General features: G+C 59.4%; 35 protein-coding genes and 1 other RNA gene. 13 read left to right on the top strand and 23 right to left on the bottom strand.

Annotation, left to right across the window (positions count from 1 at the left end; translation table 11 throughout):
- Positions 1 to 639: 639 nt before the first annotated feature.
- From Q0J85_RS10215 to hcp, 3 genes are all read left to right on the top strand, one after another.
- A complete protein-coding gene (locus Q0J85_RS10215; RefSeq protein ID WP_294481078.1) occupies positions 640 to 1,230 on the top strand; it encodes a TetR/AcrR family transcriptional regulator in 591 nt (196 codons plus the stop codon).
- A gap of 98 nt (positions 1,231 to 1,328) precedes the next feature.
- On the top strand, positions 1,329 to 2,141 hold the full coding sequence (locus Q0J85_RS10220; protein WP_294481080.1) for a 4Fe-4S binding protein: 813 nt from the start codon (positions 1,329 to 1,331) through the stop codon (positions 2,139 to 2,141).
- Between the two features lie 29 nt (positions 2,142 to 2,170).
- Positions 2,171 to 3,709, top strand: coding sequence for a hydroxylamine reductase (gene hcp, locus Q0J85_RS10225; protein ID WP_367274633.1), 1,539 nt, complete (start codon positions 2,171 to 2,173; stop codon positions 3,707 to 3,709).
- Positions 3,710 to 3,803: 94 nt separating this feature from the next.
- Here hcp and Q0J85_RS10230 read toward each other — a convergent pair whose 3' ends face one another.
- Genes Q0J85_RS10230 through Q0J85_RS10245 form a run of 4 tightly spaced genes read right to left on the bottom strand, consistent with a single transcriptional unit; the run spans position 3,804 to position 10,910 of the window.
- On the bottom strand, positions 3,804 to 5,195 hold the full coding sequence (locus Q0J85_RS10230; RefSeq protein WP_294481085.1) for an MFS transporter: 1,392 nt from the start codon (positions 5,193 to 5,195) through the stop codon (positions 3,804 to 3,806).
- Positions 5,196 to 5,216: 21 nt separating this feature from the next.
- The gene (locus Q0J85_RS10235; RefSeq protein ID WP_294481089.1) at positions 5,217 to 5,933 is read right to left on the bottom strand and encodes a type II secretion system protein; all 717 of its coding nucleotides are present in this window, start codon (positions 5,931 to 5,933) and stop codon (positions 5,217 to 5,219) included.
- A gap of 18 nt (positions 5,934 to 5,951) precedes the next feature.
- Positions 5,952 to 9,824 carry a hypothetical protein gene (locus Q0J85_RS10240; RefSeq protein ID WP_294481092.1) on the bottom strand — a complete coding sequence of 1,291 codons (3,873 nt, stop codon included), beginning with the start codon at positions 9,822 to 9,824 and terminating at the stop codon, positions 5,952 to 5,954.
- Positions 9,825 to 9,878: 54 nt separating this feature from the next.
- Complete coding sequence (locus Q0J85_RS10245) at positions 9,879 to 10,910, bottom strand: LacI family DNA-binding transcriptional regulator (protein WP_294481096.1); 1,032 nt, start codon at positions 10,908 to 10,910, stop codon at positions 9,879 to 9,881.
- A 276-nt stretch (positions 10,911 to 11,186) separates the two neighbouring features.
- On the opposite strand from Q0J85_RS10245, the gene Q0J85_RS10250 reads away from it, so the two are divergent.
- Positions 11,187 to 12,311: a uroporphyrinogen decarboxylase family protein gene (locus Q0J85_RS10250; RefSeq protein ID WP_294481099.1), complete on the top strand. Its 1,125-nt coding sequence runs from the start codon at positions 11,187 to 11,189 to the stop codon at positions 12,309 to 12,311.
- Between the two features lie 38 nt (positions 12,312 to 12,349).
- Here the strand turns inward: Q0J85_RS10250 and Q0J85_RS10255 are convergent, their stop codons facing one another.
- The 4 genes from Q0J85_RS10255 to Q0J85_RS10270 form a co-directional block, all read right to left on the bottom strand.
- Positions 12,350 to 13,075 carry a DUF1638 domain-containing protein gene (locus Q0J85_RS10255; RefSeq protein WP_294481101.1) on the bottom strand — a complete coding sequence of 242 codons (726 nt, stop codon included), beginning with the start codon at positions 13,073 to 13,075 and terminating at the stop codon, positions 12,350 to 12,352.
- Positions 13,072 to 14,502, bottom strand: coding sequence for an ASKHA domain-containing protein (locus tag Q0J85_RS10260; protein WP_294481104.1), 1,431 nt, complete (start codon positions 14,500 to 14,502; stop codon positions 13,072 to 13,074). Before Q0J85_RS10260 ends, Q0J85_RS10255 begins: the two co-directional genes overlap by 4 nt.
- A 99-nt stretch (positions 14,503 to 14,601) precedes the next feature.
- Positions 14,602 to 15,225, bottom strand: coding sequence for a corrinoid protein (locus tag Q0J85_RS10265; RefSeq protein ID WP_294481107.1), 624 nt, complete (start codon positions 15,223 to 15,225; stop codon positions 14,602 to 14,604).
- Between the two features lie 16 nt (positions 15,226 to 15,241).
- Positions 15,242 to 16,255 carry a uroporphyrinogen decarboxylase family protein gene (locus Q0J85_RS10270; RefSeq protein WP_294481111.1) on the bottom strand — a complete coding sequence of 338 codons (1,014 nt, stop codon included), beginning with the start codon at positions 16,253 to 16,255 and terminating at the stop codon, positions 15,242 to 15,244.
- Positions 16,256 to 16,355: 100 nt separating this feature from the next.
- Between Q0J85_RS10270 and Q0J85_RS10275 the strand changes: the two genes are divergently transcribed.
- Complete coding sequence (locus Q0J85_RS10275; protein WP_294481115.1) at positions 16,356 to 17,282, top strand: AraC family transcriptional regulator; 927 nt, start codon at positions 16,356 to 16,358, stop codon at positions 17,280 to 17,282.
- Positions 17,283 to 17,296: 14 nt separating this feature from the next.
- Here Q0J85_RS10275 and Q0J85_RS10280 read toward each other — a convergent pair whose 3' ends face one another.
- The 9 genes from Q0J85_RS10280 to fabD form a co-directional block, all read right to left on the bottom strand.
- Complete coding sequence (locus Q0J85_RS10280; RefSeq protein ID WP_294481117.1) at positions 17,297 to 18,394, bottom strand: hypothetical protein; 1,098 nt, start codon at positions 18,392 to 18,394, stop codon at positions 17,297 to 17,299.
- 121 nt (positions 18,395 to 18,515) lie between these two features.
- Entirely contained in the window at positions 18,516 to 18,950 is a 435-nt protein-coding gene (ybeY, locus tag Q0J85_RS10285; protein ID WP_294481119.1) for an rRNA maturation RNase YbeY, read from the bottom strand.
- A gap of 1 nt (position 18,951) precedes the next feature.
- Positions 18,952 to 21,342 (bottom strand): HDIG domain-containing metalloprotein, encoded by a 2,391-nt coding sequence (locus Q0J85_RS10290; RefSeq protein WP_294481121.1) that lies wholly within the window; start codon positions 21,340 to 21,342, stop codon positions 18,952 to 18,954.
- Positions 21,342 to 22,307 carry a PhoH family protein gene (locus tag Q0J85_RS10295; protein ID WP_294481123.1) on the bottom strand — a complete coding sequence of 322 codons (966 nt, stop codon included), beginning with the start codon at positions 22,305 to 22,307 and terminating at the stop codon, positions 21,342 to 21,344. The genes Q0J85_RS10290 and Q0J85_RS10295 overlap by 1 nt, the downstream gene beginning before the upstream one ends.
- A 100-nt stretch (positions 22,308 to 22,407) precedes the next feature.
- Positions 22,408 to 23,022, bottom strand: a complete 615-nt coding sequence (locus tag Q0J85_RS10300; protein WP_294481125.1) for a LysM peptidoglycan-binding domain-containing protein — start codon at positions 23,020 to 23,022, stop codon at positions 22,408 to 22,410.
- Positions 23,023 to 23,244: 222 nt separating this feature from the next.
- A complete protein-coding gene (gene fabF, locus Q0J85_RS10305; protein WP_294481142.1) occupies positions 23,245 to 24,501 on the bottom strand; it encodes a beta-ketoacyl-ACP synthase II in 1,257 nt (418 codons plus the stop codon).
- 176 nt (positions 24,502 to 24,677) lie between these two features.
- Positions 24,678 to 24,917, bottom strand: coding sequence for an acyl carrier protein (locus Q0J85_RS10310; protein WP_294481146.1), 240 nt, complete (start codon positions 24,915 to 24,917; stop codon positions 24,678 to 24,680).
- 181 nt (positions 24,918 to 25,098) lie between these two features.
- Positions 25,099 to 25,851, bottom strand: a complete 753-nt coding sequence (fabG, locus tag Q0J85_RS10315) for a 3-oxoacyl-[acyl-carrier-protein] reductase (protein ID WP_294481149.1) — start codon at positions 25,849 to 25,851, stop codon at positions 25,099 to 25,101.
- A gap of 51 nt (positions 25,852 to 25,902) precedes the next feature.
- Entirely contained in the window at positions 25,903 to 26,817 is a 915-nt protein-coding gene (fabD, locus tag Q0J85_RS10320; RefSeq protein WP_294481151.1) for an ACP S-malonyltransferase, read from the bottom strand.
- Between the two features lie 201 nt (positions 26,818 to 27,018).
- Between fabD and Q0J85_RS10325 the strand changes: the two genes are divergently transcribed.
- The 4 genes from Q0J85_RS10325 to Q0J85_RS10340 are packed head-to-tail and all read left to right on the top strand — an operon-like array spanning position 27,019 to position 30,855.
- Complete coding sequence (locus Q0J85_RS10325; protein WP_294481154.1) at positions 27,019 to 27,687, top strand: redox-sensing transcriptional repressor Rex; 669 nt, start codon at positions 27,019 to 27,021, stop codon at positions 27,685 to 27,687.
- A complete protein-coding gene (locus Q0J85_RS10330) occupies positions 27,684 to 27,929 on the top strand; it encodes a (2Fe-2S) ferredoxin domain-containing protein (protein WP_294481155.1) in 246 nt (81 codons plus the stop codon). Before Q0J85_RS10325 ends, Q0J85_RS10330 begins: the two co-directional genes overlap by 4 nt.
- Positions 27,926 to 29,677, top strand: a complete 1,752-nt coding sequence (locus Q0J85_RS10335) for a [Fe-Fe] hydrogenase large subunit C-terminal domain-containing protein (protein WP_294481158.1) — start codon at positions 27,926 to 27,928, stop codon at positions 29,675 to 29,677. The genes Q0J85_RS10330 and Q0J85_RS10335 overlap by 4 nt, the downstream gene beginning before the upstream one ends.
- Positions 29,674 to 30,855, top strand: coding sequence for a SpoIIE family protein phosphatase (locus tag Q0J85_RS10340; protein WP_294481160.1), 1,182 nt, complete (start codon positions 29,674 to 29,676; stop codon positions 30,853 to 30,855). The genes Q0J85_RS10335 and Q0J85_RS10340 overlap by 4 nt, the downstream gene beginning before the upstream one ends.
- Here Q0J85_RS10340 and Q0J85_RS10345 read toward each other — a convergent pair.
- On the bottom strand, positions 30,842 to 32,287 hold the full coding sequence (locus tag Q0J85_RS10345; RefSeq protein ID WP_294481162.1) for a glycosyltransferase family 39 protein: 1,446 nt from the start codon (positions 32,285 to 32,287) through the stop codon (positions 30,842 to 30,844). The genes Q0J85_RS10340 and Q0J85_RS10345 overlap by 14 nt on opposite strands.
- Positions 32,284 to 32,892, bottom strand: a complete 609-nt coding sequence (locus tag Q0J85_RS10350) for an N-acetylmuramoyl-L-alanine amidase (protein WP_294481165.1) — start codon at positions 32,890 to 32,892, stop codon at positions 32,284 to 32,286. Before Q0J85_RS10350 ends, Q0J85_RS10345 begins: the two co-directional genes overlap by 4 nt.
- A 307-nt stretch (positions 32,893 to 33,199) precedes the next feature.
- Between Q0J85_RS10350 and Q0J85_RS10355 the strand changes: the two genes are divergently transcribed.
- Together Q0J85_RS10355 and Q0J85_RS10360 are read left to right on the top strand one after the other, a co-directional pair.
- The gene (locus Q0J85_RS10355) at positions 33,200 to 34,012 is read left to right on the top strand and encodes a 3'-5' exonuclease (RefSeq protein WP_294481166.1); all 813 of its coding nucleotides are present in this window, start codon (positions 33,200 to 33,202) and stop codon (positions 34,010 to 34,012) included.
- On the top strand, positions 33,990 to 34,826 hold the full coding sequence (locus Q0J85_RS10360; RefSeq protein ID WP_294481170.1) for a hypothetical protein: 837 nt from the start codon (positions 33,990 to 33,992) through the stop codon (positions 34,824 to 34,826). The genes Q0J85_RS10355 and Q0J85_RS10360 overlap by 23 nt, the downstream gene beginning before the upstream one ends.
- Before the next feature lie 21 nt (positions 34,827 to 34,847).
- Here the strand turns inward: Q0J85_RS10360 and dprA are convergent, their stop codons facing one another.
- The 4 genes from dprA to Q0J85_RS10380 are packed head-to-tail and all read right to left on the bottom strand — an operon-like array spanning position 34,848 to position 39,848.
- Positions 34,848 to 35,975: a DNA-processing protein DprA gene (gene dprA / locus Q0J85_RS10365; protein WP_294481172.1), complete on the bottom strand. Its 1,128-nt coding sequence runs from the start codon at positions 35,973 to 35,975 to the stop codon at positions 34,848 to 34,850.
- Entirely contained in the window at positions 35,968 to 37,032 is a 1,065-nt protein-coding gene (gene aroB / locus Q0J85_RS10370) for a 3-dehydroquinate synthase (RefSeq protein ID WP_294481175.1), read from the bottom strand. The genes dprA and aroB overlap by 8 nt, the downstream gene beginning before the upstream one ends.
- Positions 37,029 to 38,075: a DUF3089 domain-containing protein gene (locus Q0J85_RS10375; RefSeq protein WP_294481177.1), complete on the bottom strand. Its 1,047-nt coding sequence runs from the start codon at positions 38,073 to 38,075 to the stop codon at positions 37,029 to 37,031. The genes aroB and Q0J85_RS10375 overlap by 4 nt, the downstream gene beginning before the upstream one ends.
- A 9-nt stretch (positions 38,076 to 38,084) precedes the next feature.
- On the bottom strand, positions 38,085 to 39,848 hold the full coding sequence (locus Q0J85_RS10380) for a hypothetical protein (protein WP_294481179.1): 1,764 nt from the start codon (positions 39,846 to 39,848) through the stop codon (positions 38,085 to 38,087).
- Positions 39,849 to 40,053: 205 nt separating this feature from the next.
- Here Q0J85_RS10380 and Q0J85_RS10385 point away from each other — a divergent pair, with 205 nt between their 5' ends.
- On the top strand, positions 40,054 to 40,440 hold the full coding sequence (locus Q0J85_RS10385; protein ID WP_294481181.1) for a CrcB family protein: 387 nt from the start codon (positions 40,054 to 40,056) through the stop codon (positions 40,438 to 40,440).
- A gap of 60 nt (positions 40,441 to 40,500) precedes the next feature.
- Positions 40,501 to 40,857: a transfer-messenger RNA gene (ssrA, locus tag Q0J85_RS10390) on the top strand.
- Positions 40,858 to 41,258: the final 401 nt, after the last annotated feature.

Raw genomic sequence — 41,258 nt, forward strand, 5'->3', positions numbered from 1 at the left:
CCGAGACAGCCGAACTGTCGAGCCAGACCGGGCTGCCGTCTGCATGCAGATTGGTCGTGAGCCCGGCAGTTCCCTGTCCGCCGATCACTCTTTCTATCATCATTTTCCGTTTCATTTCCTCTGTTTCCGCAACAAATCCCCTTCCCGATCGGATTCCGTCGACTCCCTGCTCTCAAAAAAACAAAAGTGCCCTCGCCAACGCAACTACGACAAGGAAACATATTCCGGCGGCTACGCAGAGAGACGTACCCGCACGATATCTTTCCGTCAACGTCATGGTGAAGTGGCAGTTCAGGCGAGGATGCCGATTCCCGGCCGCCATCATTACAGCTTATTTACATTAGTTTCTTCCTCCGTATTTTCGGGATTATCCCTAATTTACTTCAGATTCTGCCGAATGCAAATAAAAACCGGTATCGACACTCTCTTTTTTTCGCCATAACGTCTGTCGCGCCCACGTTGGCGAGGGCTCAAAACAGAATTTTCATTAACTAATACACCGATTATCCCATTATTCTTGCACTGTTGTGTAAAAAAAACCGTTTTTTTTCAGCTCTTCCCGCGATTTTCCAAGAATAACCTTGATTTTCCCCGAATGATCACTATATTGTTAGTAAAGTATCACTAACGGAGAAGACGATGAAGTTGACGAAACGGCAAATTGAAATCATCGATGCGGCCCTCGAATTGATTGCCGCTGGTGGAATTCAGAATCTGACGGTCAAGCACCTGGCAGAAGCCCTCGGCATCACGGAGCCGGCCATCTACCGTCATTTCAAAAGCAAGTCCGAAGTCGTGAAAACCATGATTGCCGGTTTCGATGAAGAGGTCGCGCCATCCGAACCGGGACAACATGGATTTGAAGCAGTTGAGGCATTCATCCGCAATCGTTTCCGTCAGGTTGCGGCTCGACCGGCACTGGCGCGGGTGCTCTTTGCCGAGGAGCTTTTTATGGGAGAGGAAGAGTTTTCCGGGCAGATGCTGGCAATGATGCACCGCCACAAGGCGGCTCTCGAGCGCCACTTTCAGGAAGCGCAGTCTTGCGGCGAAATCCGTCCGGAAATCCAGAGCGACACGCTCTTCCGCCTCGTATTCGGACCCGTCCGGCTGCTGATCAAGCAGTGGGGGATGTCCGGCGGCGCTTTCGACCTCGCAACCAAAGGCGATGAACTCATCGCCGCATTGAAACAGATCCTCCGTCCTGATCCGCAAACCGGGCGTGCAAAATGACTTTTTTTACTGCTTCACCTGAAAAAAAACTTGACTTCCCGATCAGCCGGATTATATTGTTAGTTATAGATCACTAACATCAAAAAAGGAGAAGAGCGATGAAACGGAAAATCATAGAGATCGATGAGAAGAAGTGCAACGGCTGCGGGAAATGTATTCCGAACTGTCCGGAGGGAGCGCTGCAGCTGATCGACGGCAAGGCGCGGCTCGTGAGCGACCTCTTCTGCGACGGACTCGGGGCGTGCATCGGGGAGTGTCCGCTGGGGGCGATCCGCGTCGTCGAGCGGGAGGCGGAACCGTATGATGAGCGGCGGGTCATGGAGGGAATCATCCGGCAGGGCGCCGGCACGATCAAAGCCCATCTGGAACACCTGCGGAGCCACGGCGAGTTCAAGCTTCTCGAAATTGCGATCGCCTGCCTGAAAGAGCGCGGAATCGCGGTACCGGAGCCCGCGGCTCCGGCGGGACATCCGCACGGCGGCTGCCCCGGGATGCTGGCGAAGAAACTGGCGGCAAAACCGGCGGGGAAGCCTGCAGGAGGCGCTTCGGCACTGCGCCAGTGGCCGGTTCAGCTGAAACTTCTGAATCCGGCGGCGGAGTATTTCGACGATGCCGATCTGCTTGTTTCGGCCGACTGCGTCGCCCATGCGTACGGTTCGTTCCACCGGGATCTGCTCGACGGGAAGATTCTGATCATCCTCTGCCCGAAACTCGACAGCGACGTCGATGGATATGTGGAGAAACTTGCGGAGATCTTCCGGCGGCACACAATCCGTTCCGTGACGGTAGCGCGCATGGAAGTGCCCTGCTGCGGCGGAACGGTCGAAATCGTGCGCAAGGCGCTGGAAATGGCTGGAAAGAGCCTCGAAATCAACGTGAAAACCGTCGGAATCGACGGCGAAATCCAATAACCTGAAGTTAAGAGGAGGAGATCATGAGCATGTTCTGTTTTCAGTGTCAGGAGGCGTTGGGGAACACCGGCTGCACCGCTGCGGGCGCCTGCGGAAAAAAGGCTGAAACCGCAAACCGGATGGATGAGCTGCTCCGGCAGCTGAAACTGCTGGCGCTGACCCGGAAGCCGGATCGGGAACTCGGCTTGTTCGTCGTGCAGTCGCTTTTCATGACAATCACGAATGCGAACTTCGACGAGGCACGGATCGCGGCGCAGCTGGAACGGGCGAAAGAACTGACCGGTCCGACCGCCGCGCAGGCACCGCTCGGCGTGCTCTCCTGCGCAAACGAGGACATTCGTTCCCTGCGGGAGCTGCTCACGTACGGGCTCAAGGGAATCGCCGCATACGCCGACCACGCCGCAATGCTCGGCAAAGAGGATGACGCGATCTATGAATTCGTCTTCAAGGCGCTCGTGGCGACCACCCGGGAACTCTCCGCGGAAGAGCTCACCGCTCTCGTGCTCGAGTGCGGCTCCGTCGCGGTAAAAACCATGGCGCTGCTGGACGAAGCCAACACCACCACTTACGGGAATCCGGAGATCACGCAGGTGAAGACCGGAGTCGGCAAGCGGCCGGGCATCCTCATTTCCGGGCATGACCTGCGCGATCTGGCGGAACTGCTCGAACAGAGCGCCGACTCCGGAATCGACATCTACACCCACAGCGAAATGCTCCCGGCCCATGCCTACCCGGAGTTGAAGAAGTATCCGCACCTCTATGGAAATTACGGCAGCGCCTGGCATCGCCAGAACGTCGAATTCGCCGCGTTCAACGGGCCGATTCTGATGACGACCAACTGCATCACGCCGGTTCAGGCGAGCTACCGCGACCGGATCTTCACCACCGGCATGGCGGGCTATCCGGGCGTGCCGCACATCGCCGACCGGACACCGGGCAAGCCGAAAGATTTCTCGGCGATCATCGCCCTCGCGAAACAGTGCCCGCCGCCGGAGCCGCTCGAGGACGGAGTCGTTACTTGCGGATTCGCCCGCAATCAGGTGCTCGCGCTGGCAGACAAGGTGGTTGAAGCGGTGAAATCCGGAGCGATCCGCCGTTTCGTGGTCATGGCCGGATGCGACGGTCGGCACAAGACGCGCGAATATTTCACGCAGGTCGCGGAACAGCTGCCGAAAGACACGGTCATCCTGACCGCGGGCTGTGCGAAGTACCGTTACAACAAGCTCAATCTCGGCGACATCGGCGGGATTCCGCGCGTGCTGGATGCGGGACAGTGCAACGACTGCTACAGTCTTGCGGTCATCGCGTTGAAGCTCAAAGAGGCGTTCGGCCTCGACGACGTGAACAAACTTCCGCTCTCGTTCGACATCGCCTGGTACGAGCAGAAGGCGGTGGCGGTTCTGCTCGCCTTGCTGGCGCTTGGATTCAAGGGAATCCGGCTCGGGCCGACGCTCCCGGCGTTCCTCTCGCCCGGAGTGGCAAAAGTTCTGGTCGAGAACTTCGGGATCAAGCCGGTCACCCTCGCGGACCCGGCCTCCGACATCGAAGCGATGATGCAGGGGAAGTGATCGGAATCCATCCCCGCAGGGTTCATGGGAGGCGGGGGCGCGTCAGCGTCTCCGCCTCCGCCTCATTCCCGCCGCAGCGGAATGCCGTGGCGGTTCATCGCGGCATCGGCGGCTGATAGGCGGCGTCTCCTCCGCATTTCATGTAGTTCCGGAAAACTTTCAGAAATACCAGAATGGAGAGGAATGCGAGAAACGCCCCCACCGGAAACAACGAACGATAATCGTGCGCAAGCAAATCAAGCGCGCCCCCCAGCAGCGGCCCCATCACCATCGAACAGAATGAGAGGATCAACCCGGCCGCTGAACCGAATTGGGCGAACAACTCCCGCGGCACCAGTCGCGACGGCATCGATGCAGTCAAAGTGAAAAAACAACCGGAAATAACTCCGTGCAGCACAAAGATGACGCCGAACCAGCGCACATCCGATAAGAGCCCCCACCCCGCGATCATCACCGCCAGATATGCCGCCATGGAGGCGATTCCGCAGCGAACCGGATGAAAACGGTCCGCAATCGCCCCAAGCGGATAGCTCAGGATCAGAGAGGCGACATAAGTGATCACCAGATAAAGGCCATACATGCCCATGTCGATCCCGAGTTTTTCAGCATACTGGATTGAAAAAAAGTTGATCGGCATAAAGGTGATCGATCCGAGAGCGATCGCCGACATGTACCAGCGATAGTAACCCATCGAAAAGCTCTGCCGCAGATATGTGACCGCCGAACGCATGACCCGGACCAAAACCGGCCCGCCCTTTCCGGGAGCGGAACTCTCCTCCTCGGGTGGAGGCGGATACTCCCCCTCTTTCACCTTGAAGCAGAGCAGCAGAAGCCCGAGCAGATAAAGTGTCCCGATTCCGAGAAAAATCTCCGAAGTGTGAGTCCTCACACGCTCAATCAACCAGCCGTTGTAGAGAATACCCGCACCGAGACTGACCATGCGGAACAATCCGAAAAACCGCCCGATCAACTCCTGCGGAACCACATCGTTGACCAGTGCCCCGAAAAGCGATCCCGACAACGTGGTCCCGAAATCGAGCATCACCCACGCTATGCAGAAAAAGAGCAGCATCCCCGCATGTTCCGAGACCGCCGGAAGAACCCCGTGCAGCCAGCTGCCGAGAATTCTGGAAAATCCGAGCAGATAAAGCCCCAGCACAATGAAAGGCGTCGTGAACATCAGAAACGGAATCCGCCGCCCCCACCTCCCCCGGTGACGGTCGGACAGATAACTGACCGCCGGAGAAAGAAAGAGATTCGTGAAATTCGGAAAGCCGATGATGACAAGTCCATAAACCAGTTCCGACACCCCGATCTGCTTGATCAGCAGCGTGGCCGAGGGCGATACCGCACGATCTTTCAGCGCCCATGGAAAATCTCCTCCCAGCAGATAGATTCCAAGCAGAAACAATCCCCCCGCCGTGTAGGAGAGCGTGCCGACACGCCAGACCCGCTTCCCGGAAGCGGATTCGTTCATAGAAGCCATTTCCATCGTCTCCGGAAGCCCTTAATCATGAAACACGTAATTGTACACGGCTCCCTTTGCGATGTCTTGAATTGAAATCACTTCGACTCCGCCGTCATTGCGTCCAGCGACCGCCCGGGTGTTGCCGTTGTGTCGCATGTGGATGCTGCGCTGGGAAGCCGTCGTGCCGAGCTTCCCCCAACTGCTGGAGTTCGGGATATTGTTACCGCTCAAAGTGGAACTTTGCAGACTGCTCTCATGATATCCGTTCCGGGTGCTGTCCGCCAGAATGATCCGGCTGCCCTCCAATCTCGCAGGATCGAGAAAGACGCTGTTGGCGCCATCGGAAGTCAAATCCTGCGCCCCGAGCTGATAATATCCCGTTGCATCCCAGAGTCCGTAAGTCTGATGATAGCCCTCGAAATCATCTGGTTGATAGGAGTCGCACATGATCAACGTCTTCCGATCCATGACCGGCTCCGGCAGATAGCTGCTGTTTTTGCAGAGCAGATATCCCCAGTAGCCCTCTTTGGTACGGATCGATGTATCGGCGGCATTGTACCGACTGGAGGGATAAAACCGGTAGTCCACCGCATACATTCCGAGCGCGAGGGTGATCTGCTTCTGATTATTGACGCAGTTGCTCGTCCGCGCCCGGGCCCGGGCCTGATTCAATGCCGGAAGCAGCATCGATGCAAGAATCGCGATGATCGCAATCACCACGAGGAGCTCTATCAAAGTAAAAAAGCGTTTTTTCATCTTCGGATTCCTCCCTTATTATTTGACCGGTTCCAGATAAAGGTAAGCGAGATTCATGGACCCCGCATTGGTATTTTCCATGGTAACAGTAACTTCTCCGGCGGGGAGATCGAAAATCAGCTCCTCTTCTCCGCGTGCAAAACCGTCGAGAACCCACTCCTCCGGCGAATGACCGAAACCGCCGGTCGGCGCAAAGAGAAACGTTCCGCAATCCCGGCCCGCGACCGTCAGCTTCCGCTCCGCCAGCCGGGAACTGGCGCGCAGCATGAGCAGACGGTATTTCCCCGCTTCCGGAATCCGGAACGTCCAGCTCAGCGCATGGCCGTGGTTGTCCCAGCCGAGCATGCAGCCATCCTTTGCCAGCGAGCGGCCCATTTCGATTTTGACTTCGCCCCCCTTTTCAGAGGAGAACTTCGCGGCGGGAATCCGGATCACGCCCGGAGCAAGAACGCGCTTTTTCTGCATGCAGAGCGGGACCTGTCCGCGCAGTATCCGGCCTCGGTCGCCCTTTTCCATCAATTCACCGCGGATCAAAAGCCCGTCTTTCACCTTGCCCGAGGCGGTCACCCGTGTCACAGAACTGTCGCCGGGAGCGAGGTTGACTTCCCACTCGGAGGGCGTAAGCGTCACCCCGGCAGGGGCTGAAAGCTTCACTTTCCCTGCAAGCGCCCCCCGGCGCGAAGCAGTGACCGTCACCTGCAGATACGGTTCATCACCCTGGCGGAAAATCAAACTGAAATTATCCGACTCCTGCGTCGGCAGATACGGCAGACACGCATCGCAGGGATACCCCTGCGCATTGTTCAACACGCCGGTGCGATAGGAGTGCTCCTGTACAAGCGCCGGACGGCGGTCCATGGCCGGAATTGCAGTAGTGTAAATTCTGGCCTCACCAGGCATCGAAACGATCACCTCTTCACGCCAGTCGCCGAAAAGATCGGCAGTTGTGACCCAATTCCCCGCAAACATGCCGCCGACTGGGCCGCCACCGAAGTCGCGAATCATGCCTGTGCACTCCTCCTTCTCGAGGTCCGCGTCCCAGTAGATCCCCCGCTTCATCGGGCCGACTGAGGCGCCGCGGTTCAGCAGCCGCCCCGACCCTGTGAAGAGCCAGCGACGATCTTTCGATGGACCGCGCCCGTCGAAGTCCAGCCCCATAACCTCCATCCCCGGCAGCGTCGGATCCAGATCGATCGCATAACCGTCGTTGACGTGCCAGGTCTGTTCATCGAGTCCCCAGAGAATCCGACCGGTTTTCGCGTCGGCGACACAGACACCGTTCTTCTGCTGCGGAGTCTCATAGATGTAGGCTACCTCGAGACCGGGATTTTCCGGCATAATGTCGGAGAGGTACATGTAGTCGTTGTGTCCCATGCCGGTTGACCAGAGCACACCGCCGTTATCATCGAGCGCCATGCTGCCGAGGAGGATTTCATCTCTGCCGTCCTCATCAAGATCGGCGACGATCGTGGCGTGCGCGCCCTGCCCGCGGTATTTTTTCGCAAAACCGTCGTTATCGAACTTCCAGACGTTCTCAAGTTTGCCATCCCGAAGCTGCCACGCTTCGACTTTCATGAGTCCGTAGGTGCCGCGCAGCGCCACGACACACGGAGTTTTTCCGTCAAGATAAGCCATGGTGAGCTGATTGCGGCAGGCGAGATTGTAGCTTTCAAACCCGTCGCGCGACGGCCACGGTGCGCGGGCGATCTCCCGGCCCGTCGCACCCTCGAGAATGACAAGATATTCCGGTCCGGTGTATACGCGCCCGACCTTGTCGCGCGGATCGCCCTCCCCCATCTTGAGCGCCACCTCCGCCCGGCCGTCGCCGTTGAAGTCATAGACGATGAAAGGCGAATACCAGACGCCGCGCTCAATCGCCCAGCCAAGGCTCTTTGTCCAGAGCGGGGTACCGTCGGCGCGGAATGCTTCAAGCCGGTAAGGTTCCGGAGTGGGATACCAGTAGGCATCCCATGGGTCGATGTTTGCATCGGGCGTCTTGAAAACGTAATCATAAGAGCCGTCTCCATCGAGGTCGCCGACGCCCACACGCATGACGGTCGCTTTCGGGTCGGAGAGCTTGAACTGGATGAAATTCTGCTTGAGAAGCGCACTCTCACCGGCCTTGCCGGAGAATCCGGCGGCAGGACGTACCGCGTAACGATCGCCGGGTTGTGCCTCCGGATCGGTGAAATCGCAGGTCTGGATAATCGGCTTTCCGTTCAACCGGGTCTCGCGGCCGTCGCGAATGCGAAACACATCGAAGCCGATGTCGGCGGGATCCTCCTTGAGCAGCCGCCAGGAGACATAGGCACCACCACCCTCCCCGCCGGGAATTGCGATCACTCCCCGATCGAGATTTTCCCGGACGGGTTCTTTCGCCCATCCCTGAACCGGCGGAGGATTCCCCGGCTCGCGTTCGCGCATGACCTGAAAAAAATCCAGGTACGCCGCCCCGACCCCGGCATCGTGCCGAAAGCAGTTCGCAGCATAAAATTCGAGGAAACCGGTATCGGATGAGACCCCCTCGAAAATTGTCGCCTTGTCGGAGAACTTCCGAAAATTCTTCCCGTCCGGGGAAATGCCGTAGCTGCGCCCGCCCGTGCACTCGACCGTGTACTTGACCCCTTTTTCGACTGGAATACGGAACTTCAGCATGGCCGACTCCGGATCGGTTGCGGAGCGGTCCGTCTCACAGGCGGAACCGCGCAGCACCTTGCGACCCGACCAGCGGGAGGCATTCACATCTTTTGACCAGAGTTCCCATTTGCCGCGCTCCGGAACGTCTACTGTCAGAAGTTCGCGGTTCACGACACAATCCTCGGCTTCGAGCCGACGGCTGCTGCCGTCGTCTTTGAGCCAGCTCACACCGGGATCGGGATACTTCACCGGCGGCGGCGGAATCGGGACGATTTTTTTCCCGGCGTTCCCCTCTTTCAACCGTTCCAGCGTCACGTAATCGAGATAGACCGCCCCGTATTTTGCGGGATCTTTCTCCGCATAACAGTTCGAGAGTTTCAGTTCGAGAACGCCGTTCTTCACCTCGAACCGCTCCGCGATGACTCCTCTGGCGGAAACACGCTTGAAATTCTTTCCGTCGAGCGAGATACCGAACGTCCGCCCGCCGTTGGCCGAAATCCGATACGCGCCGTTCTCGACCGGAATGCGGATGGTAAGGACCTGCGATGCCGGATCGAGCGGCTTCCGGTCGGTGCGAGGTCCACCGATCCGCAGAACCTGATCTCCCGACCACGCTCCCTTGCGATCTTCGTTCCAAACATCCCAGGCGGTCGAAGAAAGCTTGTTTGAGCCGAGTTTTTCCTGTTCGACGACGTAATCCTCAGCTTCAAATCGCTGCGGAACGCCCGGTTTCAGAACAGCTTTCGGCATTGCTTTCGGCAGATTTCCGAGCCGCTCGGCAACGATGCGGTCGACGTAGACCACCCCGTAATTGTTCGGATTCGCCTCGGCATAGCAGTTCGCCAGTTTCAGTTCCAACGTTCCGCCGCGCACTTCAACCCGTTCAGCCACCACGCCGCGCGCATCGATCCGGGCAAACGTTTTTCCGCCATCGGCCGAGATTCCGAACGTCCGACCGCCCGTCGCTGAAATCCGGTAGACTCCATCTTCCAGCGGGAGACGCAGTGTCAGCATCGCAGATGCCGGACTCTCCGGTGCGCGATCCGCCCGCGGGCCGCCGATCCGCAAAACCGTTCCCTCCGACCAGCGTTTTCCCATCGGGTCGGTCGTCCAGATGTCCCAGACGTCGGAGGCCAGCCGGTCGCGGTTGAGTTTTCCACTTTCCACAACCACTTTCTCAGCCTCGAAAAGCCGCGTTTCCGCCCCGACCAGCGTCGTCGCCGCGGCGCAGAACAGACATACCGTTTTCCACATCTTCCGTTCTCCTTTCAATAATATCACGTGATATTAACAGGCTGTTAAAAAAAACTACCGCTCCGGGAGTCGAAAACCCGGAGTCGTGTCGCGTAAAACCATGTGAGATGCCAATTCCACAGACGCATATTTACCATGCAGCAACGCATTCTCAAAGAGCTGCCATCCGGAAAAGACGATGTCCTCCACGGGATTGCGGACCGAAGTGAGCGGCAGCGCGTTGAACGGCATGTCGAGACCGTCCACACCGATCACCGGCAGCTCTTCAACGCCGCTGCCGCACTCCATGAGCGCAGTCACTGCTGAGTTCGCCAGTTCGTCGGTAAAACAGCAGAGCGCACCGGGACGCCTCCGGTTTGCGAGCAGTGACCGGATCTCGGTGACCGTCTCCCGGTGGCAAGAGACCGAGTGACGGCTCTCCAGCCGGATTCCCGCCTCCTCCAGCCCGCGGAAGATACACTGCTCCCGGATCGAAATCGGATTGCTGACCATCTCCGCAAACGTCAGATACGAAACGCTTTCCACTTGATTGCAGCGCAGGAACTCCACCAGTGTCGCGGCGATTTTCTCTTCCGTTACGCCCACCCGGGAGATATTCGGCACTCCAGGCGTATTGTGCCCGAGCATGACCAGCGGCAGGTGAAGCCCGGTCAGCCGTTTATAGACATCGAGATTCCGGTCGCCGCCGGTAATCGCGAAAAGCCCGTCGATCCCGCGCGAAAAAAGCATCTCGAGTTTGCGTCGCTCGAGATCGAGATTGAAGTTGTAGAACTCCAGGAGCGGCATGTAACCGTTTTCAACGCAACGCTCCGCCAGCAGGTCGCCGATCACGCGGCTGAAGAGAACATTCGAGGTGTTCAGCAGAATCCCGATGTTGTTGCTGCGCCCCGAAACCAGCGTGCGCGCGGAGTTGTTCGGAATGTAGCCGAGCTCTTCAATGGCTTTTTCGATCTTCCGGCGCGTGTCGGGACGCAGCCCGATATTGTTCTTCGCGTCCCGGTTCAAAACCGCATAAACCGCCGTACGAGAGACTCCCGCGGCCTCCGCCACCATCCGCACCGTAATTTTACGCCTCGGTGAAATCATCGCTTCCCTGTTTAATATCACGTGGTATTGAAAATCTCGTTTTTCCCCCGGATCAACCGTTTCATTTGAGCTGAGAAAAAGTTAATATCACGAGGTATTGCACTATAATTATACCAAACTTTGCCTTATTTGTCAATAGCGCGTCGAAAAAAAAAGCATTTTTCGATATTACGACGGAAGAGGAATCCTGTTTTTTCCCATCGGAAAGGATTGCAAAACTCCGCATTGGCGATATATTTCCTGAACACGAAAGATCTGGCGGGGAAGGAGTCTGTCATGAGTTTTGCCGCAACGCCGCGGGAAGCGGCCGAAAAAATCTGGAACACCTATCGGAGAGTACCGGAAAGCGGTTTCATCCAGCGCGATTTCGGCCTCTGGATGTGCATCGACGCCTGGCGGAAAGACGGGCTGCCGGAGGGAAGCGAAGCGGAACTCTTCTCCTACGAACCCTCCGGGAAAGCCGATTTGCGCGGTCTGGGCTGGACGGAACCGGCATTTGAACCGGAGTTCCCCGAACGAGTGCTCGAGGACCGCGGCGAGACCGAGATCGTCCAGGACCGGGCCGGGCGCGGCGTGCTTTACTTCAAGGGACGCCGTCAGGGATTCATGCCGGAATATGTGTCGCACCCCGTCACCGACATGCGGTCGTGGCAGGAGAATGTCAAGCCGCGATTGCGCTTCGATCTCCCGGAACGCATCGCAGCCCGCAAAGCCGAGGCCGGCGCCGTCAGGGACGCGCGCGAAAAAAACGGATCACTGGTCTGCCAGAACATCATCGGCGGCTACATGTACCTGCGCAGTCTCCTCGGCCCGGAAGCGCTGCTCTATGCGTTCTACGACATGCCGGAACTCATCCACGACTGCATGAAAAGCTGGTTTGAACTGGCCGACGCAGTCACCGCCCTGCACCAGGAATTCGTCACGATCGACGAGGTGTTCTTCGGGGAGGACATCTGTTACAACCACGGCCCGCTGATCTCGCCGGATATGATCCGCGAGTTTCTTTTCCCCTATTACCAGCAGCTGCTGACCAACATCCGGCAGCGGCAGCCGGATCACCGCGATCTTTACATTCAGCTCGACACCGATGGCGACTGCCGCAGCATCATGGATCTCTATATCTCCGGAATCGGCTGCAACGTCTTTTCGCCGTTTGAAGTGGCTTCCGGATCCGATGTGGTCGCCATCGGCAGGGAGTATCCGGACATAGTGCTCACGGGGGGATTCGACAAGCGGATTCTCGCGGCGGGCCCGGAGGCGATCGACCGCGAGGTCGACCGGATCTTTCCGGTCATGTTCAAACGAGGCGGCTACTGGCCCACCTGCGATCACGGCGTCCCGGCCGAAGTGAACTGGCGGGATTATCTGCACTTCCGCAAACGGTGTCTCGAATTCGCCTAGAATCCGGCCCGGCGGGAACGCGGCGGCTGGTCCGCCGGTCAACGGGACGGTAATACTTTCAATATCCGGTCCCAGTCGCCGACCTGCGCAATCGTCTCCCCGGGACGGACGATCAGGAACTCCTCTTCCGGCCATTCGCCGTCGACGAGCAGTCGCAGCAGCCTCAGATCGCCGCTGACCTCGCGGAATTCCCTCCCCTCCTCCACGGCTTTCGCGCGACAACGCGCTTTCGCCTCTTCGCAGGGGATCTCCGGGGTTGAGATGAACGTGATCGGCATGAGCACCCCATCGAGTTTCGGATGCATCGCCTCCCAGATGTACCGGGCATCTTCTTCGCCGTACTGTTCGACCAGCGCGTCGTAACCATCCCCGAACAGCATCTCACCGTCCGAAAAATAGTAGTCGCCGTGTTCCACGAAACCGACCGAACCGAACGGGGAACTCGGCATCGCCGAAAAGAGCTCTTCAAACCGCTTCCGGCTCCCGAGCAGGATTCCGCAGCAGTCATGGCTGCGCGGCAGAACCAGCGGCACATGGCGGGCCGTGATCCCTGCCGTCGCCGTTCCGCAGAGCCCGTAGCCGAGCAGAATGGCGTCAACGCCCTCAACCGCGTCGATCCTCTCCTGAAGTTTCCGGCGCAGTTCGCGCGGATGCGCGTGTTCGCCAAGTTCCAGGAACTCGATCTCGAGAATCTGTTCCGAACGCGGAATCAAATACTCGAGTTCACGTTTGAAGACATTGCAGGAAAATAACTTGAACTTCATGGCAGCAGCAGTCCGTCGATATAGTTATCCTCAAACTCCGGCAGCAGATTCAGCGGAATCTCCCGGGGCAGATCGATCAAATTCTCCAGTTCAGCCGCCACGCCGGGATCGAGCGCCAGACGGGCCGCCCCGCCGAGGCTCGTGTTGCCGACCGCCTCGAGCTCGCACCCTCCCGGCAGCAGGCCGCAGCCGACCGCATTGCCCAAATCGAGATACCGGGCGAATCCTCCGGCAAGATAAATCTTCCGGACCGCAATGCCGCAATGGCGGGAAAGCGTCTGGATTCCGGCGCAGACCGCGGCTTTCGCCTTGAGAAGCTGTTCGATCTCCCATTCGTTGATCGAAACGCCGGGAGCCACCTCGAACGAATCCGCCGGCGGCTGAATGCGCCCGAACTCATTCAGATGCCCGAGCCTGCGCTCGACCGCGAGAAAGTCGATCATCGCCGAACCGCACAGCCCGACCGGGGCGACCCCCTGCCCGATCACCGAGAAAGAGCCGTTTCCGAAATAGTGGTCGACCGCGCCGGGTACCGCCCGGCAACCACAGTGGATCCCCGCCCCCTCGAAAGCCGGTCCCGCCGCCGCGGCGGTGCAGAAGAAGCCCTTCTCCGACCGCAGGATGATTTCGCAGTTCGTGCCGATGTCGACGAGGAGTTCACCGGGCTTCAGACGGGTCTCGAACAGTCCGGCGGTCAGATCGCCGCCGACATATCCGGCGATCGCCGGTACCGTCAGCACCGGAATCTCCCCCGCGCGCAACCCGAGTTCCGCCGCACTCCGGACCGGAAAAACCCGGCACGGCGGCGTGAACGGCATGACGCCGATCGACGACGGATCGATTCCATGAAAGAGGCAGCTCATCACCGTGTTGCCCGCCACCGCGATCCGCACAGCGTCGGACGGATCGAGCTGGATGAGCAGTTCATTGATGGAGTCCGCCGCCGCCCGGCGCAACTCGCCGAGCGCCTCCGGCGAACTGCCCGCGTGGTTGATCCGGGTGATGACGTTATCCCCGAAACGGCTCTGGGAATTGAAACAACTCGCCTCGCGGACGATCTCCCGGCCATGGAGTTTTGCGGCCGCGACGGTGGTGGTTCCGAGATCGATTGCGATGACTGTTTCATCGCTGTCCGGCAACGGCAGCCCGCGCCAGGCGGTTGCAACCTGCCCCCGTGTCGCCGCCATTGAGCGCTCCGGCACGTCAACTTCTCCCCGGGGGCTGACCAGCCGGGTGCGGCAGGCGTTGGCTTCGGCGGGTACGGATAGCGGTCTGCCGTCCACCTCCCACTCGCCGGAGCAGAGCTTCACCCGGCAGCGGCCGCAAGTGCCGTTACCGCCGCAGCGCAGATCCAGCGGACACCCTGCGGCAGCCAGCAGCTTCGCGAGATTCCGTTGATCCCCAGCCGGCTGAAGAATCAGACGCATTTATATTCCTCCCTGTTTCCGACCCGGTCTCCGGAAAGTACCGGAACCTTCAGCAGCCGGAAGATTCGCTCTTTTCCGCACAACGGCTCCATCGCGGCCTCACGCGGTTTTCACGAGGGAATCGACGAGTTTGACTGCACCGTTCGCATCCTCGCTGTATCCGTCCGCCCCGATCTCGTCGGCGTAAGCCTGCGTGACCGGGGCGCCGCCGATGATGACCTTCACGCCCTTCTCCTTGAAGTGGGCGACGACATCTTTCATGTACGGCATGGTGGTGGTCAGCAGCGAGCTGCATCCGACAATCGTCGCGCCCTGTCTGACCCCCTCCTCATATTTCGCGATATCGCAGTTCACGCCGAGATCGATCACATCGTAACCCGCCCCCTTGAGCATGATCGCAACGAGGTTTTTGCCGATGTCGTGCAGATCGCCTTTCACGGTTCCGATCGCGATTTTACCCGGCGATTTCCGACCGGAAGCGGCGATCAGCGGTTCGATCAGTGCGAGTCCCGCCTGCATCGCCCGTGCCGCAATCAGCAGTTCCGGAACATACGCCTCGTTGCGGGAGAACTTGTCGCCGATCTCACGCATCGCCGGAATCATTCCCTTGTCGAGCAGAGAGTTGATATCCTCTCCGCGGTTGATCGCCTCCTGAACAATCGCAGTCACGTCGTTGCGTTTCCCTTTGATGACGGCAGTGCGCAACGCTTCAAAATCTGTCATGATCCGGTTCTCCTTGTTACTTGACGGATTGGTTGTAATCTTCGAGTGCGCGGAAGAACGCGCGGATATTCTCCATCTTCACGCCCGGCGGCACGTCGCAGCCGGAAGAGAGTACGAAATTCGGCCACGGAGCAGTCGCACGCAGCAGCTCGGAGGTCTTTGCATAAACCTCTTCCGGGGAGCCGTCTTTCAACACCCCGACCGGATCGATGTTCCCCATCAGCGGAACTTCCGGCGGCATCTGCGGCAGCAGTTCCGGCAGCGAAACCGCATTGCCCAGATGCAGCGCGGCGCAACCGGTCGAGAGCAGCTCCTTGATCTGGCGGCCGGCGGCGTTCCCGCAGTTGTGAATCACCACCGGGAAATCATCCCCCTGCACCGCATCGACGATCCGTTTCAAGTAATCCGCCGCAACCCGCTGACACATATCCGGAGAAAGCAATCCCGCCGCCGGTTCGGCGATCAGGATGCCGTTCACCCCGGTCGCGCGGATCGCTTTCGCATACTCCACGAGGAAAGCAGTCGCCTTTTCGAGCAGCGCAGCGGCTGCCGCCTCCTCCACCGCCGCAAGGATCATGATTTCAGTCATATCCGCAAGCCGTCCGGCCAGCGAAAACGGCCCGATCATGCCGCCGAATACGGGCCGATCGAGCTTTGCCGCGCAGAGTTCCGCACAGCGCAGCGTCTCGGCGGTCCGCTTCGCGCCGACCTCCGGCACCGCCATACTCCCGATGGTTTCCGCCGTCGAAGCGATGCTTTCGCTGACGGTCGGATTCTCATACTCGGAATAGCGCACCGGCGCACCGAACGCCTCAGCCTCGACCGAAAGATCCATGAACGTCACGAGCGCATCGGCATGCACCGCACCCGCCAGCGCCTCAATGCAGCGGAACTGGAGCTCCCCGCTCCGGAACACCTCCGCCGGTTTCGCGCCGGTCAATTCGATTCCGGGCGTGGTCATGATCGGAATCGCACGCCGCTGCGGCGACGCGAGAATCTCCCGGAAAAAACGTTTCATGTCATGGTACATCGCGACCTCCTGTCACCATCCGTTCTTTTCTATATATTTTACCCGTTTTTCCGGAAAAATCTTCTTTTCTTTTGCATTTTTTTGCTCTATATTAATCTGCATGGAACCAATCACACTGGAACTGGACAACTTCATCAATCCGGCAGTCGGGGCGGAGGTGTCGTTTCACGCGATCAGCTGGAACGCGGGGCGGCGGCAATCCTCCATTCCGAGCGGCGGCAATCTGCACTACCACTCCCTCCCCTCGGGGGGGACGGTCGAACATTCGCACGAGTTCGGCGAGCTGATCTTCCTGCTGTCGGGAACGATCGTGCACCGCGTCAACGGAGAAAAACAGCTCCTCGAACCGAACAGCATCGTCTTTGTGCGGCCGAACGACCGGCACGGCTTTCTTCCTGCCCCCGGAGCGCCCGGGTGCGAATTGCTGCTGCTCTCCTTTCATCTGGAGTTCTTCGTGACGATCAGCCGTTATCTCGAGGACGACGCATTTCTGCACGGTTACACTGAGAGTGTCCTCCCGCCCGTTTTCCAGCTGCCGGAGAGCCGCATGAACGAACTCTCGCTCGAACTGTTGAGTCTGAATGCACAGGGAATTTCGCCCGCGGTTCGCAAGATCCGGTTCAAGGTGCTGCTCGCCAACCTGTTCACCCGCTTCTTCCTGCCGCGCGAATCCGCCGGAGGGGCCGACGCTCCGGAATGGCTCGAAAGTCTCTGCGAAAAAATGCGGACTCCGGTGAATTTCATCCCGGGACTCAAACGCATGCAGCAGCTCTCCGGCTACACGCCGGAGTATCTCTGCAAGATCTTCCGCAAACACCTCGGGCGCACTCCGACCGAGTTCGTCAACGAACTGCGGATCAACTATGCGGCCCGGATGCTGGCCGATTCGGACGAGTCGATCGCAGAACTCGCCTATCGTCTGAACATCCAGAGCCTGAGCCGGTTCTATCATCTGTTCCGCAATCAATACAGCTGCACGCCGGCCGAATATCGCCGGCGCGCGCATGCCGCCCGCCGCCTGCTCTGACAACCCCGGTCGCCTCAATAGCAGTGCACAAGTCCGTGCAGGTTGCGCCCCGCCGCCAGAGCGGGTTTCACCGCGCCCTCCAGAGAGAGTGCCAGCAGTGGAATTCCGCGGTCCACGGTATTCCGGTAGATCGTCTCCATGTCGTTGTATTCCGGCTGGGAAAGCTGGACTCCGGTGAGGCCGGGCGTCGCGGCCAGATCCGCGATATAGTGGTCACCGCGGCCGCAGAAGTGAACGACACCGCCGCCGAACTCCTCGAGCAATTCCCGGTCGAACGGCTGCGCGAATTCCCGATACATTTCAGCAGGGAGATTCATCGCGGAGTCGTCCCGCAGCACGATCCTTCCGATATGTCCCCAGCCCCAGTGAGAGCAGAGTCTCCCCGTCCGCCCCGGAAACGCCTCCTCCCAGCGGTGCATGAATCTCCGATACGTTTCAGTCAGCAGCGCAAGCAGCGCCTTGACCAGCTCCGGACAGTCGTAGAAAGCGAGAAAGATATCGCTGCCCCAGATCATCTCCGCCAGATCGAGCGGTCCCTGCAAATCCGGGTGATAGATCCGGACATATTCGCTCAACTTCGGATATGGCGCGAGCTTTTCGCGAAAATAAGCCGCCGTCTCAAACACGCGCGCTCCCCAGCCGCGATCGAGATCCGGCACGCCGGCATCCACCAGAGCCCGGATGCCGTCGGTGCCTCCCGGCAGCGGATGGGAGGCCGGCAGCGTATCATGCGCATCGTCCAGATAAAAAATCTCGACCCCGAAGAGAGACGGCAGAATCGTGGTGCCGTAGTTGCAGCGGATATTCAGAATCTGTCCGTTCCCCTCTGCAATGCAGCGGGAAGCGACGGAAAGCTCCCGTAAGAGCATGAGTTCCAGATCTTTCAGCGCGGGATTGATGAGGAGTTTCGGCCATTCGACCCGGGCCGGAACGGCTTCCCCTCGCCGCGGCTGGAAATACGGAGCCGGGCAGCGCCCGCTCAGGAACTCCCGCCAGTCGGCTTCCAGTTTCTCCTCCACCGCAACATCGAGACGATTCTCGAGATCTTCCAGATACTGTTCCAGCATCGCCGCACCCCGCAGATTTCGATTGAGAGTCTTTCCAGGCCGCACCCGTCGCGACTCCAGAAAAAGTTAATGCGGGAATGAGAAATTGCAAGTTGCCATCCCCGTTTTCCCGCAGATTTTTCCCAAATCTCCCGCGGAAACCGACCGGCCGACGTCGCAGCTCCGCTCATCCAAGCGAGCCGCGTTCCGGGAAAATCGAACCGAAGTCGAACTCCGGTTCGAGCGCCTCAAGCACCTCGCGCTCGCGACGACGCATGCGGCGTCTCGGCCCCGGCGAAAGATCATCCTCTCCGGCACTGTGCAGCAGTCCGTGCACGAGATAGAGAACCAGTTCACGCGCGTAACTCGAATCCTCGCGCGCGGCTCCCTCACGCAGCGCGGCATCCACGCAGATGATGAGTTCAACCGCCGGTTCTCCGGGGAACAGCGACTCCGGATCGTCAAAGTAGCTGAACGTAATTACGTCCGTCGTCCCCGTATGTCCGACAAACTCCTCGTTCGCCGCCGCCATCGCCCGGTCTCCGACGAACCGCACGTCAAGCTCCCAATCGGTATCCGGCAATCCGGCCAGCACCGCGGCGCGCGCGGCGAGTGCCTTCAACTCACTTCTCCGCGGGCGGGGCAGACGGCGCGTTTGCCATGCGTAATTCACTGTGATCACGTTTGCGCTCCTGATGGTAGGCAATCCGCCCGTGCTTCATGCTCACGAGCGTGTTGATGAAACTCTGCCGCACTTTTTCAAGCTCGGCGAGCGTAATATTCGCATTGTTCAGCTGCCGCCCCTCGAAGCGTCCGCGGAAAATCTGATCGACCACCGCCTCGATCTTCGATGCCGACGGCTTGTCGAGCGAACGGCAGGCCGCTTCGCACGCATCCGCGAGGCTGATGATCGCCATCTCCTTGTCCTGCGGCGGAATCCCGTCGTACCGGAACTGCGATTCAAGCACGGGCGCGCTGTTCGGACTCTTTTTCTGCTCTTCCAGCGCCTTGTTGTAGAAGAACTTCACCAGATCGTTGCCGTGGTGCTGCCCGATCGCGTCGCGCACCGTCCGGCACATCCGGTACTGCCGCGCCAGAGCCAATCCCTCTTTCACATGGTCGCGGATGATGATGCTGCTCATCTGCGGATTCAAATCCAGATGCTGATTCGCACTGTCCAGATTGTTCTCCGTAAAATACTGCGGCATCGCCAGTTTCCCAATGTCATGAAAGAGCGCGCCGGCCTTCGCCTTGAGCGGATTCGCTCCGATCGCCCGAGCAGCATCCTCCACGAGTGTCGCAACCATCAGACTGTGGAAAAACGTCCCCGGCGCCTCCCGTTTCATCCGTTCCAGCAGCGGATGGTTGTAGTCGCACAACACCATCAACGCCATATTCGTGCTCACATTGAAGAAAATCTCAAAAATAAAGATCAGAATCAGCGCCAGAATCGCCGTCGCCGCCGCATTCGTGAACGCGATCACCGCCGACTGCCCCAGCAGCAGCAGGAAATTCGGAGCGTGAAAATTCACAAGATTCAAATTCAACACCCAGACCAGCGGAAACACCGACAGCAGTATGCGGATGAAGTAAGAGCGGTAATTCGTCGCGGAACGAACCGCCAACGCCGTCAGAGAACAGATCACCATCCCTTTGATCGCGAGATCGAACGAGCGCTCCGGCAGCAGCATCATCGCCGCGATCGAAGCGACGAAGAACCCCGCGCACAACGCCACCCGATATCCCATCGTCACCGCAAGCAGCACCGAACCCAGAGCAACCGGGATTGCCTCGGCCGCCAGAATGCCCGGCAGATCATTGGAACGACCCGCCAGGTTGTTGAAGAAGTGAAACCCGGCGAAATTCGCCAGCAGCGAGAGAATCACGATGAACCCCAGCAGCATACTGCGCTTGTTCACCCGCACCACTTCCGGATGCAGATGGTAAAGATAGAACGCCGCGAAAATCACCAGCACAAGACTCCAGACCGTATAGTGAATCAGCGCCGCAATCTCCTGATCCATCTTCAGACGACTGCGATCCGCCTGCTCGAACGCCTGGAGCTTTTCACTGATCTCCGGCGTGACCTCCTCGCCCCGGCGCACCAGCAGATCCCCTTTTGACACCGCAACCATCACCGGCTCGACAGCATCGGCGGCCCGCCGCAGCTCCTCCTGGTAAAGTTTTTCATCGCTGTTGAGATTTCCATCCGGCCCCAGCAGCTGCAGAAACAGTTCGTTCAAATTCCGGAATATCTTCTCCCGGTTTCCTCCGGTGTAGGAGTTCAGCACATCGGCCGCAAGCCGGTCCGCCACCGCCTGTGGATCATCCTGTTCCGTCACATTCTTCACGGGCCAGCGCCGCTGTTCCTGGTCGATCACCCGCAGCGTCTGGCTCACCCGGAGCGAATCACGTTCACTTCGGCTTAAAATCCCGCGCCCGAGAATCCGGCCGAGCAACGTGTCAAAGTCATTGCGTTCCCCGGGCGTGCGCAGAAACTCCCCGAGTGCCGCAACCAGCGCCGGATCGGCCGAGGCGGCAAGTTGTTCGGCGGGCAACGCCCCCGGAACATACTTGCGCCCGGCATTCTCGTCGGTAATGCGGCGGCTGACCGCTTCAAAAAAAGTCATGAAATTACGCCGGATCGCATTGTTGCTCTTCGCGTCGATCCGGTAATAGAGCGGAACTTTCTCCATCTCCCGCTCAGCTTCCTGCTTGGTTCCGTCCGCGTCCTGGTATGAGAAGTCGAGCGTGGCGATGATCGTGCGCGGCGCACGCTGCCCCACCTCGAGATTCAATACGCCCTCAATGTGCTGCTGCGCCGAGATCGTCAGCAGCACCGCCGAAATCGCCCAGATCATCACCAGCATGAAAATCCCGGGTGCAGGCGACCCCTCGATCGCTTCCGCAAATTTGTCCAGGTCGAAGTGCCGACGCGGAGCGACCATCCCCCGACGCTGCAACCGGCGCCGGGCCGAGAGCTTCATCCAGAATTCACGCAACGAATGAAACATTACCGAACCTCTTCCGTTTCCACACCGTTGTAAGCGAGAATGATCTTCTCCAGCAGTGCGTGACGAACCACGTCCCCCGTATCGAAAAAGACAAATCCGATCTCCGGAACTTTCTGCAGCGTATCGATCGCATGCAGCAGCCCCGACCGTTCGCGCCCCGTCAAATCCGATTGCGACGGATCCCCGGTAATCACGCAGCGCGAACCGAACCCCATCCGGGTCAGAAACATCAGCATCTGCTCCTCCGTCGTATTCTGCGCCTCGTCGAGGATGATGAACGCATTGTTCAGCGTCCTCCCGCGCATGAACGCCAGCGGCGCGACTTCGATCACCCCGCGCTCGATCAGGCCGGACACCTCGTCGAAACTCATCATGTCATACAACGCATCGTACAGTGGACGCAGATACGGCATGATCTTCTCCTCGAGACTGCCGGGCAGAAAACCGAGATTTTCCCCGGATTCCCGGGCGGGCCGGGTCAGGACGATCCGATTCACATTTCCTTTCAGAAATTCCGAGACCGCCAGCGCCATCGCCAGATAGGTCTTTCCCGTCCCCGCAGGGCCGATTCCGAATACCACATCGCGACTGCGGATCGCACGGACGTACTCCAGCTGGCGGCGGGAACGGGGCAGAACTTCCCGCTTCTTCGGACTCACATCGATGCGCTCTTTGAGCAGTTCGCGGATATCCCCCTCGCGCCGATCCCGGAACGATCGGCACAAAAATTCAAAATCCCGCGTATCGAGCTGTTTCCCGCGAACCAGATAGAAGTCTGCAAGCTCGGCCAGAAACGCCTCGGTCCGGCCGACCGCCTCTTCACTTCCCTCTATTTGTACCCAGTTCTCACGCGCGACCAGCCGAACCCCGAACAACCGTTCCAGCGTCCGAAGACCGCGGACCTCATCTCCCGCACACGCAATATGCCATGTGAGTCCTTTGTCAAAATAATATCTGCTCTCCAATTCCGTCCACCGCCCATCCTGAAAAATACGGCCCGGGAAACCGCAAAACGCGGCTGCGGGAATCCACTCCCCGAGCCGCGCCCTGAAAACTCCGCTCCGATTACGGCTGCGGAATCCGGATCTTCGCCCCGAGCGGCAGCTTGTTCGGATTCGGGATCACGTCCTTGTTCGCCTCATAGATCCGCCCGAACAGCCGTCCGTCTTTGTAAAACTTCTTCGCAATGCCGGAAAGCGTATCCCCCGGTCTGACCACATATTCCGTATACTTCTGCTCCACGGCCGACTTCTCCTGACCGGCCGCTTTCAGCTCGGTTTCCGGTGCTGCGACAGGCTTCGGAAGCGCCTCGTCCTCCTCCGGCTCGAGCACGATCCCCTCCTCAACCGTACCGGTCGGATCATCCGCCGCGGCTTCCGGCTGAGATTGCGTGGGAGCCTCATTCTCGGCAATGACGATCTCATCCTCTTCGGCTACGAGTTCGCCGGCTCCCGCTTCCGCAACCGGCTGCTGCCCATCACTGGAGAGCGTCGTATATTTGTCCTGCGTCGCCTGAGCCGCAGTACGGGGCGGGCGGAACGAGGGATAGCTCTCACTCACGTAAGAGTACCACTGCAGTTCAGCGTCACCCATTCCCGTCTCCGCAAGCTGCGGCTGACAACCCGCCGCCAGAGCAAGAAGTACCGCACCACCCATACCGATAGAAAGAGCTTTCATCATTTCGCCTCCCGTCACAACATATGATTTCCAACCACCATCATCCGGCTGTCGCCTCCCCCACATACTCCGGAAGCGCCGTTCAAGTGTCTGCCGGCGGATTCCCCGCCGCATAAATATATCCCGTTTTTTTTCAAAAACAACCTGCCGGAACAGCTTTCCTGCAAAAAAGCACAAAAGCCGCCCCGCCAACCCGGCGGAACGGCTTCGACAAATCCGACTCGATTACTCGAATTTGCGGAAAATCAGAACACCGTTGTGCCCGCCGAATCCGAGATTCTGGTTCACCGCGACTTTCACTTCGCGTTCTTTCGGCTGGTTCGGCGTGACATCCAGATCACAAAGCGGATCCGGCGTCTCATAATTGATCGTCGGAGGAATGATCCCCGTCTCAATCGCTTTCACGCAGACAATCGACTCGAGCCCGCCGGCAGCGCCGAGCGCATGCCCCGTCGCGCCTTTCGTGCTGCTGACCGCGACTTTCTTCGCATGATCTTTCAGCACCGACTTGATCGCCATCGTCTCGAACTTGTCATTCAACTGAGTACTCGTACCGTGGGCATTGATGTAATCAATGTCTTCCGGATTGAGTCCCGCATGCCGCAGCGCCATCTTGAGGGCACGCGCCATGCCTTCCCCTTCCGGATGCGGAGCCGTCACATGATGCGCATCACCGGTCGCGCCGTAACCGACCAGCTCGGCCAGAATCTTCGCACCGCGTTTCTTCGCGTGCTCATACTCTTCGAGGATCATCACGCCCGCGCCCTCGCTCATCACGAATCCATCGCGATCGAGATCGAACGGACGGCTCGCATGCTGCGGATCATCGTTGCGCGTACTCAACGCTTTCAGGGCGCAGAATCCCGCCACCCCGAGCGGAACGATTGTCGCCTCCGCTCCGCCGCAGATCATGATATCCGCATCATCGCGCTTGATCGTCCAGAAAGACTCTCCGATCGAGTGGGTTCCGGTGGAACACGCCGTCACAAGCCCGAGATTCGGCCCCCCCGCTCCATAGCGGATCGAAATGTTCCCGGAAGCAAGATCCCCGATCATCATCGGAATCAGAAACGGAGAAATCCGCCCCGGCCCGCGCTCAAGCAGAACGCGATCCTGCTCACTCATCGTATAAAGGCCGCCGATACCACTCGAAACGATCACGCCGACGCGATTCGGATCGACCACATCACCACCGCGGAGATCCTGCGGCAGACCGGCGGTCGCCATCGCCTCATCGGCCGCAGCGATCGCATACTGGCAGAAAAGATCGAGGCGCTTCGCATCTTTCGGGCTCATGTAGCCGCTGAAATCAAACCCCTTGACCTCTCCCGCAATCCGCGTCCGGTACTCCGAAGCGTCGAACCGGGTGATTGCACCGATCCCGCAACGGCCGTTGATCAGAGCGTCCCAGAAATCCGGAACGTTGTTGCCGACGCAGGAAATTACGCCGTACCCGGTCACTACCACACGCCTGTCGTTCATATCGTCCTTGTCACTCCTTCCCTACCGCGGAACCTGCCGCCGGATGTTCTTAACAGAAAACAAGACCACCTTGCGTATTCATTACGAAAAGTGGCCCGTTCCTCCGGTGCATCGCACCGTCGTCATGCGCACGGCCAGGCCTCTCCAGCTCAGGAACCGTACGGGCAAAGAGGATCTTACTCCTGGCTCTTGCTCTCGACGTACTTGATCGCATCGCCGACGCTGGTCAGCTTCTCGGCATCCTCGTCCGGAATCTCCGAACCGAATTCCTCCTCGAGAGCCATCACGAGCTCGACCTGATCGAGAGAATCAGCGCCGAGGTCCTCAATGAACTTCGCCTCCGGCGTCACCTGATCCTCGGAAACACCGAGCTGTTCGACGACGATTTTCTTCACTTTGTCAGCAACAGAAGACATCTTCAATCCCCTTTTTTCTTTGGTTATTCTCTGAAAGCCAATGCCGTTTCAAACTTTTATCATCTCAGCATACCATGATCTTAATATGCCTCAATGCCCGGCAAAAGTCAAACCGTTTTCTCGAAATATTTCAGATTTTTTCGCCCCCGCCGCCCGAAACCGGACGGCAAAGAGGGAAAAATCACATCAGCATTCCGCCGTCGACGTTGATGACCTGCCCGGTCACATAATCCGAATCCGGAGAGCAGAGGAAGTAAACCACATTCGCCACATCCTCCGGACGGCCGCCGCGCTTCGCCGGGATCACCGTCAGAAACGCATCGCGCGCCTCCTGCGGCAGCTTCTCGGTCATCGCAGTCTCGATGAATCCCGGAGCAACCGCATTCGCCTGGATGTTCCGCGTCGCGAACTCCTTGGCCGTCGTCTTCGCCAGCGCGATCACGCCCGCTTTCGAGGCGGCGTAGTTCGCCTGCCCGACGTTCCCCATCCGACCGACCACCGACGCGATGTTCACGATCTTGCCCGCACGCTGCTTCATCATCGGACGCACCGCGGCTTTCGTGAAATTGAACGTCCCTTTCAGGTTCACTGCAATGACCGCGTCCCACATCTCCTCGGTCATCTTCAGCATCAGCGTGTCTTTCGTGATGCCCGCGTTGTTGACCAGAATGTCCAGCCGCCCGAAATCGTTCACCACGGCCGCAACCGTGTTCTCCGCATCCTCGAACTTGGCGACATTCGCGGCATAGGCGCGCGCATCCACGCCCTGCGCCTTGAATTCGTCCGCCGTCGCCTGCGCCACATCAAGCATGATGTCCACGATCGCAAGGCGCGCACCCTCCGCCGCGAGACGTGCGGAAATCGCCTTGCCGATGCCGCGGGCTCCGCCGGTGACCAGGGCGACCTTGCCCTCCAAACGCTTTTCACAACTCATTTCTGATCCCTTTCCCTAATTATGGTATTGTATCAATCAACCGGTTTCCCATCAAAACGAAAGCGCCTCGAGCGACGCCGCAGTGTTCACATTGAAATACGGCACCCCCGGCAGCGTCCGACGCAGCAGCCCGGTCAGCACATTGCCGGGACCGAACTCGATCATCGTATCTCCGCCCGCGGCGACCATCGCGCGAACACACTCCTCCCAGCGAACGGAACCGGCCACCTGCGCGGCGAGATTCGCCTTGAGCTCCTCCACGCTCGCGGCCTGCGCCGCCGTGAAGTTGTGATAGACCGGAATCGACGGAAGCGTCATCGCCGACGCTTCAAGCACCGGTTTGAGCGCCTCGCCCGCCGGAGCCATGAGCCGCGAGTGAAACGCGCCGGCGACGTTCAGCACCACCACCTTGCGCATGCCGCGGTTCTTCAGCTCCTCGACGGCTTTCTCCAGTTTCTCTTTCTCTCCGGAAATCACAATCTGGCCGGGGCTGTTGTAGTTCGCCACATCGATGCCGCACTCTGCACACACTTCCCGGATCACCTCCGGATCACCCGACAGTACCGACGCCATCCCGCCCGAAGTCGAACGGCACGCGCGATCCATGAGCTCGGCCCGCTGCGCGAGCAGCCGCAGCCCGGAAGCGAAATCGAACGCCCCCGCAGCGTACAGAGCTCCGTACTCTCCGAGGCTCAGCCCCGCGCACGCGACCGGCTTCACCTCCGGAAAACGACTCCGGAACGCATCCAGCGCCGCACAGCTCATCGTGTAGATCGCCGGCTGGCAGTAACGGCTCTCGGTCAGCTTCTCGGCCGGACCGTCGAACACGATCGAACTCTGATCGTAACCGAGCACGGCATCGGCCTCCTCAAAACGGGCTTTCGCCGCCGGAAACGCCTCCACCAGATCCCGACCCATGCCGACGGCCTGAGCCCCCTGCCCCGAAAATACGAAAAACGGCTTCATTGACATTCCTTCTTCCTGTTTGCCTGATTCATGCGGGCATAATGTTACGTTAATCTATCACCTCTGAAAGCGTTTTTCAAGTTTTCCAGCCAAATCCCCCGCGATTCCATGCCGCGGAACGATAAAAAACCGCTTTTGCCGGGCGCGGCGCTTGACATTCCCGCCGGAACGGCTACTTTACTTTCGGTAACGGAGAACAGCATGCCCAGAAATCAGGTTTTCAGCATTCCGGCGTTGAAACGTCTGCCCGCCTATCTGCGCGAACTGCGCGCCATGAAAGCGGCAGGGCGCACGCGGGCGACCAGTCCGGTGCTCGCCCGCGCACTGCGCATCGACGCGATCAGTGTACGCAAGGATCTCGAAATGATCGGAGCAACCGGCTCTCCCGGCGTCGGATACGCCGTCGAGCCGCTGATCGACCGGATCGAGGAGTTCCTCGGTTGGAAGAACGCTTCGGAAGCGTTCCTCGTCGGGACGGGACATCTCGGAACCGCGCTCCTCGGCTATCGCGGATTCGCGGACTACGGACTCAAGATCGTCGCGGCATTCGACAAGGGTCCGATTCCGCCGGATACGATCATTCACGACGTGCCGCTCTTTGACTTTGCGATGTTTCCGCATCTCGTGAAGCGCCTCCGCATTCACATGGGCATTCTCTGCGTGCCGGACGATGCCGCTCAGGAGGTCGCCGAGGCGATGGTCGACGCCGGAATCATCGCGATCTGGAACTTCACCGGTCACACGCTTCAACTTCCCGACGAGATCATCCGCCAGAAAGCGAATCTCGCCGGAGATCTCGCCGTACTCTCAGTCAAACTCGCCGCCAGACTGCGCGAAATGGATCTTTCCGGAGAGGAAGAGGGGAAATGAAACACACGATCACGATCTGCATGGGCAGCTCCTGCTTCGCCCGCGGCAACAAACGGAATCTGAAACTCATTGAGGAGTACATCGCGAAATACCACATCGACTGCGCGCTCACCGGCCGCGGCTGCGTCGGGAAATGCCGATCCGGTCCGAACCTCTCCATCGACGGCGAAGTGTTTGAACGGGTCGACTCCGAATCGCTGATCGATCTCCTCGACGCGAAACTCAGGAGAGATGAACCATGAACCACTCCTATCCCGTTTACACCATCGAAGCGGAGTGCCAGGACTGCTACAAGTGCGTGCGACACTGTCCGGTCAAGGCCATCCGCGTCCGCGACGGCCACGCGACCGTGATGCCCGAACTCTGCGTCGCCTGCGGCAAATGCGTCGAAGTCTGCCCGGTCAAGGCGAAACAGGTGCGCAACGACACCGGCCGTCTCCGACTGCTGCTGGCAGAGTCCGCTCCGGTCTATGCGTCGCTCGCGCCATCCTGGGTCAGCGAGTTCACCGACATCACTCCGGGGCAGCTGATTCGCGCGCTCAAGCTGCTCGGATTCACGGGAGTCAGCGAAACCGCCCTCGGCGCCCAACTCGTCTCAGCCCGCGTCGCGAAAGAGCTCGACACCGGCAAACCGGGACTGCTGCTCTCCTCGGCCTGTCCGACCGCGGTCGACTACATCCGCAAATATGTCCCGAACCTCGCCGCAAACATCACGCAGGTCGGCTCTCCGCTCATGGCTCACTGCCGCATGTTGCGCGACCTTTACGGCGAAGCGATCAAGGTCGTCTTCATCGGACCGTGCATCGGCAAGAAAAATGAGGCCGACCGCAATCCGGAGCTGCTGAATCTCGCAATCTCCTACCCGGAACTCAAGCAGCTTCTGCGCGAAAACCAGATCGATCCGGCCCGGCTCACGCCCGAGGAGGAGGACCGCTTTCTGCCCGAAGCCGCCGAAGAGGGCGCCCAGTATCCGGTCGAGGGCGGCATGAACGACACGATCCGCTTCCAGTCCGCCAACAGGCGCGTCCACTATTTCACGCTGACCGGGATTCACAATCTCAAACTCGCGCTCTCGGGACTCGAGGAGATTCCGGAAAATGAGACGATCTTCATCGAAACCCTCGCCTGCCCCGGAGGCTGCGTGCACGGCCCCTGCACCGAACACGATTCGCCGGGACTGCTCGAACGGCTGCGGGTGCTCGATCACACCCACTACCCGGCCGAACCGCGGAAACGCGAGACCAGAGGCGAGATCGCTGCGGAATTTCCGGAGGATGCCGTGCAGCCCCCGACTCCGACTCTGCCGGAAATTCAGTCCGCTCTCCGCAGCATCGGCAAAACCACGCCCGAGGACGAACTCAACTGCGGCGGCTGCGGCTACGACACCTGCCGCAACTTCGCGAAAGCTCTGATTTCAGGGCACGCGGAACCGTCGATGTGCGTCTCCTATCTGAAGAAACAGGCGCAGAAAAAGGCGAACGCCCTGCTCAAAAGCATGTCATCGGGCGCGGTCATCGTCGACAAGAAGATGCAGATCATCGAGTGCAACCGCAACTTCGCACAACTCTTCGGAGAGGAGACGCTCGAAGCATTCGACGCCTGTCCGGGCCTGGCAGGAGCCGATCTCGACCGAATCGTCCCGTTTGCGAATCTCTTTGAATCCTCGCTCCAGAGCGGACGCGACATCCGGCGCGATTCGCTGAAAGTCGGCAAACGGCTCTTCAGCGTAAACATCTTCAACATCGATCCCGGCGAAGTGATCGGAGCGGTCATCTTCGACGTGACCAAGACCGAGCTGCGCCGCGAACAGATCGCCGCCCGCGCCAGAGAAGTCATCGACCGCAACATCGCGACCGTTCAGGAGATCGCCTGCCGCCTCGGCGAACAGATGGCCGACACCGAACTTCTGCTGCGCTCGATCGCCGACGACTACGCCGACGACCAGGACCTCATCGACGAGTCGAAAGCTCCGGAGAACGGCAGATCATGAATCTCACGACCGAAAACCTCTTCATCGACACCGGGTACAGCCAGTGCTGCCATTACGACGAAAAAGCGTGCGGCGACGCGGTCGCATTCAAACGGATTCCCGCGGAGGAGCGGCTGCTCGCGGTTCTCGCCGACGGGCTCGGCCACGGGCTCAAGGCGAACATCCTCGCATTGATGACGACCACGATGGCGCTGCGCTTCAGCGCGGAGGATCGCGAAATCGTCCACTCCGCCGAGATCATCATGGATTCGCTGCCGGTCTGCCAGGTGCGGCAGATCAGCTACGCGACGTTCACGATCGTCGACACCCGGCTCGGCGGAATCACCCGGGTCGTCGAGATGGGGAATCCGGAATTCCTGCTCTTCCGCGGCGGCGCAGTCCATCCGATCGAGGGAGTGGAGTTCGCCTCCCCGAAGTACAGCGACCGCACAATGACCGCCTACACGTTCCGTGCGCAGCCGGAAGACCGCGTGCTCTTCTTCTCTGACGGCGTGACGCAGGCGGGACTCGGGTCGCCGCACTTTCCGCTCGGCTGGCGCAGCTCCGGCGTCATCGACTATGTGACTGCCCAGCTCAGGAATGCGCCCGATATCTCCGCGCAGGAGCTTTCGGAACGGATTCTGCGTGAGGCGATCGCGCACGAACCGGGGCTGCGTCCCGCCGATGACATCACGGCGGCGTGTCTCTACTTCCGCCGGCCGCACCGGATGCTGCTCTTCACGGGACCGCCGGTCGATCCGGCCCGCGACGCGGAGTGCGCAAAACTTTTCCACGATTTCAAGGGGACCAAAGTCATCTGCGGCGGAACTTCGGCCGAAATCATCTCGCGCGAACTCGGAACCCCGCTCGAACTCGTGCTCGACACGCTCTCGCGCGATCTGCCGCCGATGTCACGCATGGAGGGAGCCGATCTCGTGACGGAAGGAATCTTCACGCTGTCACGGGCCGCAACCTACCTCGAAAAGGGTGAGCAAAGTAAAAACGATCCCGCAGGGAAACTGGTCGAACTCATGCGCCGGAACGACATCATCGAGATCCTCGTCGGAACCAAAATCAATGAGGCACACCAGGATCCGAATCTCCCGGTCGACCTCGAGCTGCGGCGCAACATCGTCAAGCGAATCGCCGAAGCGCTGCGCAACCGCTACATGAAAGAGGTGCGCATCACTTTCGTGTAGATGTCGGCGCAGCCGGTGCCCCGGCGGGAGCGGAGGGCGGGAGCGGCCCGATGAACCGTTCGACGACCACCCGTGCCCAGGCATCGTCGCCGTTCGCGGCAAGATGCTGCGCGAGGAGCAGCGCGCCAGCGCGGATATCGTAACCGTCATTCTGCATCTTCGCAAGATAAGTTTCCGCCTCCCCGAAGCGGCCGTGGTCGATCAGAATCCGGGCGACCGCTGCGCGTTCGTCGAATGTCCGGCGCGAGTCCGGCGCGACCGAAGTCAGCCACAGGAATCCCCCGCCGAGAACAGCGACCGTCGCGAGCGCACGGAAATTCCGTCTCCGCCACCACGCGCCGATCGCGGAGATCCCCGCCCCCGCGAGCAGCGCGATCAGCGGTACGGCCGGAATCCGGAATCGATAGAAGATCGTGAAACACAAAAGCGAACCGGCGTAAAGCGCGATCAGCAGAAATGCCGTCCGCACTCCGCCATTCCTCCGATACCGCCAGGCGCCCGCGAACGCCAGCACCACCAGAAGATGAAACGGCAGCAGAAACACCCGCAGAAACACGATCAGCTCGCGGTGGGCGTAAAATGAAAGTGAGTTTTCCAGCTCATACGAAGAGAAGAAATTACCGATCTGGACGGGAATGCTTGCGATCAGTTTCCCGGCAAAAACGGAAATCCGGTTCACCGCCTCCGCGCCGTGATAGAACGCAAAGACGTTGCCGGCATTCCCGGGAACCGGCTGGAAGCTGTTCCAGCGGAAAAAGTTGAACAGCATGACCGCCAGAACCGGGACGATCAGCGCCGCAGCGTAACCCGCGGCGGCACGCCACCCCATCCGCTTCCGGAAACGCGGCATCAGCCACGCCAGCAGCACCACGGGAACCACCGCCGCGAAATTCTCGCGCCCCAGAATGCAGAGCGCCCCCATGCCTCCCGCCGCCGCAAAATATTTCCAGGACCGGAGTCGCCACCCGAGCAGCAGAAAATAGAAGAACAGCAGAAACACCAGCCCCAGCGTCGCCGCCCGCAGAAAATCCAGCGAGATCAGCAGTGCCGGTCCGTAAAACAGATAACAGAGCGCTCCCGCCTGACCCGCCGCTTTCCCAAGTCCGAGCAGCCGCGCCGACCGGTAGAGGAAGAGCGGAATGAGCGAACAGAGCGCCAGCTGCAATATCCGCATCCAGATCAGCGATCCGCCGGTCACGAGGTGCAGCAATGCGAGAAACAGCGTGTAGGCATAGGAATACCGGTAGGGTTCCGACGGCAGCGAACCGTCCGCCAGGCGTCCCGCGCACTCCAGAATCGAGAGCTGATCCATCCCCGGCTGCGGCATGGGGAAGAGGCCGAGCGAACGCCCCTGATACAGCACGAAAAGTCCGCACAGAAGAGAGGCGAAATAGATGAATATGCCGAAATGCCGGTTCAGAATCCGTTTCATTCCTGCATCGCCTCGCCGACGCGCTGCCGGAACGACTCCCAGCGCTTTTCATCGAGAATCCGGTGCGGGCAGTTCTTTCCGCTCCAATCCTGATGTTTGCGCAGCGCCGAGAGCGGCAGATTGAACCGTTTGAGCAGATAAGCCGCGAGTTTCACGCCGTTCTCCTCGGCGCGCCGGTAGAGCTGTTCGTCCTTTCCCGTACAGCGGCTGCGGCAGATCTCCACGCCGATGCTCGCCCGGTTCCCTTTCCCCTGACCGTCTCCGGCGTGCCAGCCGTTCACGTCATACGGCAGAATCTGGATCGCCTCACGCTCATCGACCGCGAAGTGAAACGAGATGTAGACATTGTCCCGACGGTTGTTCAAATAAGTGCGTTCGTTGACGGCCGGCCCCACATTCGCGGTGTTGTGAATCGTGATGTATTCGACGCGCGGCATCGGGTTGCCGTATTTGTATTTGTTGTTGTAACTGTTCCGATCGAGCAGGTCCTCGCGGATTCTCAACCCCTTGTAATACGTGACCTTCTGCCACCCGAGCATCTGACAGCCGCACAGTGCCATCAACAGACACAAACCGGAAATTCCGAACACGATCCTACGTTTCATACGCTGAACACCTCCCGCCGGCCGGATACGAAATACATCCGCCCAATCTTATCCCTCGTTTTAACAATCTTTCTTTCAGAGCGGCCTGACCGCACTAACCGCCCGATGCCGAATTGCGGTGATTCAACCATTGAAATACCTTTCCCAAGTTATTTTCCCGAACCCGCGCAGATCAGATAAAAATAGCATGCAACCATAAATTTGTCAATCCCTCGCCACAAGGCCGGAGGAATTTCCGGAAAAACGAATTGCAAAGCACAGCAAGGAGTGTTATATTCTTCCTGAAACCATGCAACAGGAGCGAAAAATGAGCAATGAACTCAAACTGGAACGACCGCTGATCGTATTCGATATCGAGAGTACCGGAATCATGCCGCAGCGCGACCGCATTGTCGAACTCGCAGTCCTCAAAATCTATCCGGACGGACGCACGCAGAGTACCGTCCGGCGGCTGAATCCCGAAATGCCGATCCCGCCCGGCGCAACCGCGATCCACGGCATCACCGATGACGACGTGAAAGATTGCCCGGTCTTTTCGATCATCGCCGAAAAACTCTACAACTACATCGACAACTGCGACCTCTGCGGTTACAACATCACCGGATTCGATATCCCCATGCTCGAAGCGGAATTCAAGCGCGCCGGATTCGAGTTCAAGGTCGACGACCGTAAAGTGATTGACGTCTACAACATCTTCTGCAAACTCTATCCGCGCACGCTCTCGGCCGCCTACGAGTTCTTCTGCGGCAAACCGCTCGAGGGGGCGCACGGCGCCGCCGCCGATACCGCCGCCACGTTCGAGGTGCTGCTCGGCCAGTTCGCGAAGCATCCGGAACTGCCGCGTGATACCGCCGGCCTGGCGGAATTCAGTGACCTCCTCGGCGCCGACGCGGTTGACCGCACCCGGCGCTTCAAGTGGAGCGGCGATGAAGTGGTCGTCAACTTCGGCAAAAACGCCGGGAGAACTCTGCGCGAACTCGCCGCCAATGATCCGGGATTCCTGCGCTGGATCGTCCGCAGCGACTTCTCCGACGAAGTCAAAAACATCGCGAACGACGCGCTCATGGGCAAGTTCCCGGTCAGGAAAAACGCTCAGAATGAACAGCAAGCCCAGCCTTGAAAGTCTGATCTCGCTGCTCGACGACGAGGATGAAACCGTCGCAGTCAACGTCATGGCGGAACTGCTGAACCGCGAATCCGAACTCGGCGAACTGCTGGCGGAACTTCAGGAGGGGGACACCCCCCTCGCCCGGCGTCGCGCCCATCAGCTTCAGGCGGCGATCACCCTGCGCCGGCGCCGGCGCGCTTTCGCGGCCAAACTCGAGGCTCAGAAAGTCGACCTCATTGACGGCCTCATCGACGTGCATCTGCAATGGTTCGACAACGACTCCCGCCCCGGACTCGTTCAGCTCTGGACCGATTTCAAACTCGAGGCCCAGCGTTTCCCGCAGAAAACACTCGAAAACCTCTCGTACTTCATGCGGAAATCCGGATTCTCCGCCGTCCCGGAGAGCACGATGCACCCGGAATACTACTGCCTCGGACCCGTATTGGAAAACGGCATCGGAGCCGGTTCCATCCTCGCTGGGCTCCTCCTCGAGATCGCGGATCCGGCATTCAAGCTCCAGCTCGTGCGGGTCATGGGGGAATTCGCAGTCTACGACGGCGACGGACGGCTGCTGCTGCCGGGACGCAACTTCCAGGTCTGCGCGGCCCCGGGAATCGAACACTGCGACTTCTGGGATCGCCGCATGCTGCTGCGTTTCGCCTCGACCACGCTGTTTTCCGCGGCAGTCAACAGTGACAGCTTCCGCTATATTCTGACCATCGCCCAGGCTCTTTCCGGAACAGAGGGCGACGAGTCGCTCGACTACATGCCCTACCCCTACTATCCGGCCGACGACGACCCCGAGGATGACAGCAGCGGGCAGTAGCAGCGCAATCGACTCCGCCCGTCAGAGCCGACGGTAAACCTGATCCGCACCGTGATCGGCGAGCATCCGCATCTCGAGGCTCATAAGCACCCCCAGCAGCCGTCCCGTATCGAGAGAAGTTTCCGCCGCGAGCTCCTCCAGCGACCGCTCCTTTTCCCCCAGCAGCTTCAGAACCCGCTGTTCATCAGCGGAAAGATCGCCGGAAGAATCGGGATCATAGGGAACACGCCCCTCCCCCACCTCATCCGGTTCGAGTCCCGGCAGATATCCGCCGACCCGCACCCCGAACGCATCGAGCACGTCCCCGAACGACTCCACGAGCGCCGCCCCCTCCTTGATGAGTTTGTGACACCCTTTCGCCTGCATATTGTCGGCATGCCCCGGAACTGCAAAAACCTCGCGTCCGTTGTCGAGCGCCAGTTTCGCCGTGATAAGCGCCCCCGAACCGATTCCCGCCTCGGTCACGATCGTCGCGCGCGTCATGCCTGCGACAATGCGGTTGCGGCGCGGGAACGTCGTACGGCTGACCGGACACATCATCGGGAATTCGCTCACCAGCGCCCCGCCGCACTCGACAATGCGGCGCGCGAGCGGCACATTCTCCTGCGGATGAATCCGCATCAGGCCGCCGCCGAGAACCGCCACCGTGACTCCGTTCATCTCGACCGTCGCTGTGTGCGCGACCGTATCGACCCCGAACGCGAGACCCGACACGATCGTGTAACCTGCCGCCACCGCCTCTTCCGTAATCATGCGGGTCATGCGTGCACCGTACTGCGTCATGCGCCGGGTGCCGACGACCGCGACCGCATTCTCCGGCAGCGGCGGCAGTTTGCCGCGCACATAGAGGCACAGCGGCGGATCGTAGAGCGAACGCAGCACCTCCGGGTACGCCTCGTCCCACAAGGTGACGATCCGCACGCCGGCCCGGTCGCACAACTCCAGTTCATTCCCCAGCAGCGCCCCCCAGTCACTGGCGGCGACCCGCTCCGCAAGCTGCGGACCGATGCCGGGGACCTGCATCAACTCATCCGCAGAACGCCCCGGCACTGCGGCCGGAGAGCCGAATTCCTCCTTGAGTGCCGTGTACTTCACATACCCGATCCCGGAAATCATGTTCAGTACGATCGTCGCTTCGCGATCAGTCATAGAGCACCTCCAAAGCCGAAGCGATCTCCGAATCCGGCACGGTTCTCACCGTCTCCGCCTCGCCGATCCGTTTCGGGAGCACAAGCGTCACGGCGCCGCCACGGTTCTTCTTGTCCCGGTGCATCGCCTCGAGCATCGCCGGAACGGAGCAGTGGCGCGGCAGCTGCGTCGCAAGTCCGAGCGCTGCAATCGCGCGTTTCTGGCGCTCCGCCTCGGCACGACTCCAGCGCCCGAGCCGGACCGCGAGTTCCCCCGCACAGCACATGCCGATCGCGACTCCCTCGCCATGACTGATCCGGAAATCGCTCAACAATTCGACCGCATGCCCGAACGTGTGCCCGTAATTCAACAGCGCCCGGATGCCGGATTCGCGCTCGTCCGCGGCAACCACCTGCGCTTTCAACTCGCAGGAGCGGCGGATCAGCGGGACAAAACGCTCCGGATTCCGTCCGTCGCGCAACGTCTCCGGCTCCCGCTCGAGCGCCGCAAACAGCGCCTCGTCGAGAATCACACCGGTCTTCAGGATCTCCGCGAGGCCGCAGCGGATCTCTTCCGGCGGCAGCGTCGAGAGAAAATCCGGATCGATCAGCACCTGTTCCGGCTGATGAAACGCCCCGACGAGATTCTTCCCCTCGGGGATATCGACACCGGTCTTTCCGCCGACACTGGAGTCGACCATCGCCAGCAGCGTCGTCGGGACCTGCACAAATCCGACTCCGCGCATATAAATCGCGGCGGCAAATCCGGTCATGTCACCGACGACACCGCCGCCGAGCGCGACGAACCGCGCCTGACGGTCAAATTGAAGCTCCGCCGCCCGACGGCAGATTGCGATTACCGTATCCGGCGTCTTGCTCTGCTCTCCGGCCGGGAACTCGAACCACCCCGCCTGCGGAACGGTTTCCCGTGCCCATGCGCCCCAGAGTTCGGATACCCGGGAGTCGGTCACCAGAAAGTTCCGCCGCCCGGTCAACTCCGCGGCGAGCGCGCGCACGCCGCTGCCGATTACAATATCATAAGCCCGTTCCCCGAGCCCGACCCGAATTGTCTCGCTCACTTCTCCTGCCCTCCGGCGTTAAAATAACTGGCCGCCCGGTCACGGGCGTTGATCTCCAGATTCCGGTAAAAGAAATAGATGTCATTCATATGATAGATTCCGGCGCCGAGCAGCGAACTGTCATACTGCCCCGGAAACTCCGGCGTCACCACAAGCGCCCCGGTTTCGGGGCGGATTTCCGCCCCGCAGAACGCCGGGATCTCCCCGGTAATCCGCCCCTCCCCGTCGAAGAAAACCGCCCCGACATTCGCCGCGGCAGGAGCCGGAACCGCATCGGTCCGCCAGTTCAACGGGTTGATGCAGCGCGTTCCCGGTCGCCCTGTAAACAGGGACGGAGCCGCTTCCCGCGCCTCGGAATTCCACGTCACAATCACGCCCGAGTCGATCGGCCCCTCGGCCATCTTCAAATGCGGATTTCCGGCGAGATCGGCATCCGTAATCGGGCAACCGATCAGATAGGCGGCGATCAGCTTCTTCCGCAGGGCGGGATCCTTGAACTCCCGCTTCAGAAGAGCGAGCAGATCATACGCCCCCTGACTGTGACCGACGAGGATGAACGGCCGCCCCCCGTTCCAGTGCTTGAGATAATACCGGAACGCATCGACCGTATCCCGGAAACCGATCTCCATCGGGGCATCCGTGCCCGGCCGTTCCGCCAGCGCCGCCAGAACGAGATGCAACTCCCCCTGCCGGACAAATGGAGCGTAGACATTGCCGACCGGCAGAAACGGTCCGGTCTGCTGACCGGCGATGTTCCGCGTCTTCGTCCGCATCTCCTCGGAATCCCAGTGCATGACCGCATGTTTCCGACTTGCGAATACCGTCGGATAGACATAAAATACGTCGATCGGCTTGCGCTCCTCCGCCGGACAATCCGGCAGCATCACCCAGTTTTCCGGCTTCGCATAGTCGACAGAACGCTTTTCCGCCGCCAGCCGGCACGCCTGCGCGGATTCGCAGGGCTGCACGCAGCCGGACAATGTGGCGGACAGAATTGCGGCAGCAAGCGCAAAGATCAGACTTTTCGCAGAAATTCTCATCATTTTCCTCACTCATTTCGGCACATTTCCGGAGTTCTGCACCAGTTCGTCATATATCATTCGATACACCCGGTTCTCCGGCTGCATTTCCACAATTTTCTCCCAGGCTTTCAGCTGCCCTGGGAGATCCTTTCGGATCTGCGCTTTCATCGCCTCCGCGAGGAAATACTGATAGTCGTCCGGCGTGCGCACCTGCAGCTCCCGGTCGAGAAACTCGACCGCCTCATCCGGCTTTCCCTCCAGCACGGAGATCTGCGCCATATCCCGGAAGAAGAGCGGAAAAACGAAATCCGGCCAGAGGAACTCCCGCCAGCCGACCGTTTCAGCCTCCGGCCACAACACATGGTACATCTTCCGTGCCGTTTCCCGGTCCTGATTGAGCCACGCTACATGCGCGAGACAGAAGCGCGCGGTGCGATCCGCAACCGCCTCCGGAATCTTATACACATCGTGATAGCGGCGCATGCGGGTCGCGACATCCTGAATGACTTCGAGATTTCCGCTCCGGAAAGCCGTGCAGATCGAATTTCCCATCACTTTCCAGTTCGGCACTTCGTCCCGGGCGAGCACATAGGAGTACATGTACTCGCACGTCTCCCAGTACGGCAGATAGTTCCATGTGAGCAGCCAGAAAGCGGCGAAAGCGGCGCCGGCCGCGCATTTGAAAGCGCGGGCCGCACTTTTCCGGCGGCGCAGGAACGCCTCGGCAAGAACAGCCGCGCCGATCCACACCGCCGCCGAAACCAGGTAGTTGTAACGGTCGCAGTAGTGGAAATTCGTATAATGCAGCAGTCCGAGCACGGGGACCGTAAATCCAGCGACAATGAGGAGCATGCAGACAATTTTCCGCCAGGCGAAACCGACTCTGCGCGCGACCAGGATGAATCCGCCGGCGAGAAGAACCCCGCCCGCGACCGGGAGGAGGAGCTCCGCCATGGAACGGATTTCCGGATAGATCGGATTGGTTTCAAACGGAATGAGCGCAGTCAACGGATACCAGAAGAGATTGTGCAGCGGCACGAGTAAATTCTCCTCCGGCACGCCGCCGTTGGTCTTGGCAGTGATCACCGCGGCCCAGATGACGGCGCCGAGCGCAGCCAGAACCGGGAACCAGAGAATGCGCAGATAGTCGCGCCACGGGAAGCGTTTCCCCCAGAGACAGATCAATCCGACGATCATGACACCGGGCAGCGGTACGGCCGCCGGTTTGGCGAAGATCGCAAGAGCAGCGAGAATCCCGGCCATGAACGAGATGCGCCGCTGCTGAACGCCGCGCAGGAAAAACCAGAGTGAGGCAAATGCGAGTGCTCCGCACAAAACATCCTTGCGTTCGGTGATCCAGATGACGGATTCGACTTTCTGCGGATTCACGCCCCAGAGCAGAGCGGCGGCGAAAGCGAGCCAGGTTCTGGCGCCGAGCCTCCGGGCAATGAGGAAGAGGAAAAAACATCCGATGAAGTGGAGCAGCAGATTGTGCAGCCTGAATCCGAGCGGGTCGACACCGAAGAGGGCGCGGTCGATCATGAACGAGTACATGGGCAGCGGTGTATAAAGGTCTTGATAAGGTTCCAGACCGTAGAGCAGGAAATTTTCCATCGTAAACGTGAGATGCCGATTGTAAACGATGAAAACCCCGTCATCCCAGTCCCGGAGAAACGGATAATTCAATCCGGGGTAGAATACGGCAATGAGAAGCAGCGCCAGCAGCGCGGCGCAGACGAAATTGCGACACAGTTCTCTGCGGAACGGTGAAGTTGACGAAAGAAATTCCGGCACGATGAAACCTTCCTCATCGGTCATTCTCGGCGGCGGACCGCAGAAGCGACCGGTATTCGATGCTTGAGACCCACTTTATTGTTCATAATATAGGACGAACTTGCCGTGAAATCAATGAGGGGAATGGTTTCGTTGCTTGATTTTTCCGGAAACGGAATTATTTTCGAGAGAGTTGCAGAGTTCAATCGGAAAGGGAGGTGCGTTGATGACGTTGAAATTGATTCTGCTGGTTGCGGCCGCGGGAGCGTTGGGCAGTACGCTGCGCTACCTGATCAATCTGCTGTTTTTGCGCGGAGGGGTGACGGGATTGCCTTATGCGACCTTGACGGTAAATGTGCTGGGTTGTTTTCTGGCGGGATTGCTGTTCGGCCTGTTTGCGACGAAATTTGCGAAATACGCGAATTACGCGCCGGTGCTGATGGTGGGATTTCTGGGAGCGTTCACAACGTTTTCGACGTTTGCGCTGGAGAGTGTGACGCTGCTTGCCGGAGGAGCGATATGGAAGGGATTGTTGAACATTGCGTTGCAGAATCTGGCGGGATTGGGAGCGATCAGTGCGGGATTGGGTCTGGTCCGGCAGATTTGTCGATAAATCGGGGAATCGGGTCTTGATTTTCCTGCGGGATGGATTATATTGATAATTACCGATTATGGGGGTGTTCCGGATTCGACCGGCCCGGTTGGGTGTTGATTGCATGCCGAGGATGATCGTTGGCCTCGTAAAACATCGGTCGAAACGATAAACGCGAACGAAGAGTTTGCCCTGGCGGCTTAATTCCCGCCACGCTGCCGTTCCCGAGGAGTGCTAAGGAATCGTGGCGTCATTCAGCGCTCTGGCTTTGAACAATCGTCTTTCGGTTCAGGGCGAGATCAAAGGAAAGAATAGTCTGGAGCCAGGCCTGTTCATCGGCTTCGGTAAAGGACGATAAAAACCAAAGATGAAATAAGCATGTAGACGTCCTCATTGGACCTCGTCGGCACGCGGGTTCGACTCCCGCCACCTCCACCAGAAATTTATTGATTGCCAAGGACTTACAAATAAAGTCCCTGGCAATTTTCTTTTTATGGTGCTTACAGTTGCAGGCACTTACGGCTTTTGCAGGGCAAGCAAGAGACTGATATTCTCAATGCTGAACCATACCAGCAATGGCATTTTGCACCACTTTTACGGCAAAAGTCTCTGAAACGCAAGGACGCAAGTCCTTGGAGCATTATTGTTTATTATCAATGATTTACAAAAAGTGGTAATACAAGGACTTGATGTAAAAAATAGACGGTGCAAAAGTTGGTTTTCCGCCACTCCTGCTCCGTCTTTCATTTTGCCAAAGTGAAGTCCTTGAACTGAGCCGCTAGCGCGGCAGGGAAAGCGAAACGAGAATATCCAAATGAAGAAAAATCGCTGGTGATTTG

It is taken from the genome of uncultured Victivallis sp. (genome assembly GCA_944389935.1).
Classification (GTDB): Bacteria; Verrucomicrobiota; Lentisphaeria; order Victivallales; family Victivallaceae; genus Victivallis.

What these genes read in the sequence shown, in the direction of transcription:
- Q0J85_RS10215 (WP_294481078.1), top strand. Translation starts at nt 640, where the DNA reads ATGAAGTTGACGAAACGGCAAATTGAAATCATCGATGCGGCCCTCGAA.
- Q0J85_RS10220 (WP_294481080.1), top strand. Translation starts at nt 1,329, where the DNA reads ATGAAACGGAAAATCATAGAGATCGATGAGAAGAAGTGCAACGGCTGC.
- hcp (WP_367274633.1), top strand. Translation starts at nt 2,171, where the DNA reads ATGTTCTGTTTTCAGTGTCAGGAGGCGTTGGGGAACACCGGCTGCACC.
- Q0J85_RS10230 (WP_294481085.1), bottom strand. Translation starts at nt 5,195, where the DNA reads ATGGCTTCTATGAACGAATCCGCTTCCGGGAAGCGGGTCTGGCGTGTC.
- Q0J85_RS10235 (WP_294481089.1), bottom strand. Translation starts at nt 5,933, where the DNA reads ATGAAAAAACGCTTTTTTACTTTGATAGAGCTCCTCGTGGTGATTGCG.
- Q0J85_RS10240 (WP_294481092.1), bottom strand. Translation starts at nt 9,824, where the DNA reads ATGTGGAAAACGGTATGTCTGTTCTGCGCCGCGGCGACGACGCTGGTC.
- Q0J85_RS10245 (WP_294481096.1), bottom strand. Translation starts at nt 10,910, where the DNA reads ATGATTTCACCGAGGCGTAAAATTACGGTGCGGATGGTGGCGGAGGCC.
- Q0J85_RS10250 (WP_294481099.1), top strand. Translation starts at nt 11,187, where the DNA reads ATGAGTTTTGCCGCAACGCCGCGGGAAGCGGCCGAAAAAATCTGGAAC.
- Q0J85_RS10255 (WP_294481101.1), bottom strand. Translation starts at nt 13,075, where the DNA reads ATGAAGTTCAAGTTATTTTCCTGCAATGTCTTCAAACGTGAACTCGAG.
- Q0J85_RS10260 (WP_294481104.1), bottom strand. Translation starts at nt 14,502, where the DNA reads ATGCGTCTGATTCTTCAGCCGGCTGGGGATCAACGGAATCTCGCGAAG.
- Q0J85_RS10265 (WP_294481107.1), bottom strand. Translation starts at nt 15,225, where the DNA reads ATGACAGATTTTGAAGCGTTGCGCACTGCCGTCATCAAAGGGAAACGC.
- Q0J85_RS10270 (WP_294481111.1), bottom strand. Translation starts at nt 16,255, where the DNA reads ATGTACCATGACATGAAACGTTTTTTCCGGGAGATTCTCGCGTCGCCG.
- Q0J85_RS10275 (WP_294481115.1), top strand. Translation starts at nt 16,356, where the DNA reads ATGGAACCAATCACACTGGAACTGGACAACTTCATCAATCCGGCAGTC.
- Q0J85_RS10290 (WP_294481121.1), bottom strand. Translation starts at nt 21,342, where the DNA reads ATGTTTCATTCGTTGCGTGAATTCTGGATGAAGCTCTCGGCCCGGCGC.
- Q0J85_RS10300 (WP_294481125.1), bottom strand. Translation starts at nt 23,022, where the DNA reads ATGATGAAAGCTCTTTCTATCGGTATGGGTGGTGCGGTACTTCTTGCT.
- fabF (WP_294481142.1), bottom strand. Translation starts at nt 24,501, where the DNA reads ATGAACGACAGGCGTGTGGTAGTGACCGGGTACGGCGTAATTTCCTGC.
- Q0J85_RS10310 (WP_294481146.1), bottom strand. Translation starts at nt 24,917, where the DNA reads ATGTCTTCTGTTGCTGACAAAGTGAAGAAAATCGTCGTCGAACAGCTC.
- fabG (WP_294481149.1), bottom strand. Translation starts at nt 25,851, where the DNA reads ATGAGTTGTGAAAAGCGTTTGGAGGGCAAGGTCGCCCTGGTCACCGGC.
- fabD (WP_294481151.1), bottom strand. Translation starts at nt 26,817, where the DNA reads ATGAAGCCGTTTTTCGTATTTTCGGGGCAGGGGGCTCAGGCCGTCGGC.
- Q0J85_RS10325 (WP_294481154.1), top strand. Translation starts at nt 27,019, where the DNA reads ATGCCCAGAAATCAGGTTTTCAGCATTCCGGCGTTGAAACGTCTGCCC.
- Q0J85_RS10330 (WP_294481155.1), top strand. Translation starts at nt 27,684, where the DNA reads ATGAAACACACGATCACGATCTGCATGGGCAGCTCCTGCTTCGCCCGC.
- Q0J85_RS10335 (WP_294481158.1), top strand. Translation starts at nt 27,926, where the DNA reads ATGAACCACTCCTATCCCGTTTACACCATCGAAGCGGAGTGCCAGGAC.
- Q0J85_RS10340 (WP_294481160.1), top strand. Translation starts at nt 29,674, where the DNA reads ATGAATCTCACGACCGAAAACCTCTTCATCGACACCGGGTACAGCCAG.
- Q0J85_RS10345 (WP_294481162.1), bottom strand. Translation starts at nt 32,287, where the DNA reads ATGAAACGGATTCTGAACCGGCATTTCGGCATATTCATCTATTTCGCC.
- Q0J85_RS10350 (WP_294481165.1), bottom strand. Translation starts at nt 32,892, where the DNA reads ATGAAACGTAGGATCGTGTTCGGAATTTCCGGTTTGTGTCTGTTGATG.
- Q0J85_RS10355 (WP_294481166.1), top strand. Translation starts at nt 33,200, where the DNA reads ATGAGCAATGAACTCAAACTGGAACGACCGCTGATCGTATTCGATATC.
- Q0J85_RS10360 (WP_294481170.1), top strand. Translation starts at nt 33,990, where the DNA reads ATGAACAGCAAGCCCAGCCTTGAAAGTCTGATCTCGCTGCTCGACGAC.
- dprA (WP_294481172.1), bottom strand. Translation starts at nt 35,975, where the DNA reads ATGACTGATCGCGAAGCGACGATCGTACTGAACATGATTTCCGGGATC.
- Q0J85_RS10375 (WP_294481177.1), bottom strand. Translation starts at nt 38,075, where the DNA reads ATGATGAGAATTTCTGCGAAAAGTCTGATCTTTGCGCTTGCTGCCGCA.
- Q0J85_RS10385 (WP_294481181.1), top strand. Translation starts at nt 40,054, where the DNA reads ATGACGTTGAAATTGATTCTGCTGGTTGCGGCCGCGGGAGCGTTGGGC.